Origin of the sequence: Rhizobium leguminosarum (assembly GCF_002953715.1) — a bacterium.
In the GTDB taxonomy this organism is placed as follows: Bacteria; Pseudomonadota; Alphaproteobacteria; order Rhizobiales; family Rhizobiaceae; genus Rhizobium; species Rhizobium leguminosarum_V.
On record NZ_CP025012.1, the window covers coordinates 624,118 to 679,918 of the forward strand.

At 61.5% G+C, this 55,801-nt stretch carries 55 protein-coding genes (2 of these 55 running past the window's edge); 23 read left to right on the forward strand and 32 right to left on the reverse strand.

The annotated features are described in order from the left end of the window. Window positions 1-739, forward strand: the 3' end of a protein-coding gene (locus CUJ84_RS03035; protein ID WP_105005130.1) for a methyl-accepting chemotaxis protein. Its footprint begins 1,199 nt before the window's first position; 739 of the gene's 1,938 nt are visible here — the last part of the coding sequence; the start codon falls outside the window, past its left edge; its stop codon occupies window positions 737-739. 299 nt (window positions 740-1,038) lie between these two features. On the opposite strand, the gene dxs is transcribed toward CUJ84_RS03035, so the two are convergent. The 5 genes from dxs to CUJ84_RS03060 all read right to left on the reverse strand — a co-directional run bounded on the left by dxs (window position 1,039) and on the right by CUJ84_RS03060 (window position 6,357). Beyond that, window positions 1,039-2,955: a 1-deoxy-D-xylulose-5-phosphate synthase gene (gene dxs, locus CUJ84_RS03040; protein WP_105005131.1), complete on the reverse strand. Its 1,917-nt coding sequence runs from the start codon at window positions 2,953-2,955 to the stop codon at window positions 1,039-1,041. Window positions 2,956-3,167: 212 nt separating this feature from the next. After that, on the reverse strand, window positions 3,168-4,091 hold the full coding sequence (locus CUJ84_RS03045; protein ID WP_027685764.1) for a pirin family protein: 924 nt from the start codon (window positions 4,089-4,091) through the stop codon (window positions 3,168-3,170). 220 nt (window positions 4,092-4,311) lie between these two features. Beyond that, on the reverse strand, window positions 4,312-5,079 hold the full coding sequence (locus CUJ84_RS03050) for an SDR family NAD(P)-dependent oxidoreductase (RefSeq protein WP_105005132.1): 768 nt from the start codon (window positions 5,077-5,079) through the stop codon (window positions 4,312-4,314). A gap of 88 nt (window positions 5,080-5,167) precedes the next feature. Then, window positions 5,168-5,419, reverse strand: a complete 252-nt coding sequence (locus CUJ84_RS03055; RefSeq protein ID WP_003545921.1) for an exodeoxyribonuclease VII small subunit — start codon at window positions 5,417-5,419, stop codon at window positions 5,168-5,170. Window positions 5,420-5,421: 2 nt separating this feature from the next. After that, the gene (locus CUJ84_RS03060) at window positions 5,422-6,357 is read right to left on the reverse strand and encodes a histone deacetylase family protein (RefSeq protein WP_018449324.1); all 936 of its coding nucleotides are present in this window, start codon (window positions 6,355-6,357) and stop codon (window positions 5,422-5,424) included. Between the two features lie 287 nt (window positions 6,358-6,644). Between CUJ84_RS03060 and CUJ84_RS03065 the strand changes: the two genes are divergently transcribed. Next, window positions 6,645-7,046, forward strand: a complete 402-nt coding sequence (locus CUJ84_RS03065) for an acyl-CoA thioesterase (protein ID WP_105005133.1) — start codon at window positions 6,645-6,647, stop codon at window positions 7,044-7,046. 206 nt (window positions 7,047-7,252) lie between these two features. Further along, complete coding sequence (locus CUJ84_RS38615; protein WP_245457514.1) at window positions 7,253-7,690, forward strand: hypothetical protein; 438 nt, start codon at window positions 7,253-7,255, stop codon at window positions 7,688-7,690. A 379-nt stretch (window positions 7,691-8,069) separates the two neighbouring features. Here CUJ84_RS38615 and CUJ84_RS39240 read toward each other — a convergent pair whose 3' ends face one another. From CUJ84_RS39240 to CUJ84_RS03100, 7 genes are read right to left on the reverse strand one after another with little or no spacing between them, the layout of a single operon-like run. Next, window positions 8,070-8,207: a hypothetical protein gene (locus tag CUJ84_RS39240; RefSeq protein ID WP_348632679.1), complete on the reverse strand. Its 138-nt coding sequence runs from the start codon at window positions 8,205-8,207 to the stop codon at window positions 8,070-8,072. Window positions 8,208-8,262: 55 nt separating this feature from the next. After that, on the reverse strand, window positions 8,263-8,934 hold the full coding sequence (locus CUJ84_RS03075; protein ID WP_105005134.1) for a flavin reductase family protein: 672 nt from the start codon (window positions 8,932-8,934) through the stop codon (window positions 8,263-8,265). Window position 8,935: 1 nt separating this feature from the next. Then, on the reverse strand, window positions 8,936-10,357 hold the full coding sequence (locus CUJ84_RS03080; protein ID WP_105005135.1) for a M24 family metallopeptidase: 1,422 nt from the start codon (window positions 10,355-10,357) through the stop codon (window positions 8,936-8,938). A 45-nt stretch (window positions 10,358-10,402) separates the two neighbouring features. After that, window positions 10,403-11,224: an ABC transporter permease gene (locus CUJ84_RS03085; RefSeq protein WP_105005136.1), complete on the reverse strand. Its 822-nt coding sequence runs from the start codon at window positions 11,222-11,224 to the stop codon at window positions 10,403-10,405. Then, on the reverse strand, window positions 11,217-12,044 hold the full coding sequence (locus CUJ84_RS03090; protein ID WP_032999150.1) for an ABC transporter permease: 828 nt from the start codon (window positions 12,042-12,044) through the stop codon (window positions 11,217-11,219). Before CUJ84_RS03090 ends, CUJ84_RS03085 begins: the two co-directional genes overlap by 8 nt. A gap of 9 nt (window positions 12,045-12,053) precedes the next feature. Further along, window positions 12,054-13,103, reverse strand: coding sequence for an ABC transporter substrate-binding protein (locus CUJ84_RS03095; protein ID WP_018068377.1), 1,050 nt, complete (start codon window positions 13,101-13,103; stop codon window positions 12,054-12,056). Further along, on the reverse strand, window positions 13,100-14,335 hold the full coding sequence (locus tag CUJ84_RS03100; protein WP_105008072.1) for an ABC transporter ATP-binding protein: 1,236 nt from the start codon (window positions 14,333-14,335) through the stop codon (window positions 13,100-13,102). Before CUJ84_RS03100 ends, CUJ84_RS03095 begins: the two co-directional genes overlap by 4 nt. Window positions 14,336-14,839: 504 nt before the next feature. On the opposite strand from CUJ84_RS03100, the gene CUJ84_RS03105 reads away from it, so the two are divergent. The 4 genes from CUJ84_RS03105 to CUJ84_RS03120 all read left to right on the forward strand — a co-directional run bounded on the left by CUJ84_RS03105 (window position 14,840) and on the right by CUJ84_RS03120 (window position 18,777). Beyond that, window positions 14,840-15,772, forward strand: coding sequence for an ABC transporter substrate-binding protein (locus tag CUJ84_RS03105; RefSeq protein ID WP_105005137.1), 933 nt, complete (start codon window positions 14,840-14,842; stop codon window positions 15,770-15,772). A 5-nt stretch (window positions 15,773-15,777) separates the two neighbouring features. Further along, on the forward strand, window positions 15,778-16,650 hold the full coding sequence (locus CUJ84_RS03110; protein WP_105005138.1) for an amino acid ABC transporter permease: 873 nt from the start codon (window positions 15,778-15,780) through the stop codon (window positions 16,648-16,650). 88 nt (window positions 16,651-16,738) lie between these two features. Continuing rightward, on the forward strand, window positions 16,739-17,869 hold the full coding sequence (locus CUJ84_RS03115) for a sugar phosphate isomerase/epimerase family protein (RefSeq protein WP_105005139.1): 1,131 nt from the start codon (window positions 16,739-16,741) through the stop codon (window positions 17,867-17,869). A gap of 161 nt (window positions 17,870-18,030) precedes the next feature. Beyond that, window positions 18,031-18,777, forward strand: a complete 747-nt coding sequence (locus tag CUJ84_RS03120) for a GntR family transcriptional regulator (RefSeq protein WP_105005140.1) — start codon at window positions 18,031-18,033, stop codon at window positions 18,775-18,777. Between the two features lie 63 nt (window positions 18,778-18,840). On the opposite strand, the gene CUJ84_RS03125 is transcribed toward CUJ84_RS03120, so the two are convergent. Next, window positions 18,841-20,364, reverse strand: coding sequence for an FAD-dependent monooxygenase (locus CUJ84_RS03125; RefSeq protein WP_105005141.1), 1,524 nt, complete (start codon window positions 20,362-20,364; stop codon window positions 18,841-18,843). A 454-nt stretch (window positions 20,365-20,818) separates the two neighbouring features. On the opposite strand from CUJ84_RS03125, the gene CUJ84_RS03130 reads away from it, so the two are divergent. Next, window positions 20,819-22,363, forward strand: a complete 1,545-nt coding sequence (locus tag CUJ84_RS03130) for a methionine--tRNA ligase (RefSeq protein ID WP_105005142.1) — start codon at window positions 20,819-20,821, stop codon at window positions 22,361-22,363. Window positions 22,364-22,531: 168 nt separating this feature from the next. Beyond that, entirely contained in the window at window positions 22,532-22,750 is a 219-nt protein-coding gene (locus CUJ84_RS03135) for a hypothetical protein (RefSeq protein ID WP_105005143.1), read from the forward strand. Window positions 22,751-22,902: 152 nt separating this feature from the next. On the opposite strand, the gene CUJ84_RS03140 is transcribed toward CUJ84_RS03135, so the two are convergent. From CUJ84_RS03140 to CUJ84_RS03165, 6 genes are all read right to left on the reverse strand, one after another. After that, complete coding sequence (locus CUJ84_RS03140; RefSeq protein WP_105005144.1) at window positions 22,903-24,042, reverse strand: PAS domain-containing sensor histidine kinase; 1,140 nt, start codon at window positions 24,040-24,042, stop codon at window positions 22,903-22,905. After that, a complete protein-coding gene (locus CUJ84_RS03145; RefSeq protein ID WP_105005145.1) occupies window positions 24,039-24,830 on the reverse strand; it encodes an alpha/beta fold hydrolase in 792 nt (263 codons plus the stop codon). The genes CUJ84_RS03140 and CUJ84_RS03145 overlap by 4 nt, the downstream gene beginning before the upstream one ends. A gap of 56 nt (window positions 24,831-24,886) precedes the next feature. Further along, entirely contained in the window at window positions 24,887-25,429 is a 543-nt protein-coding gene (locus CUJ84_RS03150; RefSeq protein WP_105005146.1) for a GXWXG domain-containing protein, read from the reverse strand. 151 nt (window positions 25,430-25,580) lie between these two features. Then, window positions 25,581-26,144 carry a biotin transporter BioY gene (locus tag CUJ84_RS03155; protein ID WP_047614436.1) on the reverse strand — a complete coding sequence of 188 codons (564 nt, stop codon included), beginning with the start codon at window positions 26,142-26,144 and terminating at the stop codon, window positions 25,581-25,583. 24 nt (window positions 26,145-26,168) lie between these two features. Continuing rightward, window positions 26,169-26,777 carry an energy-coupling factor transporter transmembrane component T family protein gene (locus CUJ84_RS03160; protein ID WP_105005147.1) on the reverse strand — a complete coding sequence of 203 codons (609 nt, stop codon included), beginning with the start codon at window positions 26,775-26,777 and terminating at the stop codon, window positions 26,169-26,171. After that, a complete protein-coding gene (locus CUJ84_RS03165; protein WP_105005148.1) occupies window positions 26,777-27,451 on the reverse strand; it encodes an energy-coupling factor ABC transporter ATP-binding protein in 675 nt (224 codons plus the stop codon). Before CUJ84_RS03165 ends, CUJ84_RS03160 begins: the two co-directional genes overlap by 1 nt. 353 nt (window positions 27,452-27,804) lie before the next feature. On the opposite strand from CUJ84_RS03165, the gene CUJ84_RS03175 reads away from it, so the two are divergent. Beyond that, window positions 27,805-28,995: a winged helix-turn-helix domain-containing protein gene (locus CUJ84_RS03175; protein WP_105005150.1), complete on the forward strand. Its 1,191-nt coding sequence runs from the start codon at window positions 27,805-27,807 to the stop codon at window positions 28,993-28,995. A gap of 689 nt (window positions 28,996-29,684) precedes the next feature. Here CUJ84_RS03175 and ribB read toward each other — a convergent pair. The 3 genes from ribB to CUJ84_RS03190 all read right to left on the reverse strand — a co-directional run bounded on the left by ribB (window position 29,685) and on the right by CUJ84_RS03190 (window position 35,309). Continuing rightward, a complete protein-coding gene (gene ribB / locus CUJ84_RS03180; protein ID WP_105005151.1) occupies window positions 29,685-30,788 on the reverse strand; it encodes a 3,4-dihydroxy-2-butanone-4-phosphate synthase in 1,104 nt (367 codons plus the stop codon). Between the two features lie 12 nt (window positions 30,789-30,800). Then, window positions 30,801-31,898: a chorismate synthase gene (gene aroC, locus CUJ84_RS03185; RefSeq protein WP_105008073.1), complete on the reverse strand. Its 1,098-nt coding sequence runs from the start codon at window positions 31,896-31,898 to the stop codon at window positions 30,801-30,803. 231 nt (window positions 31,899-32,129) lie between these two features. Continuing rightward, complete coding sequence (locus tag CUJ84_RS03190; protein ID WP_105005152.1) at window positions 32,130-35,309, reverse strand: bifunctional diguanylate cyclase/phosphodiesterase; 3,180 nt, start codon at window positions 35,307-35,309, stop codon at window positions 32,130-32,132. Window positions 35,310-35,553: 244 nt separating this feature from the next. Between CUJ84_RS03190 and CUJ84_RS03195 the strand changes: the two genes are divergently transcribed. Then, the gene (locus CUJ84_RS03195; protein ID WP_003569889.1) at window positions 35,554-35,814 is read left to right on the forward strand and encodes a DUF1344 domain-containing protein; all 261 of its coding nucleotides are present in this window, start codon (window positions 35,554-35,556) and stop codon (window positions 35,812-35,814) included. Window positions 35,815-36,098: 284 nt separating this feature from the next. On the opposite strand, the gene CUJ84_RS03205 is transcribed toward CUJ84_RS03195, so the two are convergent. From CUJ84_RS03205 to CUJ84_RS03230, 4 genes are all read right to left on the reverse strand, one after another. Next, window positions 36,099-36,689, reverse strand: coding sequence for a histidine phosphatase family protein (locus tag CUJ84_RS03205; protein ID WP_105005153.1), 591 nt, complete (start codon window positions 36,687-36,689; stop codon window positions 36,099-36,101). A 24-nt stretch (window positions 36,690-36,713) separates the two neighbouring features. Beyond that, a complete protein-coding gene (gene fabI, locus CUJ84_RS03210) occupies window positions 36,714-37,532 on the reverse strand; it encodes an enoyl-ACP reductase FabI (RefSeq protein ID WP_027685737.1) in 819 nt (272 codons plus the stop codon). Between the two features lie 121 nt (window positions 37,533-37,653). Continuing rightward, entirely contained in the window at window positions 37,654-38,871 is a 1,218-nt protein-coding gene (locus CUJ84_RS03215) for a J domain-containing protein (RefSeq protein ID WP_199788764.1), read from the reverse strand. Window positions 38,872-39,501: 630 nt separating this feature from the next. Beyond that, window positions 39,502-39,960, reverse strand: coding sequence for an RT0821/Lpp0805 family surface protein (locus CUJ84_RS03230; protein ID WP_027685735.1), 459 nt, complete (start codon window positions 39,958-39,960; stop codon window positions 39,502-39,504). 65 nt (window positions 39,961-40,025) lie between these two features. Between CUJ84_RS03230 and pdxH the strand changes: the two genes are divergently transcribed. Beyond that, window positions 40,026-40,646 carry a pyridoxamine 5'-phosphate oxidase gene (gene pdxH, locus CUJ84_RS03235; RefSeq protein ID WP_105005155.1) on the forward strand — a complete coding sequence of 207 codons (621 nt, stop codon included), beginning with the start codon at window positions 40,026-40,028 and terminating at the stop codon, window positions 40,644-40,646. 5 nt (window positions 40,647-40,651) lie between these two features. Here pdxH and CUJ84_RS03240 read toward each other — a convergent pair whose 3' ends face one another. Then, entirely contained in the window at window positions 40,652-41,689 is a 1,038-nt protein-coding gene (locus CUJ84_RS03240) for a polysaccharide deacetylase family protein (protein WP_105005156.1), read from the reverse strand. Window positions 41,690-41,952: 263 nt separating this feature from the next. On the opposite strand from CUJ84_RS03240, the gene CUJ84_RS03245 reads away from it, so the two are divergent. Then, complete coding sequence (locus CUJ84_RS03245) at window positions 41,953-43,236, forward strand: D-alanyl-D-alanine carboxypeptidase family protein (RefSeq protein ID WP_105005157.1); 1,284 nt, start codon at window positions 41,953-41,955, stop codon at window positions 43,234-43,236. A gap of 83 nt (window positions 43,237-43,319) precedes the next feature. Continuing rightward, entirely contained in the window at window positions 43,320-43,637 is a 318-nt protein-coding gene (locus CUJ84_RS03250) for a MazG nucleotide pyrophosphohydrolase domain-containing protein (RefSeq protein ID WP_012756314.1), read from the forward strand. Between the two features lie 19 nt (window positions 43,638-43,656). On the opposite strand, the gene maiA is transcribed toward CUJ84_RS03250, so the two are convergent. The 4 genes from maiA to CUJ84_RS03270 form a co-directional block, all read right to left on the reverse strand. Next, window positions 43,657-44,301 carry a maleylacetoacetate isomerase gene (gene maiA, locus CUJ84_RS03255; protein WP_105005158.1) on the reverse strand — a complete coding sequence of 215 codons (645 nt, stop codon included), beginning with the start codon at window positions 44,299-44,301 and terminating at the stop codon, window positions 43,657-43,659. 22 nt (window positions 44,302-44,323) lie between these two features. Further along, window positions 44,324-44,815, reverse strand: a complete 492-nt coding sequence (locus CUJ84_RS03260) for a GNAT family N-acetyltransferase (protein ID WP_105005159.1) — start codon at window positions 44,813-44,815, stop codon at window positions 44,324-44,326. Window positions 44,816-44,831: 16 nt separating this feature from the next. Beyond that, window positions 44,832-46,247 carry a metalloprotease TldD gene (tldD, locus tag CUJ84_RS03265; protein ID WP_105005160.1) on the reverse strand — a complete coding sequence of 472 codons (1,416 nt, stop codon included), beginning with the start codon at window positions 46,245-46,247 and terminating at the stop codon, window positions 44,832-44,834. 374 nt (window positions 46,248-46,621) lie between these two features. After that, on the reverse strand, window positions 46,622-47,290 hold the full coding sequence (locus tag CUJ84_RS03270; RefSeq protein WP_199788765.1) for an invasion associated locus B family protein: 669 nt from the start codon (window positions 47,288-47,290) through the stop codon (window positions 46,622-46,624). 316 nt (window positions 47,291-47,606) lie between these two features. On the opposite strand from CUJ84_RS03270, the gene coxB reads away from it, so the two are divergent. From coxB to CUJ84_RS03295, 6 genes are all read left to right on the forward strand, one after another. After that, the gene (gene coxB / locus CUJ84_RS03275; RefSeq protein WP_042954399.1) at window positions 47,607-48,491 is read left to right on the forward strand and encodes a cytochrome c oxidase subunit II; all 885 of its coding nucleotides are present in this window, start codon (window positions 47,607-47,609) and stop codon (window positions 48,489-48,491) included. Window positions 48,492-48,508: 17 nt separating this feature from the next. Next, window positions 48,509-50,209: a cytochrome c oxidase subunit I gene (ctaD, locus tag CUJ84_RS03280; RefSeq protein WP_105005162.1), complete on the forward strand. Its 1,701-nt coding sequence runs from the start codon at window positions 48,509-48,511 to the stop codon at window positions 50,207-50,209. A gap of 67 nt (window positions 50,210-50,276) precedes the next feature. Then, complete coding sequence (locus tag CUJ84_RS03285) at window positions 50,277-51,227, forward strand: heme o synthase (protein WP_105008075.1); 951 nt, start codon at window positions 50,277-50,279, stop codon at window positions 51,225-51,227. After that, window positions 51,227-51,367 carry a hypothetical protein gene (locus CUJ84_RS38200; RefSeq protein WP_012756322.1) on the forward strand — a complete coding sequence of 47 codons (141 nt, stop codon included), beginning with the start codon at window positions 51,227-51,229 and terminating at the stop codon, window positions 51,365-51,367. Before CUJ84_RS03285 ends, CUJ84_RS38200 begins: the two co-directional genes overlap by 1 nt. Further along, window positions 51,364-51,972 carry a cytochrome c oxidase assembly protein gene (locus tag CUJ84_RS03290; protein WP_105005163.1) on the forward strand — a complete coding sequence of 203 codons (609 nt, stop codon included), beginning with the start codon at window positions 51,364-51,366 and terminating at the stop codon, window positions 51,970-51,972. The genes CUJ84_RS38200 and CUJ84_RS03290 overlap by 4 nt, the downstream gene beginning before the upstream one ends. A 61-nt stretch (window positions 51,973-52,033) precedes the next feature. Next, window positions 52,034-52,912 carry a cytochrome c oxidase subunit 3 gene (locus CUJ84_RS03295; RefSeq protein WP_105005164.1) on the forward strand — a complete coding sequence of 293 codons (879 nt, stop codon included), beginning with the start codon at window positions 52,034-52,036 and terminating at the stop codon, window positions 52,910-52,912. A gap of 313 nt (window positions 52,913-53,225) precedes the next feature. On the opposite strand, the gene CUJ84_RS03300 is transcribed toward CUJ84_RS03295, so the two are convergent. Next, entirely contained in the window at window positions 53,226-53,867 is a 642-nt protein-coding gene (locus CUJ84_RS03300) for a chloramphenicol phosphotransferase CPT family protein (RefSeq protein WP_105005165.1), read from the reverse strand. A 248-nt stretch (window positions 53,868-54,115) separates the two neighbouring features. On the opposite strand from CUJ84_RS03300, the gene CUJ84_RS03305 reads away from it, so the two are divergent. The 3 genes from CUJ84_RS03305 to ispH form a co-directional block, all read left to right on the forward strand. Continuing rightward, window positions 54,116-54,496: a DUF983 domain-containing protein gene (locus CUJ84_RS03305; protein WP_003557084.1), complete on the forward strand. Its 381-nt coding sequence runs from the start codon at window positions 54,116-54,118 to the stop codon at window positions 54,494-54,496. Next, entirely contained in the window at window positions 54,489-55,244 is a 756-nt protein-coding gene (locus CUJ84_RS03310) for an SURF1 family protein (RefSeq protein WP_105005166.1), read from the forward strand. Before CUJ84_RS03305 ends, CUJ84_RS03310 begins: the two co-directional genes overlap by 8 nt. A 63-nt stretch (window positions 55,245-55,307) precedes the next feature. Then, window positions 55,308-55,801, forward strand: partial view of a 4-hydroxy-3-methylbut-2-enyl diphosphate reductase gene (gene ispH, locus CUJ84_RS03315; RefSeq protein WP_003545997.1) — the 5' end (the start) only. Its footprint extends 508 nt past the window's final position; 494 of the gene's 1,002 nt are visible here — the first part of the coding sequence; the start codon lies at window positions 55,308-55,310; its stop codon lies beyond the right edge, outside the window.

Here is a 55,801-nt window from a genome sequence, read left to right on the forward strand (position 1 = left end):
GGATGTCGGCAATCTGGTCGAGCGCGCCCGCCTCGGCGCCGAGAAATCAGGTGAAGTCGTCCGCAAGGCCGTCTCCGCCATGCAGCAGATCGAGAAGTCGTCGGGAGAAATCTCCAACATCATCGGCGTCATCGATGACATCGCCTTCCAGACCAACCTTTTGGCTCTGAACGCAGGTGTCGAAGCTGCCCGCGCCGGCGATGCCGGCAAGGGTTTTGCCGTCGTCGCCCAGGAAGTGCGCGAGCTCGCCCAGCGCTCGGCCAAGGCGGCCAAGGAGATCAAGGCGCTGATCACCACATCCGGCGAACAGGTCGTTGCCGGCGTCGGCCTCGTCGGCGAAACCGGCAAGGCGCTGGAGGTCATCGTCTCCGAGGTGCAGGAGATCAACCACCACGTCAGCGCCATCGTCACCGCCACCCGCGAACAGTCGATCGGCCTGCAGGAGATCAACACCGCCGTCAACAACATGGACCAGGGCACGCAGCAGAACGCGGCCATGGTCGAGGAGCAGACCGCGGCCAGCCATGCGCTCGCCCAGGAGGCAAACGCCCTCGACGAGCTGCTGCGCCAGTTCAAGCTCGGCCAGGCGGCCCCGGCCCCGCGTGCGGCCGTCGCCGGCACCAGCTCCCGCCCGGTCGCCTCTCCGGCCCACGCCCTGACCCGCACCGTCGCCAAGGCCTTCGGCGGAAGACAGGCAGCTGCTGCGGCGACCGTTCAGGAAGAGTGGACGGAGTTCTGAGAGCGCGCCCTTGTTAGGGACGTTAAATGAAGAGGGCGGTGCAGTGATGCGCCGCCTTTTTTGTTGAGAGGACCTGCATAGGTGGGAGCAAGAGGCTGCCCCTCACCCTAACCCTCTCCCCGTAAACGGGGCGAGGGGACTTGCCCTGCGAGAGGTTGGTGGGGAACAGAGTGGTCGCGGCATATTCCCTTCGCCCCGCTTACGGGGGTCCGAAGGACGGGCCGAGACCCGTGGCTCGACCCCGGCTGGTGCCTGCAGGCGGATGAGGGGCCATCACACGGCACACCCTCGCAAATCACCTATCCCGCAACCCCAACCGCAACCCCGCGCCCCAGCGCCTTGAACACCGTCGAGACGATGCCGGCGCGGTCGAGGCCGGCGTGGGCGTTCATGGCTTCGGGCTTGGCCTGTTCCATCCAGATGTCGGGCATGACGAGCGAGCGCAGCTTCAGACCGTTGTCGAGCAGGCCTTCGGTGGCGAGGAAATGCATCACATGGCTGCCGAAGCCGCCGATTGCGCCTTCCTCGACGGTGATTACCATCTCGTGGTGGCGGGCAAGCTGGCGGATCAGGTCGTGGTCGAGCGGCTTGGCGAAGCGCGCATCGGCAACCGTCGTCGAAAGCCCCGCGGCGTCGAGATCCTCGGCTGCAAGCAGACAATCGGCAAGCCGGGTGCCGAAGGAGAGCAGCGCCACCTTGGTGCCTTCCTTGACGATGCGGCCCTTGCCGATCTGCAGGATTTCGCCGCGCGCCGGCATGTCGACGCCGACACCTTCGCCGCGCGGATAGCGGAACGAGATCGGCCCGCCATCATAGGCGACAGCCGTGCGCACCATGTGCTTGAGTTCGGCCTCGTCGGCCGCTGCCATCACCACGAAGCCGGGCAGGGTGGTGAGGAAGGTGGTGTCGAAGGAGCCGGCATGCGTCGGCCCGTCGGCGCCGACGAAGCCGGCACGGTCGATCGGGAAACGCACCGGCAGTCCCTGGATCGCCACGTCATGCACGACCTGGTCGTAGGCGCGCTGCAGGAAGGTGGAATAGAGGGCGGCGAAAGGCTTGTAGCCTTCTGCCGCAAGGCCGGCGGCGAAGGTGACAGCATGCTGTTCGGCAATACCAACGTCGAAACAGCGCGACGGAAAGGCTTCGGCGAGTTTGTCGAGGCCGGTGCCGTTCGGCATGGCGGCGGTGATGCCGACGATCTTGTCGTCAAGGGCGGCTTCCTGCACCAGCGCTTCGGCAAAGACGCTCGTATAGCTCGGCGCATTCGGCTTCACCCTTGCCTGGGCGCCGGTGATGACGTCGAACTTGTTGACGCCGTGATATTTGTCGGCTGCGGCTTCCGCCGGCGGATAGCCCTTGCCCTTCTGGGTGACGACATGGATCAGCACCGGCCCGCGCCCATTGTCGCGCACGTTGCGCAACACGGGCAGCAGGTGGTCGAAGGAATGCCCGTCGATCGGGCCGATATGATAGAAGCCCATCTCCTCGAACATCGTGCCGCCGGTGACGTAGCCGCGCGCATGCTCGACGGCGCGGGTGATCGCCCGGTCGATGTTCTTGCCGAGATAGGCCGTCAGCTTCTTGCCGAGATCGCGGAAGCCCATATAGGTGCGTCCCGAGGCGAGGCGGGCGAGATAGGCGCTCATTGCGCCCGTCGGCGGCGCGATCGACATGTCGTTATCGTTGAGGATGACGATGAGGCGCGCATCGAGGGCGCCGGCATTGTTCAGCGCTTCATAGGCCATGCCGGCCGACATCGCTCCGTCGCCGATGACGGCGATGACGCGGCGGTCTGATTTGTCGAGGTCGGCGGCAATCGCCATGCCGAGGCCGGCTGAGATCGAGGTCGAGGAATGCGCCGCACCGAAGGGATCATATTCGCTCTCCGCCCGGCGGGTGAAGCCGGACAGCCCGTCTTCCTGGCGCAGCGTCCGGATGCGATCACGCCGGCCGGTGAGAATCTTGTGCGGATAACATTGATGGCCGACATCGAAGATCAGCCGGTCGCTCGGTGTGTCGAAGACGCTGTGGATGGCGATCGTCAATTCGACGACGCCGAGACCGGCGCCGAGATGGCCGCCGGTGCGCGACACTGCATCGATCATTTCGTCCCGGACTTCGCGGGCAAGCTGCGGTAGGTCGCGATCCTCGAGCTTGCGCAGGTCGGCGGGATAGATGACCTGGTCGAGCAGGGGGGTCTTCGGCAGTTGTGTCACGGGCGGGCGCTCTTTCTTGCTTTTCCTTGTTCCGCTTTATTCGATTAGATTGCGGCAAAACAAGTGCATTTCAGGAACCGAAGGTTTTCACCTTAGAGCATGATGCCGAAAAGTGTGAGCGGTTTTCGGATAACATCATGCTCCCACTATTAAAGCATGGTGCCGAAAAGTGTGAGCGGTTTTCGGCGGATATCACCCTCTATTTCTTCAGTTTAGCCTTCCGGCAAAGGCACGAATTCCTCTTCGTCGCCGGGAACGATATCGAAGCGGCCGCTGCGCCATTCCTCCTTGGCCTGTTCGATCCGCTCCTTCGAGGAGGAGACGAAATTCCACCAGATATAACGTTTCGAATTGAGCGCCGCTCCTCCAAAGAGCATCAGGTGACAGCCATCGCGGCCGGCTTCCAGCGTGATCGCATCGCCCGGGCGGAAGACCAGCAGCTGGTCGGCGGCGAAGCGGTCGCCTGATATGACGACTTCGCCCGAGAGCACATAAACGGCGCGCTCTTCGTGGCCCGCGCCGAAGGGAAATTTGGCGCCCGCCTGCAGGTCGAGATCGACATAGAGCGTGTCGGAGAAAACACCGACCGGCGATGTCATGCCTTCGAACGAGCCGATGACCACGCGCCCGCGCACACCTGCCGTCTCGATCAGCGGCATGGCGGACTTTTCCGTATGGGCGAAGGAGGGATCGATCTCCTCCTTGTCGTCGGGCAGCGCCAGCCAGGTCTGCAGCCCCGACATCAGCAGCGGATGGCCGCGCAGATTGTCGGGCGTGCGCTCGGAATGCACGATGCCGCGGCCAGCCGTCATCAGGTTGATATCGCCGGGACGGATGACCTTTTCGGTGCCGAGGCTGTCGCGATGGCGGATCTCGCCGTCGAACAGATAGGTGACCGTCGACAGTCCGATATGCGGATGCGGCTTGACGTCGAGCGCCTCGTCCGGCTTCAGGATCGCCGGACCCATGCGGTCGAAGAAGATGAACGGCCCGACCAGCCGCCGCTGCCGGCTGGGCAGCGCGCGGCGCACCTGGAAACCGCCGATATCGCTGGTGCGCGGGATGATCAGGTTCTCGATGGCGTCGCAGGCGAAGGCATCGCCGGGCAGTGGGTCTTTACCGGGAAAGAAGGACATTGGGATCTCCGATCGCTACAGTGCCGAGCGTCATCGCCCACAGATAGCGCCTGGAGCGCCGCGCGTCCAATCGGACGCGCAAAGGACGCTCCAGCACTTGAAAGAGCGCCGCGCGTCCAATCGGACGCGCAAAGGACGCTCCAGCACTTGAAAGAGCGCCGCGCGTCCAATCGGATGCGCAAAGGACGCTGCAGCACTTGAAGCGCGCCGCCCGAATGACTCAGATTGCGGTAAAACCGTTGTCGACGAAGAGGTGGGCGCCGTTGACGAAGCTCGATTCGTCGCTGGCGAGATAAAGGGCGGCCCGCGCCACATCTTCGGGTTCGCCGATCCGCCCCTGCTGGGCGGCAATGGCGGCATCCGAAACATCGACGCCGAGCGCCTGCAGGTCGGCCACCTCGCGCAGACCGTGCGGCGTGCGGATGAAGCCCGGGCAGACGGCGTTGCAGCGGATGTTGCGATCGCGGAATTCGACCGCGATGGCGCGGGCAAACATATGCACGGCACCCTTGGTCGTGTCGTAAAGCACTTCCATCGGCGTGGCGGCGACCGCCGAGATCGACGAGGTGCAGACGATCGATCCGCCGCCGCTCGCAATCATCTTCGGCAGCACCGCCTTGGTCATCAGGAACATCGAGCGCACGTTGACGGCATGCAGCCAGTCCCATTCCTCAACGGTCGTTTCCAGGAAAGGTTTGATGACGATCGTGCCGGCGTGATTGAAGAGCACGGTGACTGCGCCGTAGCGTTCCTCGACACCGGCGACGGCGGCATTGACCGCGGTTTCGTCCGAGACATCGGCCGTCCAGCAATCGGCCTCGCCGCCGGCATCACGGATGTGCTTCACGGTCTCGGCGGCTGCATCGCCATTGCGGTCGATGATCGCAACACGCGCACCTTCCGCCGCAAAAAGCTTCGAAGCGGCGCCGCCCATGCCGGTGGCGCCGCCCGAGATAATGGCGACCTTGCCCTTCAATCTATCCGACATTTCCTTGTCCCCTCATCGTTTTGGATGGGGATCATAGATCGGTCTGAAGCCGATAGCCAAGCGCCTTCAAAAGGGAGTTTGCTGCGCCTCAGGCGCCGTCCAGCGGCTCGACGCCCTGCGGCTTGCCGGCGCGGTCGAGCCTGATCTTCTCGATGCGGTTCTCGGCGGCCGAAAGCAGGGTTTCGCAATGTTTCTTCAGCGCTTCGCCGCGCTCATAGATCTCGATCGATTCATCCAGCGCCACATCGCCGCGTTCCAGCCGGGCGACGATGCTTTCGAGTTCGGCAACCGCCTTTTCGAAGGAAAGGCCGGACACCTCCGGCTTGGCGCTGTCAGTCATTCTCAACCCTTCATCATTCTCAGAATGTGCATGCCCGCCGATTCGGCGAGTCCCTCGAGATCATAACCGCCTTCGAGCAGGCTGACGACCCGGTTCTTCGCGTGCCGGTCCGCGAGTTCGAGCACGCGCCCGGTCGCCCAGTCGAAATCCTCGCCGGTCAGATTGATCTGCGCCAGCGGATCGCGGTGATGTGCGTCGAAGCCGGCGGAGATGATGATGAGGTCCGGCCGGAAATCGTCCAGCGCGGGCAGCACACGCGATTTGAACGCCTCGCGGAAGTGGTCGCTGCCGACATTCGGCGAAAGCGGCGCATTGACGATGGTGTTGTGCGTGCCCTTCTCGTCCTTGGCGCCGGTGCCGGGATAAAGCGGCATCTGGTGCGTCGAGCAGAACAGCACCGAGGCATCGTCCCAGAAGATATCCTGGGTGCCGTTGCCGTGGTGCACGTCCCAGTCGACGATGGCGATGCGCTCGGCGCCATGCGTTTTCTGCGCATGCCGGGCGGCGATCGCCGCATTGTTGAAGAAGCAGAAACCCATCGCCGTCATCTTCTCGGCATGGTGCCCTGGCGGGCGGGCAGCGACGAAGACATTGTCGGCCCGGCCGGTAAAGACGTCGTCCACCGCCGCCATCGCCCCGCCAATGCCGGTCAGCGCCGCCTGCAGGCTTTTGCTGCTTGCATAGGTATCGGCTTCGATCTGGTTGATCTCCCCCTCTTCCTCAGGGATCTCCCGCATGACGGCGATGAGATGTTCTTCGGGATGGGCAAGCAGCACCGCATCCTCGTTCGCCTGCGGCGCCTGCCGGCGCTCCAGCCGCTCGAAATTCGGATGTTCCAGCGCGACATTGATGGCGCGGATCCTGTCCGATCGCTCCGGATGGCCGGCGGGCGTCACATGTTCCAGGAAGATCGGGTGTTCATAAAGACGGGTGCTCATGAAGACACTCTATCGGTCGCTTATGTCATGTGCCACAGCAGATGGGGCATCGCCTGACGATTTCAACAAGCGCTCTTGCCGCGCCTTGCGACGGCTCGCCTATCACTACTGTCTCATTTGCGCCGTTTCCGTCGAGCAGCTCCATTGCAACGGCGCCGCATCCTTTCATGTGCGTGGAGGACACTGTAACACTTTGAACTATTGCGTAATTTTATCCTTAAGCCGGTTCCGATATAAGCTATTATGAAGTAGTGTTGCTATGGGAACTCTGTAAGGCAGATCTGTTGATGAGTCAGTCGAAACGTCCTGATGTGGCGGAAATACGTGTGCCGTTTCGCGATGTCGATATGACCGGCCAGATGTTTCTGGCCTCCTATATTTCCTATGCCGAGTCCGTCCTAGCGAGCTTCTGGTCCTCACGGCCCGATATCGATGACGAACCCGTCTATAGCCCCAGCAAAGTTTCCTGCATGCTCCACCGCCCGCTGCACTATGACGAGCCGGCAACCTTCACCGCCACCGTCGACAAGATCGGCATGCATTCCATCGGCTTCCTCGTTTCGATCGACACCGGGGAGGAGCGTGCCGCCGAGGTCGAGATCATCTGGCAGGCCCGCACCCGCGAGGACCAGTCGCCGGCCTCGCTGCCGGAGGAAACGCGCGACTGGCTTTATCGGTTTTTGGATTAGGGGATTGCCAGGAAAAGTGCAAAGCAGCTTCCTGGGGAATTGCGTGAGAACAAAAGGCTAGGTGTTCGGTCCATGTAGGGCGAAGGTGGCCATTGTGTTGATTGGTTCGTGCCGACATGTCCGCATATTAGCTCCGATAGCCCTGTGCTTTTCCTATGAAGTTTGCGGCATTTTCCTGAGGTAAGTCTTCCGCGATGCAAGTTTAAATGGCAAAGATTGGCCCGGTGAGCAAATATATTCCACTAAACATCGGGATCGCCATTCGGGCTAGCGCCAGCGACCTCCATTCCTTCCGTTGGAAGACCGGCAAACGCGTTGAAGCAGACTTTTTTATCGATGACCCCAGACATTTGCTGAGGGTCTCATTTGATGGTCCGTGTATCGTCCGATTGATTGATGAAATGCCACTGAGCACTGAACACGAGCACAGTGCCGACGAAGGCTTGGTTCGCGATCACTTCGCATATCAAGTGGAGGAAGCTGCCTTCAATAAGTCGCAGTCTGAAATCTGGAAAATGGCAGTTGGTGTATACGGCCCGACGTCTCACTTCCGCTTCGTAACTGGCTGGACGTGCATGGATGTCGTGACACCAGCCACGCCCGAATTTGAGATAGTCCCCCGAGCCATTGCACAAGAAGCCTAACCTGCTTCGGGTCGGGTTTTGTGCAATCAGGCAAGTCTAAATTCAGGGGGCGTGATGCTGCTTGCATCAATGTAAAATGATGCACGTCATGACATCCTGATTGCCTTCGATCAAATTGTGGAGTTTTCGACGAAAGGCGAGCGCAAGGGGCAGTGGGACACGGATGACGTGGTGACGTTCATGTACGGAAAATACAACGGCGCACTCCTTCTGGCGCTGCGGGATTTCTGGAAGGCACTTCGTTCAGCTTGGCCCGACAAATAAAAACCTCCCATATCTCCGCATCGTGGAGATGAACCTCCAAACTGAGAACCTGTTTCTGCCGGCGACGAGCCGAGAAGGTCCGGGCAGGTCAGAAGTCAAGAATCGTACAGCGACTCTATCCGCCGTCACGGACGGCAAACCAAAGCGACCCGGCTTCGACAGCTTCTTCCGCATTCGCCTCGCCCTCACAGGCCCAGGCGACTATTCCGTCGGGACGGACGAGCAGTGCAGTCAATCCCAGTAGGCCCTTCACGTCGCCCTGGACCGGATCACCCAACGGCGCGCGATGGCCCGGAGCCCAAACCTGGCTACGCGATGACCGGCTCCGAAACGCTCTTTCTTGAACTCCACTCCTCTTTGGTCTGCGTCTTGATGTCGAACTGGTCGCGCGTCCTTGTGTAGGTATGGCCGCCCATTCGTCCGACGGCGTCCATCAGTTGCTGGTCGATATGCAGGTTCGTCGGATTGACCGCATCGCTTCTGACATAGACGCCGAGGACTTCGCCGAGGATGATTTCGCGGGCGGGGCCGACCTGCAGGGTCGTGTGGCGGCGGCATTCGAGTGCTGCGGGGGCTGCGAGGATGCGTGGGCTTCTGACCATCTGTCCCGGCGCCGTTGCCAGGCCGGCTTCGGAGAGTTCGTCGACCTCGGGCCCGAACTTGATGGCGCAGACCTCCATCTGGTCGACAAGGGCGTCATCGCAGATATGGACCGTAAACTCGCCGGTTTCGCGGATGTTGCGGGCGGTATCCTTGAAACGCATGTCGGCATAATTCTCGACGCCGATGGCGACGATCGCCGGGTCGTGGGTCAGGACGTTGAAGAAGCTGAACGGGCCGGCATTCGGCAGGCCTTCCTTGCTCACCGTCGTCACCAGCGCGATGGGGCGCGGGATGACCGTGCCGATGAGGATTTTGTAACGCTCGCGCTCGGTCAGCTTGGCGAAATCGAAATGCGTGTGTTGTTTATGATTGCTCATGTCAGGACTCGGCAGCAACGCGGTGGGTTTCAAGCGGGGTATGGCGGCTGAGGTTCTCGAAACCGTCCTTGGTCACGACATACATGTCGCCGATATTGCAGCCGGCCGACAGCGGTTCCAGCCACTGCGTATGCAGCACGAAGACCATGCCCTCCTCCATCCTGTCGTAGTTATGCGAGGAGATGTTGAAGCTGTTCTGGCCGCCGGCCATGCCGACCGAATGGCCGAGGTTCGGATTGTGCGGTCCGTGCGTTGCCGGATAGACGTGCATGAGCTTGCGGCCCTGCGCCTCCCAGTCGATGTCCTTCACATACTGATGGGGGATCAGGCGTGCGCCGCCATCCGGCATCGGCGACCAGTTATAGGGCATGGTGCGCGCTTCCGGTGACGAAAGCATGCCACGCTCGATCATCGGTTCGAAGGCGGCGTTATTGACGTCGCGCATCAATGCGCCGGGCCTGATGAGCTTTTCGGCCCGCTTGACGCCTTCGGTGCAGGCGGCAAGCACATCCTCCTGGCGGCTGGTGATGTCGCCGATCGCGATCATCCGGGCGGTCTGGGCGGTATAGCCGCGATAGGTGACGTTGGAGATATAGAGGTTGATGAGGTCGCCGGGCCGGACGATGTGGCCATAGGGCTTGCCGCAATGCGTGCCGAATTCGTTGATGCCGATCTGGTAGCCGTCGCCGGTTTCGCCGCCGAGCGCCATCTGCGCATAGGTGAAGGCGGCCAGGATTTCATGGTCGGTGACGCCTGACTTCGCCACATGATAGGCGGCCTGCGTGCCGATGCTGATCAGCTGGGCGGCGGCGCGGAACATCTCGATCTCGGGCAGTGAGCGGACCTTCTGCATGCGATCGAGAATGGCGTTGTCAGCGACGAACTTGCTCTTTGGCATCAACTCGTCGAGCGCAGACCAGAAGGTCAGCGACGTACGATCGCCGATCCTGCCGATCTGGGCCTTGGCAAGACCGAGACTGGCGAGAACCTCGGCGCATTTCTCAGCGGTCTTGAGGACGGAATCGCCGGGACGGTCGGCATATTCGCGGCCGATCGGGCCGATCTGCCAGATTTCGTCGACGAGTACGGGCTCGCCGCCCGGCGGGAGCAGGACGGATTGGGTGAAGAAGGACAGAAGCACCATCGCTTTGTCGGCATCGGTCGGAATGATCAGCACGCCTTCGCGCATCCAGTCGCAGATATAGCGAAGATAGGCGTTCGAAGCGTGGAACCAGCCGACGCTGCCGGCGTGAACGATCAGCGCGTCATGACCGGCCTCGACCGCCTGACGGCGAATTCTGCGAAGGCGATCCTCGAACTCTTCGACAGGAAGCGGCAAGGGCGCGGAGAAGTCGAAATCCGGTTGGAAATCGGCCAGCAGCGATCCCATCCCGCCGCCTGCGTTTGTCGCGCGCATGTTCATGAATGTGTTCCTTCCAAGTTCAGGCATAGGTCAATGACGGATTGTTCAGGCCTGCCGGGGCGGCGCGAGCACGCGCCGGGCAACCAGCAGTCCGACCAGCGTCACGGCGATCAGAATTCCGGAGATTGCCGCGACGCGCACATCGAGCGATTCCTCGATCAGCGCGAACATGCGCAGCGGCAGGACCGTCGTTCGGGCGTCGGCGAGGAAAAGCGATACCGACACATTGTCGAGCGACTGGATGAAGACGAGGAATGCGCCGGCCAGAATGCCGGGCATCAATAGCGGCAAGGTGACGCGCCGCAGGGTCATGAACCAGCTCGCGCCCATCGTCGTCGATGCCTCGGCAAGCGAGGGATTGAGGCCCTGGGCGACGACGGAGGCGGCGCGGTACATCAGCGGCCCGAAGACCACGACATGGCCTGATACGGTCAGCCAGAGCGACGGCTTGAAGCCGATGAAGTTGGCGACGATCAAGGCGGCAAGGCCGTAGACGAGGCTCGGCAGGACGAGCGGGGCGAGAAGCAGCGGCTCGATGGTGCCGGCGGTGCTGCGATTCATGCGCGTCATGCCGATGGTTGCCGGAACCGCAAAGATCAGCGATCCGAGGACGGCAAGGCCGGCAATCTTCAGCGAGTTCCAGGCGGCGATATGTTCGGTTGCCGAGCGAACGGGATCGAGCAGCGCCGCGTACCACCTGAGCGAAAAGCCCTGCGGCGGATATTTCAATGTCTGCCCCGAGGTGAACGACATCGTCAGCGCTATCACGATGGGTGCGACGAGATAGATGACGCAGAGCCCGCCGAAACCGTAGACGAATGCCTTGTAGAGCATGACGGGAATGGGATTCTCGCGACGATCACGCATGACCGACCAACCTCCTGTGACGGGACATCATGGTAAGGGCGACCAGCAGGCAGCCGGTGGACAGCAGCAGGACGACGGCGATGGCCGAGGCCAGCGGCCAGTCGAACAGAGTACCGACCTCGCGGTAGATCAGCTGCGGAACATAGACGTTGCGCGCGCCGCCGATGACGGCCTGGGTAACGAAGGAACTGCTGGTGCTGGCAAAGACCAGGATCCAGCCCGCCAGCAGGCCCGGCAGCATCAGCGGCAAAAGCACGGTGACAAAGATGCGCCAGGGACCGGCGCCGGAAACCTGGGCCGCTTCCGTCAGTTGCACCGGCGTGCGCGACAGGATCGCGATCAGCGGCAGGATGATCAGCGGCAGATCGATCTGGCACATGGCCATGACCAGGCCGAGTTCGGTAAACAGCAGGCTGGTCGGCATTCCCGTCAGGCCGAGCCCGACCAGCGCTTCGCTGATCGGCCCCTGGCGCCCGAGGATGACGATCCAGGCGAAGGTGCGCACGACATTGCTGGTCAGCATCGGAATAAGCGTCAGGAAGATCAGAACCTGCCGCAGGTTTCGGCCGCCGTGCCAGTAGAGGAGTGCGATCGGCACGCCAAGCAAGGTCGTGCCGATGACGGTTTCGAGCCCGAGCCTTGCGGTATTGACGAGGACGCGGAAATTGAACGCGTCGCCGAAGAAGCGGGCATAATGGTCGAGGGTCGCTCCGCCGGGACCGGCGAAGCTGAAACCGACGAGGACGGCGAGCGGCGTCGCGAAGAACGCCACGGAAAGCAACAGCATCGGTAGGACGTATGGGAAGCCGCTCGCCTTCATCACATCACCTCAACCGGCAACCAGCGCGTCGAACTGGCGAATCCAGTCGTCGCGGTTCTTGTTGATCGCGACCCAGTCCGGATAGACCATGGTCTTGATCTGGTCGCGGGTGACATAGGCTTCGATGCCGGGTGTCAGCGCCACGTCCTTGTTGGTCGGGAACATCTCGGTCGGCGGCTCCTTGAGCTGGTCCTGGGCGGCCTTGGAGATCGCGGCATCCATATAGGCATAGGCCGCGTCGAGATTGGCCGAGCCCTTGGTCAGGTGGATGTTGACGGGGGCTGCCGGCGAGCCGGTCTCCGGATGGACGAACTCGGCGTTGAGGCCGAGGCTCTTCAGGTGGGCGACATTGCCGGTCGAGCACATGAAGACGGCGATTTCGCCCTGCTGGAACAGCGTCATCTGATGGTTGGTGCTGTCGACCACGCCCTTCAGATGCTCCGGATGATCCTTGAACAGCTTGAAGACGGCGTCCATGTCGTTCGGGCCGGAGCCGAAGATCTTGGCGATCTCGGTATAGGCCATGACGGCGGTGTTCGAGGCAAAGCCGGTCCAGGAAACCTTGCCGCTATAGGCCGGGTTTTCAAAGAGATCGCGATAACCCTTCGGCTTCGGAACGAGATCGGGATTGTAGGCAATGCCGTTGACTTCGATGGTCACGGTCGGGCCGTATTCGCCCTGGAAGGACGGATCGAGCATGCCCCAGTTCTTGAGCTTGCTCGGATCGATCTTCTGGATGAGATCCTTCTCGATGGCGACGGCCATCTGGCCGGGCGACATCAGCAGCGTGTCATAGGGCGGGTTGCCGGGGCTTGCCATGATCTTGGCAAGCTGGTCCTGCGCCATCGCCGGGGCAATGGTCAGGTCATAGCCTGCATCCTTGACCATCGGCGTCAGCACTGTGCGGTAGGCATCCTCCCAACTGCCTGGGAAAGTGGCGGCAACGGCTCCGCCGCCGGCAGCGCGGGCGGAAAGCGGAAGCATGGCCGATGCGGCGACACCGGCCGCCAGGAAACCGAACCCACGACGGGTAATCTGAAAGTCCTTCATCACGTTCACCTCTGTTGATCTGTTTCTTCACTCATGATTTCCGGTTCGGCCGGAAAGGTGTGACACCTTGCGGTGTCGATCTCGGCAAATAGCGGCGTTCCCGGTTCGGGAATGAATGTGGTGGGGCCTCTGACCTCGGAAGCGCGCAGGCCCGTGCCGTCTTCGAGGGCAAGGTCATGGACGAGGGATGGGCCGAGCGGCACGGAAACCGTCATGCGAACGGGCAGGGCGCTCTCGCTCGGCTGTGTCGACAGGCGAACTTCCTCCGGCCGGAAGGTGATCGTGACCTTCGAGCCGAGGGTGAAGTTCAGCCGGCGCGGCAGGAGCAGGGTCCGGTCATTCGCAAGGCCGATCAGCGTGCTCTCGGCATCGAGCCGCAGCACCGTTCCATTGAGCAGGTTTGCCTGGCCGATGAAGGTGTTGACGAAGAGCGTCTTCGGGCGGTCATAGACGGTCATCGGCGTGTCGATCTGCTCGACATTGCCCTTGTTCATCAGCACCAGGCGGTTTGCGAGGCTCTGGGCTTCCTCCTGGTCGTGCGTGACGATCAGCGTCGTGATGCCGAGCGTCTTCTGCAGGTGCAGCAGCTCCACCTGCAGATCGAAACGCAAGGCGCGGTCGAGCGCGCCGAAGGGTTCGTCGAGCAGAAGAAGGGACGGGCGCCCGGCAATGGCACGCGCAACGGCGACGCGCTGCTGTTGCCCGCCGGAGAGTTCGCGCGGCAGGCGATTGCCATAATCCTTGAGCCTGACGAGAGACAGCATCTCCTCGACGCGCGCCTTGCGCTGAGCGCGAGGAAGCTTCTGGCAGGCCAGCGGATAGGCGATGTTTTCTGCGACCGTCAGATGCGGAAACAAAGCATAGTTTTGAAAGACCATGCCGACGCCGCGCGAGCGGGCCGAGACATCGGCCAAATCTCTCTCTCCGAGCACAATCTTGCCCGCCTTCGGCTGGATCAGCCCGGCGATGGCGCGCAGTACGGTCGACTTGCCGCAGCCGCTCGGCCCGAGCAGGGCAACGATCTCGCCGGCCTCGATATCGAAAGCCACGTCGCTGATGGCGTTCTGGCCACCGTAACTGTGGGTGAGGCCCTGAACGCTGAGCCGCTTGCGTTCAGCCATATTCGGTATGCCTTGCATAGGGCCTCCCTGGTTCTGGGTCGAGGTCACGGATTGCTGCGCTGTCTCCGGCACAAGACGGAGATGCGGTCCGGCGAGAAATTTTGCGTCGAGCTTGTTCATGAGAAACGAATTGCAAGCGGCATGCCAGTTTTGCCGATTGTCTTTGTCGTTAATGCCAAGCCAATGAAAATTAAGCAATATTTTCGACTTATAAAGTTTCGAAAGTTTATAATAATACATATTCGATTTGAAATTCGCATTTAGTTTTTGTATAAATTTTCGCCAGCGTCGTATATTAAATGGGCATCAGATAGAAACAGCCACGGCCCCTGAGCGGGCGATCAAGCGCCGAAAAGCGCGGGATTTGGCATCTGAAGAGGTGTTTTTGGGTCTTGTGAGCGAATGAGGCGGTCAAAAGTGATGCGGCAGGGCAGGGGAGAGTAAAAATTGTGCACCATATGTTCGAAACTTCATGCGAATTATATTGCGAAACTCTGTCCGAAATGTCGTCATTAACAAAAAACCTATTAATATCAGGTGATTATTGACGCGCCACTGCAGGTGGCACGGCGATTGCATGGATGATCCCGAGAATTCACCGACACAAAAATGAAAGGGGATCACATGATGCGCATTCAGAAAATCTTGAAGGCCGGGGTTGCCGGAGCGATGGTCTCTTTGATCGCGGCCTCTGCTTATGCCGCCGGAGGTGCCGCTGAGAAGATGACGCCTGATGCCGATGTCGCCAAGCTCCCCGGCGTCGTCCTCACGCAGAAACTGGCCGACGGGCTGCCGCCCTCCATCAAGTCATCGGGCGTATTGAAGGTCGCGACCGACCTGACGCCACCGATCAGCTTTCACGGCGAGGATGGCAAGCTGATCGGCATCGATGCCGATATCGCTGCCGCACTCGGCGTCATCCTGGGTGTCGATGTTGAGATGACCGATGTCGGGGCGGGTGCGGCGATCGTGCCCTCCATATTGGCAAAGCGCTTCGACATCTCGATCTCGGGAATCAACGACGATCCGGAGCTGGAAAAGCAGGTCGACGTCATCGACTACATGTATGACGCAACGACGATCATGACGATCAAGGACAATCCTCTCGCCATCAAGGGCATGGAGGATCTGTGCGGCAAGAAGGTCGCCGTTCCCGTCGGCACCTTCCAGGCGAAGATGGTCGAGGCGGCATCGGCGAAATGTGCGACCCCGGTCAATATCATGTCGATCCCGAAAATGCCGGATGTGCTTCAGGCCGTCCGCACGGGGCGGGCTGACGCCACGGTCAATGGTTACGCCACCAGCGTCTACACGACCGAACACCAGACCGGAAACGGCAAGGGCCTGCAGGCGCTGCCGGATATCCGCCTTGCCGTCGGTTATCTCGGCATGCTGACGGCCAAGGACAATCCGCAGCTGCGCGACAGCGTCGTCGCCGCCTTGCAGCAGATGGTGGACTCCGGCGCCTACGAGACCATCATGAAGAAGTGGAGCCTCGGACCGCTGGCCGTGAAGACCGTCAAGGTCAACGATGCCGCCAGCATGCCTGCGGATTGACGCCGATGGCCCTGTTTCAAGCGTCACCCATATCGCTCTCCCTTGCGCCATCGGTCGGAAGACCGATGCGTTGGGGGCAGATCGCAACCGGTGCCATCGCGATTTCAGCGCTGGCCTTCTTTGCGCTCGTCGTCGGGCAGAGCCAGAGCATCCAGTGGTCGGAGATCCCCCACTATCTGGTAGATCCTTCAATCCTGCGCGGCGTCCTGCTGACGCTTGAATTGACGGCAGGCGCCATGGTGTTCGGCATTGTGCTCGGATGCCTGCTGGCGTTGATGGCGACGAGCCATAACCTGGTTCTCAAAGCCATCGCGGCTGGTTTCGTCTGGTGGTTTCGCGGCGTGCCGCTCATCGTCCAGATCTTCTTCTGGTTCAACATCGCCCTCTTCATCCCGCAGGTCGGGATGGGAACCTTCACCATTTCGATCAACGATCTGGTGACGCCGGCCCTGGCCGGCTTTCTCGCACTCGGACTGCACGAAGCCGCGAACATGTCGGAGATCATCCGCGGCGGCCTGGTCGCGGTCGACCGCGGCCAGCGCGAGGCGGCCACGGCGCTCGGGCTGAAAAAGACCCAGACTTTTTTCACCGTCATCATGCCCCAGGCCACGCGTATCATCGTGCCGCCGACGGGGAACCAGGCCATCGGCATGCTGAAGGCCAGTTCCATCGTCTCGGTCATCGGCATGCAGGATCTGCTGACGCAGGCGCAGGCAATCTACGCCCGGAACTTCCTCGTCATCGAACTGCTGTTCGTCGCCTCGATCTGGTACCTCGCCATCACGAGTGTCGCATCCATAGGCCAGCACTATCTCGAAAAGAGTCTCGTTCCGAAAGGCCGGACAGCAGAGAAGCCTCGCGCTCCCGGACGGGCGTGATCGCGGATCCATCGACGTGAATTGAGATCAACAACGAAGGGGTCGCCAGTGCAGCGCGCCCCATCAGGAAACAGCAGAGGAGCATGACATGAAATTGGGAATCGACAGCATAAAGCTGCCTGAGGCGAAGAAGCGTGGTCCGCTGGCAAGCCTTGATCACGTCAAGGAACTTGGGCTCGCAGGCATTTTCTTCAGTACGGCGCTGGACATGAGCCCCGATCTCGACAGCGGCCTGCTGCACGAGATCAGGGCGAAGGCTGACGATCTTGGCCTCTATCTCGAAAGCGGCATCGGCAAGATCAATCCCTATTGCAGCGCCGAGGAACCGGCGCTGCGGGCAGCCGGCGGCGGCGATATCATTGCCGGTTTCACGCGCATGATCGAGGCAAGTGCCGCAATCGGCTGCCATGAGCTCTGGGTTGCTCCGGGCAATTTCAAGAGCGAATATCGTGGCCGGCTGGCCAATGACCGCTTCCGCACCGATGTGACCTGGGAAGAGCAGTTGCTCGGGATCGAAAAGGTCCTCCGCAAGCTCGCTCCCGTCGCCCGTGCCAATGGCGCGCACATGAACATCGAAACCCATGACGAGATCACCTCCTTCGAGATCCTGCGATTGATCGAGAAGGTCGGCGCCGATTGCGTCGGCGTCGTCTTCGACACGGCCAACGGACTGCAGCGGGGCGAGCATCCGGTCTTCGCCGCCAAGCGCCTGGCTCCCCATATCCGCCAGACCCATATCAAGGATGCCTATGTCGGGCGCGCTCCGGGTGGTCTCGATTTCCAGACCAGACCCGTTGGCGGCGGCATCGTCGATTTTGCTGCGATCCTCCCCATTCTTGCGGACGCCAACCCGACGCTGAACCTGTCGCTGGAAGTCGCCCAGTCTGTCGCCGACAAGCCTCGCAAAGCCAATCCGCGCCAATGCATCGAGATCGACGATCCTATCTGGCGCGCCGGCCACCCGGACCTGACGGCGGATGAGCTTGCGGCCTATATGGCGATGGTGGATGCCTATGAGAAACGGGTCGCCTCAGGTGAATTTCCGGACTGGGTAGCCTATGAAAGCAGCCAATACGGCTACCCGACCTACGAAAATCAGTCTTACGGCTTTAACGAGGCGATCGGCTTCATCAGGCAATCGGCCCGTCACATCGAGGCGGTTTGCACCGAAAAGGGTATTGCCCTGTCCGCACCGGTGAAGAAGCAGAAAGCGGCCTGAGTCCCAAGGCGGTGTCGGTGTTTTCGCCGGTACCGTCGATCGAAATACATGTGCCGAGATGATCTACGCAAGAATATTCTTATGGAAATAATTATCGGGCACGGATATTTGGTGAGCGATCGAATCCACGCCGGGCCGCCAGAGGCAATTTGGAGACTGCAATGAGAAAGATGCGCCGTCAGAGTCCCAAAGCGATGACAGCGACTAATGGGTCGGTGGAGAGCGCCGATACCCATGACGATGTTTCGGAACGTATCCGCGCCACGCTTGCCGCCGCCATCGGCGAGGGTGCGCTCAAGCCCGGTACCAAAATCCTGGAGGAGGCGATCGCCGAGCATTTCGGTGTCAGCCGAACCGTCGTGCGCGGGGCACTCGGTGTGCTTGAGAGCGACCACCTGCTGGAACGCAAGAGAAATCGCGGCACCTTCGTCGCCGAGCCGAGCGTCGAGCAAGCAAAGAGCCTTTTCGAGGCGCGTCGGAAGATAGAGAGGCTGCTTTTGGAACTCGTCATCGCCCGGGTCACGCCGGAGCAGCTGGATGCGTTGCAAAAGCTGACGGACGAAGAAGAGCACATCCACCACCACGGCGACGAAAAGTCGAAGACGGTTCTGTCCGGCAAGTTCCACATTGTGCTCGCCGAAATGGCCGGCAACCCGGTGCTGACGGAAGTGCTCGCCAAGATCGTCGCCCGGCTTTCCCTCGTCATGTCGCTCTATGAGGAAGACCGCAAGGACGACTGCGGTGCGGACCATCATCGCATGATCGTAGCCGCCTTGAAGGCGAAAGACCTCGCCAAGGCGCAACAGCTGATGGACCACCACCTCGCCGACATCGAGGGTCGTGTGCGCCTGACCGAAGGGCAGGGCGACCGGCACACATTCCTGGCCGTGCTGGAGAGTTTTTCCTGATGGAGACCCGCGCGTATCGCTGATGCTTGCTTCCGGGCTTGAATCAACCAGAGTCCGGCGACGCTATCTGCTGTCCCGAACAGCAAACCAACGCGATCCGGCTTCGATCGCGTCTTCAAGATTCGCCTCACCCTCACAGGCCCAGGCGACAATTCCATCGGGGCGGACGAGCAGGGCGGTCAGTCCCAGCCGGTCCTTCACGTCACCCTCGACATATTTGACCCGGTCGCCCCAACGGCGTGCGATCGACCGGAGTGCTGCGCGATGGTCGAAGTCGATCAGCAAACCCCTGCCGTCGGCGAGCAGGGCGGCGAGCCTGGTGCCATCAGTCCATTCGAAGTCGGGGGCGCTGCCGCCGGCCAGTGTGTGGCCGCCGCCGAGATCATAGCGCATCGACGCATTCCAGACCCGATCGGCGAAATAGGTGGCGCCGTCGCGGGTGGCGATGAGATCGCGGATGATGGCTTCCATCGCCCGGGCGTGGGGGCCAGGCCGCATGATCGAGACCTGCGCCCGCGACCAGGCGAGAACCCGTTCACCGATCGGATGCCGTTCGGTGAAATAGCTGTCGAGCAATCCGTCCGGCGCATCGCCCCGGATGGTCGCGGCGAGCTTCCAGCCGAGATTCATGGCGTCGCCAAGCCCGAGATTGAGCCCTTGCCCGCCGAGCGGCGAATGAATATGGGCCGCATCACCGGCAAGCAGCACCCGGCCCCTCCGATATTCCGTCGCCTGCTGGGCGCGATCGGTCCAGCTCGTGGCGACGTGCAGCGCGGTCAGCGTGACATCGGTCTGCGATATCCGCCGCAGCACGGCTTGCACATGCGCAAGCGTGATCGGGCCGGCGCGGTGAGATGCGCCGCCATCAAACTCCACCATGCCGAAATGGCCGGGCTGCGTCTGGAAATACATGCCGGTCGGCGTCAGCTGTCGGCCGAGCTTCAATTTTTCCGGGTCGGCCAGATCAACCTGCACGGAATAGCCGGTAAATTCGGGATCGGTTCCGACGAAGGAAAAGCCGCCAGCTTTGCGCACCATGCTGCGGCCACCGTCACAGCCGACCAGCCAGCGGCCCTCAAAGCTCTGATCTCCAGCTTGGATCGTGACCCAATCGGCTGATTGTGCGAAAGCTTCGAGGCGCACACCCCGTCTGACCTCGACGCCGATCGCCTGCGCGCGGTCGGCAAGGGCGGTCTCGATCCGCTCCATTTCGGCCGCCATATTGCTGTCGGCCGGGCTCGGTAGTCGATAGGCCCATTTTGAGCTATCGATCCGGTCATAATCGAAGGGGATGCCGGCGAAGTGTCCGGCCTGCCTGCGCACTTGTCCCGCCGGCTTCGCCTCCCGCCTGGCCGCTGTAAGCGCATCGAGCAGGCCGCGCCGGTAGAATGCTTCAATGGTCGGCAGCGTCAGGCCGCGCATGCCGAAGGGCAGTTTTTTCAAGGCCAAGTGCGGGTTTTCCGCTTGCTCCAGCACCCGCACGGAAACCCCGGCAAGGCGGAGCTCGCAGGCCAGCAACAAGCCGACCGGCCCGGCGCCTGCAATCACGACATCGAAGAGAAAAGAAGACGGGTGGCGATTATTCATGAACGGCTCCTTATGGTCGTTCGACCGGAGCAGTTCGTCGTTCTGACAACCACACGGACGAACGGTGGGCGCTTTCAGCGTCCGACGTTCGTCGCGGGGTCTCATGCCTGGGGCAGGGGACAGAGCTTCCGTTTCCAGAAGGACTTGGGCTTACCAAACCAAGTCTGCCTTTTCCGACGTCGGCACCATAGCGGCATGCTGTTTGGTCCGCAACGGCTCCGTGACAAAGCGGAAGCACCATGCCCGGTCAACGAGCGTGCTTGTTCGAAACGGCCGTTGATGCTAGGAAAATCGCATGGACAACACCGTGATCAGCACTTTCGTGATGATGATGCCGCGCTCATAGCGTGGCGGGTTTCGTGCGTCCAGAATGCACCAGCGACCGCCCTCGAGGCGGTCTTTTCATGGGTCGATCCGTCTCGCGGGCAATAACAGCCTTCGAAAGGAAACGCCGATGAACAAGATCTACATCACCACCTCGATCCCCTATGTGAATGCCGCGCCGCATGTGGGCTTTGCCCTCGAACTGGTCCAGGCCGACGCCTATGCCCGCCATTCCCGGCTTCTCGGCGACGACGTCAGGTTCCAGTGCGGAACCGACGACAATAGCCTGAAGAATGTCCGGTCGGCGGAAGCCGCGGGACAACAGGTGAGGGACTTCGTCAATGCCAACGCCGACCGGTTCGAGCGCCTTGGCGGCCTGCTCGACATCTCCAATGAGGAATTCGTCCGCACCTCCCGCGATCCAAGGCATATCGCCTGCGTCCATGCCTTGTGGAGGGCATGCGCCGGAAATGGCGACCTCTATCGCAAGGCCTATGAGGGCCTTTATTGCGTCGGTTGCGAGCAATTCTACGAGCCGTCGGAACTCGATGACGGGCGCTGCCCGGAACACGGCATTGCCCTTGAGACCATCCGTGAGGAGAACTGGTTCTTCCGTCTCTCCCGATACGGCGACCGGCTGCTTGAGTTCATTGAGACCGGCGAGATTCGGATCGTCCCAGCCCATCGGCGCAACGAGGTCCTTGCCCTGCTGCGGCGTGGCCTGAGCGACATCAGCGTGTCGCGCAGTGCCGAGCGGGCGCGAGGCTGGGGTGTGCCTGTCCCCGATGGGGATGAGGTCGTCTATGTCTGGTTCGATGCCTTGGCGAACTACCTCACAGGTCTCAGCCACGGGTCCGATGAAACCCTCTTGCCGCGCTATTGGAACGGCGGCCAACGCATCCATGTCGTCGGCAAGGGTATTTCCAAATTCCACGCCATCTACTGGCCGGCCATCCTTTCGTCCGCAGGCCTGCCGCCGCCATCGTCGATCCTGGTGCACGGCTACGTCACGGTGGATGGCAAGAAGATCGGCAAGTCGGCCGGCAACGGCATCGATCCGGAAGGCATCATCCAATCCTACGAAACACCGGACGCACTGCGATATTACCTGCTCCGGCATATACGCTCGGGTGACGATGGCGATTTCTCGGCCGAGCGTCTGGAAGCCGCCTGGTCGGGAGAGTTGGCAGGGCAGCTTGGAAATCTCGCCAACCGGGTGCTTGCCCTCCTGTCTACTTCGTTCGACGGCATCGTCCCGCCGGTGCCAGACAGCGCGTTTGTGGAGGCTGTCGCCCGCCTTCCGGGCAAGGTGGCCCAGGCTTTCGATGCCTACGAGCTTCATGTCGGCCTCGCCGATATTTTCGCGTTTATCGGCGAGGCGAACAGGCGGTTTGCACAACGTGCACCATGGGCGGATGCGAAAGCCCTGCTTGCCGATCTCGCGCCGGAGGATCGGAAGGCGACCGCCGCTCGTCTCGGCGCCTCCCTGGCCGAGCAGGTCTACGGCCTGGCGATCATTGCTCGCTGCCTCCTGCCGTTCCTGCCAAGCTCGGCCGCAAAGCTGCATTCCAGGCTGGGAATACCGTCGCCTCGGCTCTATCGGGACCCCTTGATCGTGACGGGCGTCAAAGCCGCCCCGCAAGCCGTCCTCTTTCCGCAAAGAGCGGCGGCTTGAAGGGGAACCAGCCCGAGATCCACTGCGCTGCAACTTAGGCAGCGCAGAGTTTTGACGTGATCCAGACTGTCATGAAAGTTTCATATTCAGGCTATTTCCGGGAGCGGGAAAATAATCTACTATTTTAGTCAGGAAAAGAGATTTCCTGAAACAACGAAAGGATACTGATTGGAGACATTTCTTGTGGTTGCCGTGCTCGTTGGGGGTTTCGCACTGATCTTTGCGCTGATCGCCAGGGCAGAAAGAGGCGCCACCACCCAGACCACCGCAAACACCAAGCGCAGGTGGGGCAATTCGGGAGGCTCCGGCGATGGAGGTGGAGGCTGGTTCGACGCCTCAGGCGACGGCGGCTGTGATGGCGGTGGCGGAGATGGAGGAGGAGACTAAATCAAACTGAAATCGATAGAATGCCCGACCGCCTCAAGGCGGTTTTTTGTTGCCCGGATTCCGGGCCGTGCCGAGATGGCGACCGGCTTCGGCGCCAGGCGCGCACCGACAGCAAGGGATAGCCGCTCACGCCGGCCGGCTGTGTGGCCCTATCAATCCAAGGGCATCACAAAGGTGAAGCGCGTTTCCTTGTCATCGGAACTGACCGTGATCGTCCCACCATGGGCGCGGGCGATTTCCGAAGCGATGTGCAGACCGAGCCCCAACCCTCTTTGACTTGTGCCGGCTTCGCCTCTGAAGAAGGGCTGAAAAAGCCCTGTCATCGCATCGCTGGAGATCGGAGCGCCGCCATTGGCGATCCAAAGCCCCAGTCTTCCGTCGACGGTTGCCGCAGATAGCCGCACCGGTTCGTCCGGCGTCCCATGGGTCAGGGCATTTCCCAAGAGATTGGACACCAGCTGGCCAATCCGGCTGCTGTCGCAATTTATAGGGCCGTCCAATTCGATGCTCACCTCAATTCTGCGGTCGAGGTGACTATAGCGGAGTTCTTCGATGACCTGCCGCAGGATCGGCTCGAGCTCCTCCGCTCGCCTGTCGAGCACGATGCCGCCACCCAATCGTGCGCGCGCGAAGTCGAGGACGTTGTCGATCAGGCCAGACATGCGAACGACGCTGCCCTGCATTAAATCGAGAACTTTGGTCGAGCGATCGGTCTGCTCTTCCTTTCGCAACATACGCGCCGCAGCGGCAATCGAGGCAAGCGGATTGCGCAGGTCATGGCCAAGGATGGCGATGAACTGCTCCCGCAACTCGGCGGTTTGCTGTTCGAAGTCGAGCTGGGATTTGATGGTGGCGCCGGCAGCGTCCGCGGCTGCGCGCGCTTCGACCAGCTCCCGTTCATAACGGCGACGCTCGGCAGCCTGGAACATCGTCACGCGGGTGAAAAGCAAAGCACCGTCTTCTGCACGTCTTTCCATGGCATTGGCGAGCACAGGCAGTTTTCTGCCGTCCGCCGCGACAAGATCGAGGGCAACCTCGTTGAAAAACCCCTGCATGCGCAGCAGAGGCGCAAAATGGGTTTCGTAGAATATACGGCCAGAGGTGTTGAGGAGGTCGTGAAGTCGTTTGCCGAGGAGTTGCTCGGCAGGGGTGCCGATCCAGGTGGAGAGCGTTCGGTTCACCTTGACGATGCGCCCGTCCGGTTGCAGCGAAAGATAGCCGCAAGGCGCGTTTTCGTACAAGTCCTCAAGGTCTTCCGCCGGCATAACGATCTGCGTGTCGCCACCAGTCATCGGACGAACCGCCGGATTGCAGATATGACCTCGTCGGGAGCGCTGAGGTTAGGGCAGTGGCCACTCGCATTCAGCACGACCAATTGACTGTTTGGGACCTGCCGATGGACGAATTCGCCGACCTCTTCGGAGGCGATGATATCATCACGGCATTGAAGGATCAGCGTTCTGGCGGTGACTTCAGGAAGGTCGCTGCGATTGTCCGAGGTGAATGTCACCCGTGCAAACGCCTTGGCGATTTCCGGATCGGTGCGGCAGAAACTATTTGTCAGCTCGTCGCTAAGTTCTGGTCGATCGGGGTTGCCCATGATGGCGGGCGCCATGGCGGCAGACCACCCCAAGTGATTGTCGTCCAACGATGTCAGGAGTTCGTCTATCTCAGCGGCGCTGAAGCCGCCGATATAATCGTTGTCGTTGATATAGCGCGGCGACGGCCCGACGAGGATCAGGCTTTCAAACAGTTCCGGTGCCTGCAGCGAGGCGATGACGCCGATCATCGCGCTGACGGAGTGCCCGACGAAGACCGTTTGCGTCAGGCCAAGTTCGCGGCAAATTTCCACCAGGTCATCCGCATAACCGGACAATGACGAATATTTCCCGGCATCATAAGCCGCAAGATCGGATCGTCCCGCGCCAACATGATCGAACAGCACCGTCTTGAAGTCGCCTTCAAAAGCCGGAGCCACGAAGCGCCACATATTCTGGTCGCACCCAAATCCATGCGAAAAGATCATCGCACGCTGGCCATCGCCCCCGACTTGAACATGATTTCGATCGATGACGGTCATCTCGTCCTCTTCCCTGCTTTCATAGCATGTTCAGGCTGTCTTGGATTGAGGAAAGATCATTCAGGCGCCAGCACTTTCCGGAGCCTGAAGAAGAACCGCCGAGGGTCGCCGCGCACGCACATCATTCCGGCAATCTCGTCATCGTCAATCCTTCGGAAGTAATCCACGATCGGCTGTTTGTCGTAGATCATCGCAGCCGTTTCGATGCCGTCGAGAGACTGAAGCCGCAACGAAGCGGTCGTGCCTCTCGCTCGAAGCAGCTTCTGCAGGTATGAGAACCAGCTGCGCGCGACGAATGTCCGGCCAAAGGGCGCCATCTTGATCGCCAGCCTAACGGGTAAGAAACTTGGCTCGAGCGCCACGAGTCGGCCCGGTCTCCACGTGAAGAGCAGGGCGTCCGCCCGCATGTCGGAATGGAAGCGCTTGCCAAACCAGTTGAGATTCTCGAGCACGCCGTCCAGTGGATGATCCGACGGAATGCCGACGCCGCTCCAAAGGCCGACCATGTCCTTCAGCTGGACAGGATCCAGCGAGCGGAACCAGGCAGCCATCTCCTCCTGCCGGCCGCTTCGCATGGGTTCTCCTTCAGGGATGTTCATTGCGGGAAAATGAAAAGAAGGTTTGGAAGTTCCCGCTCATGCGGACGGGGTTGAACGCCTGGTGAGGCTTTCGCATAGGTTCTATGTCTTTAAGCGCAACGGCCCCCGAAGGGGCCGTTGGGGTATTCACCAGACAAGACCGGCCTATGCGTCAGGCGCGCGACGGCAGCAGGGGATAGCCGACCATGACGGCGCGGCCAAGCAGGGCTGCGACGAAAGCCTTGATCACATCGCCGGGAATGAAGGCCATCGAGCCGACGAAGGCTTTCGTGAAGCCGAGGCCGGCGACGGTGGCGAGATAGGTGATGCCGAAGGCGTAGAGCACGACGATGCCGCCGGCCATGGCGGTGAGGAAGAAGCTCACCGTCTGCACCAGAGCGGATTGCTGATGGTTGACCAGCCTTTCGCTGAGATAGCCGGTGACGAAGGCGGCAAAGATCCAGCCGATCAGGAAGCCGGCCGTTGGTGACGCGAAGATGGCAAGGCCGCCGCGGCCGCCGGAAAGCACCGGCAGGCCGATGGCGACCAGAACCAGCACGATCAGCACGGCAATCGCGCCGCGCCGGGCGCCGAGCACGACGCCGGCCATCATGACGCCGAGGGATTGGGCGGTGATCGGTACCGGAATGAAGCCGAGCGAGATTGGCGGCAACAGGCCGAGCGCCACGATGATCGCGGCAAAGAGGGCGGTAAGAACGAGGTCGCGAGTGCTCATCATGAATTCCGTGTTTATCAATCGTTAACTCACATGCCGCCGAATGCCGCGCGCGTCAATCGCCGCAGCGATATTATCCGCATCCTTGAGCGTCAGGATGATCAGCGGCGCAAGCAGCGTCGTCGGCCGGACCTTCAGCCCGCGTGCCTTATGCGCCTCGCGGATCGCCTGATAACGCCCGACGATCTCCGGCACGAAACGCAGCACCAGCCCGAGCGCCAGGCCGATATCGTCGGCCTGCACCCAGCCGGTGCGTTCGAGCGGGCGGGCAAGCGCCGTCACCTCGTCGATGAACTCGGTGATCGACGTCGTCGCCGTCACGGTGGCGGCAAGAAGCATCAATGCCGTCAGCCGCAGCAGCGGCACGAGCGCCTCCTGCCAGGGATTGAAGATGAGGTTGAAAAGCGCCACGACTGCGATTGTCAGGAAGATCGGCCGCAGCCGCCTCAGCCCATCGGCAAACGGCAGGCCGACCATCCGATAGAGAGCAGCCGTCAGCAGTACGGCGATCGAAAGCAGGATGAGGTTGTCGCTGATGAACAGGAGGACGCCGAAGGCCGTCAGCGACAACAGCTTTACACGCGGCGAAAGCCGGTGCATCACGCTGTTGCCTTCGACATAGAGCGATTGCATCAGGCGGCGATCTCCTTGTAGCGGGCGATCGCTTCGGCAGCCGGCGCATCCGCGGCAAGCCGCCCTTCATGAAACAGCAGCACCCGCTCGAAGCCGGCGATCAGCTCCAGATCATGCGTGATGATGATGGCGCTTTCCGGGAGCCCGGCGATAATCCCTTCGACCAACGCCCGGTTCTTGAGGTCGAGCTGGTTGGTCGGTTCGTCGAGGATCAGAATGCCCGGCCCCGTCGCCAGCACCGAGCAGAGGGCCGCCACCTGCAGCTCGCCGCCGGAAAGCTCGTGCGCGCGCCGATCGGCCAGCGCCTCAGCGCCGAAGCGGGCCAGCACGCCCTCGACCTTCGCCTCGATCTCCGCCTTGGTGAAGCCGCGCCGTTTCAGCCCGAAGGCAATGTCGTCTTTGACGATCGGCAGGATGATCTGGTTCTGCGGCGACTGGAAGATGAAGCCGACATCGGCCACAGCAGTCTTCTCGTCGCTGGTGTCGCGGCCGTTGACGGTGACGCGGCCGACCGATGGCTTGGTCAATCCGTTGATCAGCCGCGCGAACGTGGTCTTGCCCGAGCCGTTCAGCCCGATGACGCCGATGCGTTTTCCACTGATGCTAAGCGTCAGCGGTTGCAGCGCCACCCGTGCCCCGAAACTGACCCCGGCGCCTTCGAAACGAATATCCAAACCCATCCCTCGCATCCTCGCGAACCCGCTGCAGACGTTTTGCGGCGTGGTACGTCTTCGACGCCTTGCCCCGTGAGATCGCCGCCTGCCCCTCATCCGCCTGCCGGCACCTTCTCCCCGCTCGCGGGGAGAAGGGGATATGCCGCACCGGCTTCCTTTACCCTCGACGTTGCGTTTGGCACGTCCCCTCGCCCCGCAGGCGGGGAGAGGGCTAGGGTGAGGGGTAGCCATCGGCGCCAACCTGACAGCAGTGCTTCTATACGGGGAACCCGTGATGATGAAAGAGCAATCTCGCTGTCGATATTGGGAGGATATCGGGTGGCTAGGAAGATTTTCCGGATTATGATGGGGTCATGACGAATCTGCTTTCCAATTCCGACGCCCGCCGTGTCTTTCTGGCCAAGCAGGGCCTCAGCGCCCCGCCGAACCGCGCCTTGACCAAGACCGGCCTGCTGCAGCTCATCCATGATCTGGGTTTCGTCCAGGTGGACAGCATCCAGACGGTGGAGCGGGCGCATCATCAGATCCTGTTTTCGCGCAACCAGACCTACAGGCGCGAGCATCTGACCGCGCTGCTCGAAAAGGACGGTGCGCTGTTCGAACACTGGACACATGACGCCTCGATCCTGCCGAGCGCCTTCTTCGTCTATTGGAAACACAAGTTCCGTCATCAGGAGAAGGTGATCGTCGAGCGCTGGCGCAAATTGCGCGGCGAGGGCTTCGAGGCGGCCTTCGCGGAGACCTATGAGCGCGTTGAGCGCGACGGCGCGATCCTGGCGCGCGACATCAAGGCCGATGGACACGTTTCCGGCGGCTGGTGGAACTGGCATCCGAACAAGACGGCGCTCGAATATTTCTGGCACACCGGCAAGTTCGCCATCGCCGGCCGCTCGAATTTCCAGAAGATCTATGACCTGGCGGAACGCGTCATCCCGGCCGAGTTCCGCGAGCCGGAGGTGAGCCGCGAGGAATTCGTCGACTGGGCCTGCCGCAGCGCGCTCACCCGGCTCGGCTTTGCCACCCATGGCGAGATATCGGCCTTCTGGAACCTGGTCTCGCCCGATGAGGCCAAGGCCTGGGTATCAGCCCATCGCGACGAACTGATCGAAGTGCTGATCGAACCGGCGCTCGGCGGCAAGGCGCGCCCATCCTGGGCTTTTGCCGATTTCCTCTCGACGCTCGACACTTACCCCGGCGCGCCGCCGCGCATCCGCGTGCTCAGCCCCTTCGACCCGATGATCCGCGACCGCAACCGCACCGAACGCCTCTTCGGCTTCTTCTACCGCATCGAGATCTTCGTGCCCGAACCGAAGCGCGAATACGGTTACTACGTCTTCCCGCTGCTCGAAGGCGACCGACTGATCGGCCGCATCGACATGAAGGCGGACCGGAAAAAGTCGACGCTCGATGTCAAGCGGCTGTGGCTGGAGCCCGGCGTCAAGCCGTCGGCCGGGCGGCTGGAGCGGCTGGAAGCGGAGTTGGAGCGGCTCGCGCGGTTTGCGGGTGTGGAGAAGGTCGTGTTTCTGGAGGGGTGGAGAGGATGATTTTCCTCTAGCACACCTCGGTCCAAATCCGAGTCATTTCCTGCCGTTCGGTCTTTTCCACGCTGCGAGATCTCTTCATCTCACCAAGTGCCAAATACTCAGCAGTAGTTATCAATATCCCCCGCCCTAAGCCATGGCGGAGCTGGAGAACATTGACCAAGATCCTCGCCTAAATCAAGCTTCGACGTTTCCATGATTTTTCGGACAACATGACTGCGCAAGGCGACACTATTGCATACTCTGGTTGCGGCGCTTGCGATCAATCTCGAACAATGTAAGATAATCAAATCCAAGGAGAAAAAATTGCAAAGCAGACGTTTATCAAATGCGTGTATTATATTAGTATATCCAATATTGTTTATTGCATTGTTCGTGTATAACTATTTCAATCAATATTATTTAGTATTAAATGGTAATTTTTTCGGAGACGGTGTTTGTTATAATGATATTAATATGCACCTCATCAGGCATATCACGGCAATATTATCGTTTTGTATTGCCTACGTATGTATTTTCCTTTTGGTGAGGAATCGGTTTTCCGTGAGCGTGGCTGTTTCAGCGCTGGTTGCTTTTGCATGCTCCATCGTTCTTTCTGGGCAGATTATAAGTAATTTTGTTTGCCCAGAATAATATCTCCGGGTCTTAAAAATTGCGTATGAATATCGCCTGGCGGCAGCCGCTGAGCTCCTTCAGCAGATCTCCGTCGTGCTGATCTTGATGCCGAAACCTTCGAGGCCGACATAGTGGCGCTCGCGACTGGTGAGCAGCTTGATCGAGCTGACCCCGAGATCCCTGAGGATCTGTGCGCCGAGGCCGATTTCCAGCCATTCGCTGTCGCGCGTCTGGGCTTCGGCATGGGCTTCGCGGCCCTGGTTGCGGGCCTTGCGGCCGTTGTCGTGATGTCCAACGCCGACCGAGCCTTCGCGCAGATAGACGATGACGCCGCGGCCTTGCTCGGCAATCTTCTGCATGTAGAAATCGACCGGGCTGTTCTTGCCGAAGAGATCCTCGGCGACATTCTCGGGATGCAGGCGGACCGGGATGTCGACGCCGTCGCGGATATCGCCGAAGACGACGGCGAGGTGCTGCATCGGATCCCAGGGCAGGGAATAGGTATGGGCCTTGGCCTTGCCGAACGGCGTCTCGATGTCGAAGCTGGTGCCGAGTTCGATCAGCGTTTCCTTGCGCTGGCGATAGGCGATGAGATCGGCGACGGAAACCAGCTTCAGCCCGTGCTGTCCGGCAAAATCGACCACCTGCGGTCCGCGCGTGACTGTGCCGTCATCGTTGACGAGTTCGGAGATGACGCCGATTAGCGGCAGGCCGGCGAGCTTGCAGAGGTCGACGGCGGCTTCCGTATGGCCGGAGCGCATCAGCACGCCGCCTTCGCGGGAAACCAGCGGAAAGATATGGCCGGGACGGACGAAATCGGAAGCGCCGACATTTGGATTGGCGAGGTTGCGCACCGTCAGCGTCCGGTCGTCTGCCGAGATGCCGGTCGACGTGCCGTGCTTGAAATCGACCGAGACGGTGAAGGCCGTCGTATGGGCCGAATCGTTTTCCGCCACCATGGCGTTGAGGTTGAGGCGCTTGGCCTCTTCCTTCGGCATCGGTGCGCAGACGATGCCGGAGGTATGGCGCACGATGAAGGCCATCTTCTCCGGTGTGCAATGCACGGCGGCGACGATGAGGTCGCCTTCGTTCTCACGGTCATTATCGTCCATGACGACGACGATCTCGCCGGCCTCGAAGGCCCGGATGGCGTCGACGACGCGCTTCTGGTCATAAGACATGGGCGAGCGCTCCTATTTCAGACGGCCGGTCTGGCCGCGGTCGCGAAGATAATGGTCGGCGACGGCGCAGGCGACCATCGCCTCGCCGATCGGCACGGCGCGGATGCCGACGCAGGGGTCGTGCCGGCCCTTGGTGCGGATATCGACATTCTTGCCCTCCGCATCGATCGACTGGCGTTCGGTCAGGATCGAGGAGGTTGGCTTGACGGCGAAACGCGCCACCACCGGCTGCCCGGTGGAGATGCCGCCGAGAATACCGCCGGCATTGTTGGAAAGGAAGATCGGCGTGCCGTCATTGCCCATGCGCATCTCGTCGGCATTGTCTTCGCCTGAGGTTTCGGCGGCGGCAAAACCATTGCCGATCTCGACACCCTTGACGGCGTTGATCGACATCAGCAGCGAGGCGATATCCTGGTCGAGCTTGGCATAGATCGGCGCGCCGAGGCCGGCCGGCACACCTTCGGCAATCACTTCGATGACGGCGCCGATCGAGGAGCCGTTCTTGCGGATGCCGTCGAGATATTCCTCCCAGACCGGCACGATCGCGGCATCGGGCGAGAAGAACGGGTTCTGATCGACCTGATCCCAATCCCAGTTGCGGCGGTCGATCTTGTGTTTGCCGATCTGCACCAGCGCTCCGCGCACGGTGACGCCTGGCACGACAAGACGGGCGATGCCGCCGGCGGCAACCCGCGCAGCGGTTTCGCGCGCCGAGGAGCGGCCGCCGCCGCGATAGTCGCGAATGCCGTATTTGAGGTCATAGGTATAGTCGGCATGGCCGGGGCGGTATTGTTTCGCGATCTCGCCGTAGTCCTTGGAGCGCTGGTCGGTGTTTTCGATCAGCATGGAGATCGGCGTGCCGGTGGTCGTCATCGTCTCGCCGTCGGCGTCCAGCATGACGCCGGACAGCACCTTCACCAGATCGTCCTCGCGCCGCTGCGTCACGAAGCGGGATTGGCCGGGTTTGCGCTTGTCGAGCCAGACCTGCAGGTCCTCGAGCTTGAAGCTGAGCCCCGGGGGGCAGCCGTCGACGACGCAGCCGAGCGCCGGACCATGGCTTTCGCCCCAGGTGGTTACGCGGAAAAGGTGACCGAATGTATTGTGCGACATGTGTTCCCACGGTGGCGCGCCAAAGCCGGTCGCTGCCGGCCGCGCCATTGCTTGAAAAGGCGCGACACTCATAGGCCAAAAAACCGCCGAGGCAAAAGCCTTTCTTTGCGCCAAACCGCCAGCCCGGGAAATGCTGTTTCCGTCTTTGCCGGAGATGGGCGGCGCATCCTGCCACCACTCTCTTTGCGCAGGCAGGCAGAGGTCAGGACGGGGCTGATCGACAGGCCGCGATCAGGACGCCAGCCGCCACCCCGTTCCGGTGGCTTCGTTGGTGAAATCGTCGAAGGAGAGCGGCCGCGAGAAGGCATAGCCTTGCAGGATATCGCAGCCGAGATCGCGCAGCAGTGCGGCATGTGCTGCCGTCTCCACGCCTTCGGCCACCGTCTCGACGCCGAGCGAGCGGGCGATCTCGATGATCGAGCTGACCAGTGCGCGCTCCTGCGAGGCATTGACGATCGGCTGCACCAGCTGGCGATCGATCTTCAGCCGCTTGGGCTTCAGCTTCAACAGGCTGACGATCGAGGTATGGCCGGTGCCGAAATCGTCAATCTCGATATCGATGCCGAGCGCCTTGATGCGCTCGAGATTCTGCGAGACGACGTCCTCGCTCTCGTCGAGGAAGATCGATTCCACCAGTTCGAAGGAGAGCTCGCCCGGACGGATATGCAGGTCGGCGAGCGATTCCAGCAGGCTGCCGTCATGCAGCCGTCGGGCCGAAACATTGACCGAGACCTTCGGCACCACAATGCCGCGCGCCATCCAGCGCATCTTGTCGCGCAGCGCCGTTTCCAGCACGATCCGGTCGAGCATCTGCACGACGTTGATCTCGTCGGCGATGCGCAGGAACTTGTCGGGGGCGAGCCACCCCTTGGAGGGGTGCTTCCAGCGCACCAGCGCCTCGACACCGGTCAGTTCCATCGTCCGGGCCGAAAATTGCGGCTGATACCAGGCGGTGAATTCGCCATTGTCGATGCCGGCGAGGATCTCGTCGGCGGTGCGCTTGGTGTTGACGATATCGGCCTGGAGATTGTGATTGAAGAATTCGAAGCGGTTACGGCCCATGCTCTTGGCGCGATAGAGCGCGATATCGGCATTGATCAGCACCTTGCGCGCATCGACATGGATGCCGTTGGCGAGCGCAATGCCGATCGACACGCCGCAGCGGCAGGAAAAGCCCTGGAAATCGATCGGCTGGCGCATCTCCTCGATGATCCGCGTCGAAAGCTGCGCCATCTCCTTGTCGCCGACGTCGAGCGCCAGGATGACGAATTCGTCGCCGCCGATGCGCGCGACGATGTCGCTGCCGCGGACGTTCTTGGCGAGCACTTTCGAGGCGTGCACCAGCATTGCATCGCCGGCGGCATGGCCGAGCGTGTCGTTGATGTCCTTGAAGCGGTCGAGGTCGATGTGCAGGATCGAGAATTTCTGCCGCTGCTGGCGGCCGTCATGGGTGAGATTTTCGAGGGCGATGTCGAGCTTGCGGCGGTTGGCGAGTGCGGTCAGCGGATCGTGCAGCGAATTGTGCTCGATCCTGTTCTTGACAAGCTCGAGCTCGATATTCTTGGCGACCGCCTCGTCCTTGGCAGCCTTCAGCCGGATCGTCATCAGCACGTCTTCGGTGGCATCGAAGGCGATGCCCATGATCTTCATCTCGCCGGTCCCCGTCTGGTGGACCTTGCCGACCGAGCGAACATAGCGCACCGAGCCGTCGTCGACGATCACGCGGCAGACGAGGGCGTGCGTATCGCCGTTGTGCTTGAAGTGACGCGCGCTTTCGAGCGCCAGGCTCCGGTCCTCGGGATGGATGCGGCTAAGCCAGATCTCCTCGGTCATGAAGCCGTTGCGCGGCGCAAGCCCATAGAGCTCGTGCATCCGCTCGTTCCAGATCGAACCGCCGAGGCCGGGCCGCGCTTCCCATATGCCGCACTGATAGGAATTGAGCGCCAGGTCGAGGCGGCTGGAAAGCTCGGCGAGCTGCCCCTCGCGGCTCGAGAGCTCTTCAAGCGCCAGCTCCAGCTCGGCATTCTTGACCTCGCTCATATCCTTGGCCTTGCGCAGCGTGTCGGTGGTCACCGCATCGGCGGTCACGTCCCAGACGATGCCGATCGTCTTGCTGACGCCGCCGGCATCCGTATAGAAGGCGCCGACCGAGCGCAGATGGCGGATGCCGCCGTCGCCAAGCAGGATGCGGTACTGCGCCGTGCAGGCAGCGCCGGCAATGCTGCAGCTGAAGAAATGCACTTCGGCGGTTTCACGATCCTCGGGCAGGATCGCCGCCAGCCACTCGTCGAGCGCCCGGCTTCCTTCTTTCGCTGCTTTGCCGTGCAGGGCTGCGGCACGCGCGTCCCAGAGCAGGCTGCTCGAATGATCCTCCAGCTCCCAGATGCCGATATTGGAGGATTCCAGCGCCAGATTGAGCCGCTGCGACAGTTCCAGCAATTTTGCCTCGCGCCTCTCCAGCGCGGTAATATTGCGGTTGCGCTCGCCGAGCAGAAGTGTCGCGAAGAAGATCGGCACGATGATGATGAAGCCGGCGGCAAGGATGATCAGACGCAGCTCGGTGCGGTTTTCAGGTATCGCATTCCAGCCGCTGTTCGGGACTGCGGAAAGCTCCCACTTGCCGCCGGCAAAGCCGATCTTCTGGCGCATCGGATCCTTGCCGTCGATATCGGACGAACCGAAGAACGGCGCCGGCAGAGCAGCATTGGTCGCGGCCGCCGCGCCGATATCGCGGATGGCGATCGAAAGATGGTCGAGATGCGCATAGCGTTCCCGGTTCTCGCGGTCGCGTGCCGGCATCAGCCCGGTCGCCTGGTAAAACATCGTCTGGTCGATCGCGACCTCGACTGCCCCCCAGAGCCGCCGCTCACCGTTCTCCCTGACGAAAACCGGGAAGAAGATGGCAAAGGCGTCGCGGCCATCAATGCTGATCGGGCCGTAGAAGCGCGCCGACTGGTCGCCGGCCGCGCTGGTCATCGCCCGGCGGAAGAAGAGGGTTTCGCGCACGTCGCGGCCGATCCGCTCATTGCTGGATTGCGGCGGGTGGATGTCGCGGATGATGAAATCAGGGGCGACGGCGATATGAATGAAAGACGGGTTCTGGATCAGAAGCCAATTGATCTGGCGCTCCATCTCCTCTCCGTTTGCCGCGCTGAGGGAGATCAGGTTCGTCAGGTCGCGCACGACGCTGAGGTCCAAATTGATCTCGGCCATGACCCGGGCGCGGATCAGGTTCGTCTCGTTTTCGGTGCGGATATGAAGTTCGCGCACATGAGACGCAGTATTGGCCCGGTCGAGCCCGAAGCCGACCATGATGACGACGAGGGCGACAAGCGACGAAACCAGAAACGAAACGCGAGTATTCTTCAACACGCGCCGCAACTGCTTGCTGTCGCTGAGCCTGGATAGCAAAATGAAACTCCCCTGTTGGCGAGCAACTGTAGGACGCGCGGGTTAATTTACGATTGCCCGCCGGCGATGCCGAAAAATCGTGTGAAGGGAAAAACCGCGGGTTAACGCGGCATCTTGATTATATTTAAAATCCTATTCATCAATTGGGCGGGAAAAGCCATTCTTACGGGCAATTTTCGCCATATTCAGGAGCTTATCTGTGGCCAGTCATGTTCTCGTGCAGCGTCTTAGAAGGATTGTCGCCATGCGTTTCGTCGTCGCCACGCTTTTGGCAACAGCAAGCTTCCTGTCACCGATGAGCGGTTTTGCCGAGAGCGCCGATGTCGAGGCGACGATCAAGAAGGTCGACACGGCCAACCTCGTGCTGACGCTCGATGACGGCAAAACCTATCAGGCGCCCGAGGAATTCAATTTCGACGGCCTCGAAGCCGGCGTAAAGGTGATCGTCTTCTATACCGAGGTCGACGGCAAGCGCGTCATCAACGATCTCGACATCGTCAAATAGGCGGTTCTCTGGAGAATGATCGGGTGAGGTACGCGCAGATGGCTGCCCCTCACCCTAACCCTCTCCCCGCTCGGGGGGCGAGGGGACGTGCCCTACGAGAGGTTGACGGGGAACGGAGAGGTCGCGACATGTCCCTTCGCCCCGTTTACGGGGGTCCGAAGGACGGGTCGAGACCCGTGGCTCGACCCCGGTCGGTGGCGGCAGCCGGATGAGGGGCTGGTGTCGGCAATCTCATTGGCCGGCAACGCGATCGTGTCCCAATCCGACCTAGCGCCCTGCAATACCTACAGCCAGGCGATCGTCCGCTCCGTGGTTTCGATCCGGATGATCCGGTCCTGCGGGATCGCGCCTTCCGCAGCGGTGCTTTTCGGCAGGTCGGCGATCGTCTGGAAAAGCGTGCGGATGACGCCGCCATGTGTCACGCAAACCGTCGGACGATCGACGGAGTTCAGCCATGAGCCGGTGCGCCAGGAGAGGATTTCATAGCTTTCCGCATCATCGCCGGGCGGGATGAAATCCCATTTCGCGGCATTGCGTTCCGCCACCCGCTCGCGCTGCGTCGCCTTCAGCTCCTTGAGCGTCGAGCCCTCCCAGTCGCCGAAGGAAATTTCCACCAGCCTCGGATCGGTGCGATAGGCAAGCGGCGGCAGGCCCATGGCGCTGCGCATGATCTCCATGGTCGCGCGTGTGCGCCCGAGCGGGCTTGCGACAAAATCGAATTGGTCGATCGTATCGCCGAGAATCCCGGCAAGCGCCACGCCGTTCTGCCGGGCCTGTTCCAGGCCCGTGGCATTCATCGGGATATCTTTCTGACCCTGCAGGCGGCGCTCGGCATTCCAGGCGGTCTGGCCGTGTCTGATCACGTAGATAAGCACGGTCTCAGCTCCGCTCGAAATGCTCTAGTCCTTGATGACGGAAATGTCGGGCGCGTCGACCGCCTTCATGCCGATGACATGATAGCCGCTGTCGGCATGGTGCACTTCGCCGGTGACGGAGCGCGACAGGTCCGACAGGAGATAGAGGCCGACATCGCCGACTTCCTCGATGGTGACGGTACGGCGCAGCGGCGCGTTATATTCGTTCCACTTCAGAATGTAGCGGAAATCGCCGATGCCGGAGGCGGCAAGCGTCTTGATCGGTCCGGCCGAGACGGCGTTGACGCGGATGTTCTGCGGTCCGAGGTCGACGGCGAGATACTTGACGCTCGCTTCGAGCGCGGCCTTGGCCACACCCATGACGTTATAGTTCGGCATCACCTTTTCGGCGCCGTAATAGGTCAGCGTCAGCATGGCGCCGCCATCCGTCATCAGCTTCTCGGCGCGGCGTGCGACCGAAGTGAAGGAATAGACGGAGATCTGCATCGTCTTGGCGAAGTTGTCGGCCGAGGTGTCGACGTAGCGGCCGGTCAGCTCGTCCTTGTCGGAAAAGCCGATCGCATGCACGAGGAAATCGATCTTGCCCCACAGCTTCTCGACGTTCGCGAAAACCTCATCGATGGTGGCTTCGTCGGCGACGTCACAGTGGCCGACGAGCGTCGCGCCGATTTCGGCAGCGAGCGGCTCGACACGCTTCTTCAGCGCATCGCCCTGATAGGTAAACGCAACTTCTCCGCCCTGCGCATGAATGGCCTTGGCAATACCCCACGCAATCGAACGATTGTTGGCGACACCCATGATGACGCCGCGTTTGCCTGCCATGAGGCCGGATGCTTGAGCCATATTTCGCTCCCTAGGATTCTGATCGATCCTGCCTATGGCATAGGCCGTTAATCGGTTCAAGCTTGGCCGGGATCATCAACTGTTAGGGATCGTAATAAAGGGTGCGAATGTCATAAAAATTTCATAGGAACAGGCCTTCGCGCATGCTCCGCATGAGATCGGTGATTTTATCGTCGGGTTTTTCCCACAAGATAATGCGCAATTCGACGACGAGATCGCCTCTGCCGCCCTCTTCGCGAGGCAATCCCTGGCCGGGAATTCTAATCGTCTTGTCCGAGCCGGACCATGCCGGGATCGTCACATTCAGCGGCCCGCTCGGTCCCTCGATGCGCGCCTCGGTGCCGAGTACAGCATTTTCGATGCTGAGCGGCAGCACGGCGTGCAGATCGAAACCGTCGACCGAAAAACGCGGATCGGGCGCAATGCGAATGTTGATGACGGCGTCGCCGCGCTGCATGCCCGGCAGTTTGAATCCCTGTCCCTTGAGCCTGATCTCGTGACCGTCGGTCGTGCCTGCCGGCAATGCGAAGCCGATTTCGCGGCCCTCCGGCAGTGCCGCGGTGATCCAGCCGCTCTTCAACACGTCGTCGATCGTCACCGTCGCCGTCGTCACCTCATCCGGTGCTTTCTCGAGGCCGGTATCCTTGGCGCCGGTGAAACGGCGCACCAGGTTTGTCAGGATGCTGAGCGGCAGCGACAGGTTGGCGGCGGCATTTGCCCCAGCTTCGCCGGCTTCCTCGTCGCCCTTGGTATCGGCCTCGGCGGCATCGCCATCCATGCGCCTGCCGGCGTCGCCCTGGGTGTTTTGTGTCTGCTGATTTTGGGCCTGCTGATATTGCGTCTGCTGGGCGCGACCCTGCGCCTGGCCGCCGGCCGCCGCGCGGGCTTGGGCGCCGAAAATGCGATCCACCATCTCGTCGGCAGCTTCAGCAGAACCTGCCTGTTGCCTCGAGCCGTCGGCGGCAGCCTTCTGGGCGGCGCGCGCCAATTCTTCCATCACGCGCTCGGCATTGGCCTGCGCCGCCTTGGCGCGCACGGCCGCCTCGCGGGCGGCCTGGCGCTGCTGCATGATCGTCTGTTCGTGCTTCTTGGCTTCGGCCATCCGCAGGGCATTGTCGAACAGGCTGCGTTTGCGCGGATCCTTCAGCGTTTCATAGGCGCGGCCGATCTCGGCGAACCGGGCCGTCGCTGTCGGATCATCCTGATTGTGGTCGGGATGGGCTGATTTGGCCATGTTGCGCCAAGCCGCCTTGATCTCGTCTACTGCCGCGTCGCGCTTGACGCCCAGAATTTTATAAGGATCGCGCATGTCAAAACCGCCGGTGTTGTGATGCGGCAAGCCTCGTCCTTGCCCGGCATCCCCGTCCAATAAAACGTCTGTGGCGTCACCCGCCACGAAGGCAGGAAGAACCACTCTCAACGCCGATCCTGCGGCGGAGTTGCTAATCACTTGTTATTTCTGTGCAGAGATGTGGGGTGTTTCGCGGCGAATGGTTAGCTCTTTGCTAAGCATTCGGCAGAAAGCGGTCGCGCGTTAACTTGTTGGCGACGGCGCCCAGCGTCTTTTCGAACGCGCAAAGGGACGCTGTAATATTTTGAACTACCTTAGAGCCTTTCCTGGTCAGATTGAAGCATTCTGTTGGCTCAAACGGAGTCGGATGGTCGACCGGCCGGCGCGCGTCGTAGCCAAGCTCTACGGGCCAAGCCGGCCGGTCGATCAGCCGGCCCGTTTCAGCCAACCTTCCCGCAGATTTGCCTGGCAAATCTGCAAGCCTTAGAATCGCCGGGCGCACCTATCGTTTCGCCATGGCGAAGCGGTGCGGCCGGTGGGCCGGGCATCTTTCCGCCAGGATCAAAGGCGATCGGCTCGGACGTACCTTGGGGTATGCCCTTCGCCAATCGCCTTTGCCCTGACGAAAACCTGCTCCGGCAGAAGGCTTCAATCTAACCCGGAAAGGCTCTAGGAGGATCAGCTCTCGGGCTGGAAGCTCAGAAGCTGCCAGTTGCCGCCGCCGACGAGGCAGGTCTTGCCGTAGAATTTGGCGATGCCGACATAGGAATGCCGGGTCGTGCGGAACTGGCGGCAGACCTGGCCGGACTCGTTATTCTCGACGATCGTATCGATGACGCCGGCACTTCCCGTCGATGCATTTGCCCAGGGAAGCGGCTGGCCCTCGAGCCTTTGCACATCGGCCGAGGTCACGGCATTACGCACAGTCATCTCGTCGGAAAGCGTGTCGGTGCTCGGCGGCGTCTGCGGCACGGTGCCGGTTGCCACCGACCGGTCGACCTTGGCGTCACTCAAGAAATCCATACCGCCGCCGACGCAGCCAGAGAGCGACAACATCGCGGTGCCGATGACGAAGAACGCGCGGCTGCGTCGCCGCAGGCCCCTTGTATGGCGAGATGACTTTGTTATGACTTCCACCCTGCATCCTGTCCAGTTATCAAAAGCTGGGCGAGTTTTGAATAATCCGGGGCATTTGAACCAATATGTCGGCAAACGAGTTAACAAGCGGTGACTTTACCGAAAGTGGCGAACCCTTCAAGCTCTTTGCCGAATGGCTGAAAGAAGCCGAGGCGTCGGAGCCCAATGACCCGAATGCGGTGGCGCTGGCAACGGTCGATGAGGATGGTCTTCCCAATGTCCGCATGGTTCTCCTGAAGGGATTCGACGACGGCGGTTTCGTGTTCTACACCAATTTCGAGAGCCAGAAAGGCCGCGAAATTCTTGGCCAGAAAAAGGCTGCCATGTGCTTTCACTGGAAAAGCCTGCGCCGCCAGGTGAGGCTGCGCGGCCCCGTCGAGATCGTCACCGATGCCGAAGCGGACGACTATTTCAAGACACGTGCGCGCGGCAGCCGCATCGGCGCCTGGGCCTCTAAACAATCCCGTCCGCTCGAAAGCCGATTCGCGCTGGAAAAGGCGGTGGCCGAATATACCGCCCGCTATGCCATCGGCGAGATTCCGCGCCCCGCCCACTGGTCGGGCTTCCGCATCCGGCCGACCTCGATCGAATTCTGGAAAGATCAGAAATTCCGCCTGCACGACCGGGTCGAATTCCGCCGGCCATCACCGGAAGGTGAATGGGACAAGGTGCGGATGTATCCGTAACGGGCCTATCGGCCCATCAGCTTCAGCGGTATGCCGGAGGCAAGCGCCGAGACGTAGCGTCGCTTCTGGTAGAAGCCGTTGAGCGAAATGCGCGGGAGATAGCCGGTCAGCTGCGCTGCCGGCCGCCCGGGTTGCGTGGTGACCGCGAGGGTAAAGCCGAGATTGCGGGCGATGCGCGCCTCGCGGGCGGTCGCAGCCGCCGGCGTGCCATAGGGATAGGCGATCGTCTCGGGACGGACACCGGTCACCGCTTCGAGATAATCCGCCGAAGCCTGCATTTCTATTCGTGCTTCGGCTTCCGGCAGCCGGGCCAGTGCGCGATGGCTGATCGTATGGGCGCCGAGCGCTGCGAGCGGATGTGCCGCAAGCCATTGCAATTCGCCGGGTCCCATTACCAGTTCGCGGACGATATCCGTCGGCTCGATGCCGTTTTCCCGCGCCAGCAGATCGATGGCGGCGACGGCGCGTGCCTCGTCGGAGCGATGGATATAGGCGGCAAAGCGCTCGAAGGCATGCCATTGCTGCTGTGGGCTGTCGAGCACCAGGCGCTCCATGCCGTGGCCGAAATCGAAACGGATTTCCGGCACCTGGCGTAAGAGGATCGCCAGCGTCTCCCACCAGATGCTGTGGGAGCCCTCGGCAAAACCCTTGGCGACGAACACCGTGAACGGCGCTTGATGCCGCTCGAATACCGGCAGCGCATGCTCCAGATTGTTGCTGTATCCGTCGTCGAGCGTGAAGGCAGCAAACGGCACTCCGCCCTCGGGCTCCGCCAGCAGCACCGGCACCTGATCGAGTGGCACGAAACGATAGCCCTCCCGCCGCAGCCGCCGCAGCGCCGCATCGAGAAAACGCGGGGTGATTTCGAGATGCGCATTCGGCTCGAAGGCCTCTGGCACGTGCGGGCGGACATGATGCAGCGTGAAGACGACGCCGCGCCCGCGCGCTTCGCGCATCAGCCCGGCCGAGGCAAGCAGCCAGGAAACCTCGAGCCCGGCGCCGATCGCTGCGCGTTTTGCCAGTCGCTTGAATTGTCCCGTCATGCGGCGCCCGTCCCTTGCCCTTTGCGGGAAACTAGCAAGTGCGACTTAAGCCTTGCTGAATCCCTGTTCGGAACAGGTCTTTGATTTCCTGTTAACCAAGGCAATGAAAAGACTAGAAAAATGATAGGCGTTGCCTCAAAGTCGCGCCAAACTTGCGGCTTCTGTCACATTACGGCACAAATGCCGGTCTGACCGAGAGTCCGCATCAAGGGCTGCGCATCAGGGGCCAGCGTGTGAGGGGCCAGCATATGAGGGGAAAGTGCATGAGAAAGCTTTTGGCGGCTGTTTTGACCGTAACGCTTGCCGTTTCGGCGCCTGTTGCGGCCCTTGCCGGAAATGCTTCGCTGATCCTCGATGCGCGGACCGGCAAGGTTCTCGCCGCCGAAAATGCCGATACGCTGAACCATCCGGCCTCGCTGACGAAGATGATGACGCTCTATCTCACCTTCGAGGCGTTGAAGCGCGGCACGATCGCCTGGGACACTCCGATCACGATTTCGAAATACGCCGCCGCACGGCCGCCGACCAAGCTTGGCGTCAAGGCGGGCGGCACGATCACCGTGCGCGAGGCGGTCTATGGCATGATCGTCAAATCCGCCAATGATGCCGCCTCCGCCATGGGCGAGAAGCTCGCCGGCTCGGAAAGCGGTTTTGCCCGGGTGATGACGGCCAAAGCCCGCCAGCTCGGCATGAGCCGCACCGTCTTCGTCAACGCATCCGGCCTGCCGGACGGCCGCCAGGTCACCACGGCGCGTGACATGTCGACGCTCGCCGTCGCATTGATGAAGAATTATCCGAACGAATACCGGCTGTTTTCAACGGCAAGCTTCAATTTCCGTGGCCGAACCGTGCGCGGCCACAACAATCTCATGTACCGCTATCAAGGCATGGACGGCATCAAGACGGGTTATACCAACGCTTCCGGCTTCAACCTCGTCAGCGCGGTCAGGGATGGTAACCGCCGCGTGGTCGGCGTCGTGCTCGGCGGCCGCACCGCCCGCAGCCGCGACGCCAAGATGGCTGGTTTGCTCGACCGCTATCTCGGCCGTGCCTCGTCTTCCGGCGGCGCAAAGCTGGTGGCGAGCGTCGGCGCGAAAGAAACTGTCGAAGTCGCGTCCGCCGCTGACGCTTCCGATGTTCCGGTGCCGCTCAACGCACCGCGCCAGGCTGATGATCTCGCAGCCAAGAGCCTGGCTTATGCCGATGACGCCGTCGTCCCGCTGGATCGTCCGGTCGCGATGGACGAGATCCTGAACGCCGGCAAGACGCCAAAGACATCAGCAGAGAAGGCCAATGGCGACTGGCAGATCCAGATCTCGGCCGCTCCCAGCGCCGATGCGGCGCGTGCGCTTCTCGCCCAGGCGAAGTCGGAAGCCGGCGCGCCGCTCGTTTCCGCTTCGCCCTATACCGAGGCGGTCGGGCAGGGGGCCAACAAGATCTATCGTGCGCGCTTCGTCGGTTTTGCCAGCAAGGATGCCGCCGTCTCGGCCTGCGATGCGCTGAAGCAGCGCTCCTATGACTGCATGCTGCTGCCGGATCGCGGCTGATCGCCGCCCGGCACTCTGGGCAATCCCGTTCTGGACAATTGTCGGGAATCAGCGTCTCCTCCATAAACAAAAGGAGAACCTTCATGCTGCGCCGTCTCGCCGATCAGTTCGAAACCTCATCCGCGGCCTATGCCGCAGCCAATGGCATCGAGCGGGACCCCGACTGGTTTCTCTTGAAGCTGCAGGAGGAGGTGGGTGAACTCACCCAGGCCTGGAACCGCCTGACCGGCCGCGGGCGCCGCAGGGACCGGACGCCGGAAGAACTCGACCGCGATCTCGCCGACGAAACCGCCGACCTGCTCGGCCACATCCTGCTCTTTGCCCGCCGCAACGATATCGATCTCGCCGCCGCCATCGAGCGGAAGTGGCGGTTCCAGCCGGCGCTGACGTCGAAGGGCTGATGCGATACTGCACAATGGTTTAGGCAAGGCCCTCCGTCTTCGGAAAATCCGGCTGCATCTCCGGCGTTGCGGAGCGGAAGGCGTCGAGCGGCACGCACCGCTGCTCGACTGCAAGCAGCAGAGGATAGGGTGAGAGATCGTGGCCGAGACGGCGGGCATTGCTCATCTGCGGGATGAGATGCAGATCGGCCCAGCCCGGACGATCGCCGAAACAGAAGGGCGACGGGCTCTGACGCTGCGCAAGCGTCTGTTCGAGCGCTGCAAAGCCGAGGCCCAGCCAATGCTGCAGCCAGCGCTTCACCTCCGCCTCGCCGCCGCCGAGGTCGTCCCGCAGGAGATGCCGGACACGCTGGACCGTCAAAGCGTGCATCTCCGAAGCGATATGGGCGGCAAAACCTCTCGCCTGGGCGCGCAGCCCGGGATCTTCGGGCAGGAGGCTCGGAATGGGGTAGGTCTCTTCGATATATGCGAGGATGGCTGACGATTGCGGCACGATATGGCCGCCGATATCGAGTGCGGGCAGCAGCCCCTGCGGATTGAGCCGGCGATATTCGCCCGGCTCCAGCGAGCTCACGGAAACGTAGTGATAGGGGATACCCTTGAGGTTGAGCGCGATCCGCACCCGTTCACCCGCCGAATTCTGCCATCGCGAAATCAGCCGCATCCCGATCTTCCCAAAGCTGGAGTCAGCCGACCTTATAGTGGTAGAATTTGCTGTCCACCGCCATCAGCGGGAAGGAGCGGGGCAGGGCGCTCTTGGCGATCTCGGTAAAGCCGTTCTTCTCGTAGAAGCGATGCGCGGCGACGAACTTGTCGGTTGTGCCGAGGAAGATATCGGTGAGGCCAACATCCCTGGCGTGGGCAAACAGGCGATCGAGGAGCCGCGCCGCCACGCCATGCTCGTGGCCGCGAACCTCAGCTGAGACGAACATCTTGCGCAGCGCCGCATGGTTGTTGCCGATATCCTTGAGCCCGACCGTGCCGACGATGGCGCCATCCTTGACGGCGACCCAGAACTGCCCCTTGCCGGACTGATAGAAATCCGGGATGACCCGGAGATCCGGCTGCGCATCCACGGTGATATCGATGCCGAATTCCTCGCGCTGGATCGGCAGGATCACCGAAAGCACGGCATCGGCGTCATCGGCGGTGAAGGTTCTGATTTCGACGTCCGCCATGACCGATCCTTTTGCCTCAGGTCTGCGTGCCGCCGACCGTCACCTGATCCATGCGCAGATGCGGCTGGCCGACGCCGACGGGAACCCATTGGCCGGCCTTGCCGCAATTGCCGATGCCGGTATCGAGCTTCATGTCGTTGCCGATCATCGACACCCGCTTCATCGCATCCGGCCCGTTGCCGATCAGCATCGCGCCCTTGATCGGCGCACCGACCTTGCCGTTTTCGATCAGATAGGCCTCGGTGCAGCCGAAGACGAACTTGCCGGAGGTGATATCAACCTGGCCGCCGCCGAAGGAGACGGCATAGATGCCCTTCTTCACCGAGGCGATGATTTCCTCAGGCGTCTTGTCGCCGCCGAGCATGTAGGTGTTGGTCATGCGCGGCATCGGCACATGGGAATAGCCCTGGCGGCGGCCGTTGCCGGTCGGCGCCATGCCCATCAGCCGGGCATTCTGCCGATCCTGCATATAGCCGACGAGCTTGCCGTTTTCGATCAGCACGTTGTAGGCAGACGGGGTGCCCTCGTCGTCGATGGTGATCGAGCCGCGGCGATTGTCGATCGTGCCGTCATCGACGACGGTGACGCCGGGAGCGGCGACCATCTGGCCGAGGAGGCCTGAAAAGGCCGAGGTTTTCTTGCGGTTGAAATCGCCTTCCAGCCCGTGGCCAACAGCCTCGTGCAGCATCACGCCCGGCCAACCCGAACCGAGAACGACGTCCATCGTGCCTGCCGGCGCATCGATCGCCTCGAGGTTGACGAGCGCCTGGCGCAGCGCCTCGTCGGCGCCGTATTGCCAGCTGCCCTCGGCGATGAAATCACCGAAGCCGATGCGCCCGCCGCTGCCATAGGAGCCGCTCTCCTGCCGCTCGCCTTCGCCGACCATCACCGAGATGTTGATGCGCGTCATCGGCCTGATGTCGCGGACGCGGTGTCCGTCGGCGCGCAGGATGTCGACGACCTGCCAGCTTGCGGCGACCGAGGCCGTCACCTGGCGCACCTTGTCATCCTTGCCCCTGAGATAGGCATCGATGTCCTGCAGGACCTTGACCTTCTCCTCGAAGCTCGGCTGGCCGATCGGGTTCTCGTCGCTGTAGAATTTCTTGTTGGTGCCTTGCGGTGCTGCCGCGTAGGAGCCGGAATAGCCGCGTGTCACCGCGCCGACCGCATCGGCCGCACGCTTCAGCGCCGCCACCGAGAGATCGCCGGCATGGGCATAGCCGACCGCTTCGCCGGCAACGGCGCGCAGGCCGAAACCCTGTTCGGTGTTGAAGCTGCCGCCCTTCAGCCGGCCATTGTCGAAGGTCAGCGCTTCTGCCTGCGCATGCTCGATGAACAGTTCGCCGTCATCGGCGCCCGAAAGCGCCTCAGCCACGTGCTTGCGCATCGTCGCTTCATCGGCATCGAAAAGCGTCAGGAGATCGGTGGTCATGGTATGGCTCCAATGGGCATGCGTTCAGGAGTGCACTTACTCCCTAGATAGGGCTCCACATAATAAGGAGTGAAGCCCCGCCGTCGAATTATTCTTTTTTAATGGGATGTGAGCGTTTCCACCGCCTTGTGCTGCGTGGCGGCGCGGCTTTTTTGCATAATCACTTTGAGAGCTGATTTGTTCGAATGCCGAGAAAATATCCGCCCCTCACCCTAACCCGGACGTGCCTTGCGCTAGGTGAGTGGGGAACGGAGAGGTTGCGGCATATCCCCTTCGCCCCGCGAGCGGGGGTCCGAAGGACGGGTCGAGACCCGTGGCTCGACCCCGGTCGGTGGCGGCAGCCGGATGAGGGGCGGACCCCACGGCAGCCCGCATCACGGCAGGGCGTCGAAACCTTCGGCGAAGCCCTTGAGGTCGACGGGGATGCCGATGCCTTCTTCCGGGGTCTGGAAGACGATGAATGTTGCCTGGGCACCGCTGCGGAAGGTCTTGAGCAACTCGTCCTCGAGCACGACTTCGGCGTAGCAGCCATCGGCGAAGCAGCGGACGAAATAGGCGCGGCCGATATCCTTGCCGTCGACATTCAGCCCGAGGCCGTTCGGCAGCAGCACGCCGAGCGGCGCCAGCACGCGCAGAATCTTCGACTTGCGGTCGGCCGTCTTCAGCACGACGACGGAAAGCCCGACCTCCGGCCGATCCTCGGCGATGACGTTTTGCATCAGCGCGCATTGTTCGGTCGCAGCCCCGGCCGGCTTGTCGCAGACGACAGACCATGCGCCATGATTGGACTTTACCGTGCCGGGCGCCGGCGGCTGCGTCTGGCCGGGTGTCACCTGTTCGACATTCGGTTTGGTGGCGCTCGGCTGTTGCGGCGCCGGAGCAGGGGTCGGCGCCGGCGCCGAAGCGGGGGGCTTGGCCTGTGACGGCGTGGGTTGCTGCTGTGCGAAAACGGGCGTCGTCGCTGCGGCCGCGATGCTGGCAGTCAGGAGAAGCGACTGCGCGAGGGAACGGAAACCCATGGAAACCTCTGGATATCGAATCATTGCGGCTATTGTTGAAGCTGCCCACCAAAAATGAAAAGCCCCACCCCGTGAAAACCGGGGGACTGCGGCGGAAATTGGACCTTTGCGAAATAATGTGTCGCGCGCGGATTGGCCGGAAAGCCGATTTTTCATATGCTGATGAAAAACTTGGGATGTTTTGCCGTTCTGACCTGCCTATGCTTTGAGCAAAAATGCCGCATAGACAATTGCTCTGACCTGTTGCGGCAAATGCCAAACTGTGGTTTGAAGCGCTGAAGATGGCAAGGATTCTGCGTTCTATTTTGCAGGTCAAGCGCTCGAGGGAGATAATAAGGTGATGAAGAAGGCTTATGCAGCCCTGACCACGCTGGTCTGTCTGCTTTTTGCTTCCGGCACATATGCCGACCAGCCCATGCCGTGGCAGGCAACGCTGCAGCCGGCGGCAACGCCGATCATGCGGGAGATCCATTGGTTCGAACAATATACCCTGTGGTTTATCGTTCCGATCACGCTTTTCGTTCTGGCCCTGCTCATCGTCGTCTGTTTCAAGTTCCGCGCCAGCGCGAACCCGGTTCCCTCGAAGACGAGCCACAACACGCTGATCGAGATTGCCTGGACCGTGGGGCCGGTCCTGGTGCTTCTTCTTCTCGCCATTCCTTCGTTCAACCTGCTGACGGCGCAGCTGACGCTGCCTGAAAACCCCGACGTCACGATCAAGGCGACCGCCACCCAGTGGCAGTGGAACTACGAATATGAAGGTTCGGGCGAAAGCCCGCTGGCTTTCGATTCCTACCTGCTGAAGGATACGGACCGCGCGGCCGCCGGCAAGGAAGACAAGTCGATCTATCCCAGACTTCTGGCCGTCGATAACGAGCTGGTCCTGCCGGTCAACAAGACGGTCCGCGTTCTCGTGACCTCTGCGCCGACCGACGTCATCCACGCCTTCGCCATGCCGTCCTTCGGCGTCAAGATCGATGCCGTGCCGGGCCGCCTGAACGAGACCTGGTTCAGGGCCGAGCGCGAAGGCCTGTTCTACGGCCAGTGTTCCGAGCTCTGCGGCAAGGACCATGCGTTCATGCCGATCGCCATCCGCGTCGTCTCCGAGGACAAGTACAAGCAGTGGCTGACCGCAGCCGCCAGCGACCTGCCCGGCGCCTACAAGACACTCATGGCTGCAACCGATGGTCCCGCAAAGACCGTCAACGTCGCCGAAGCACAGTAATTAAGGGGATCGGGACAATGGCTGGACCTTCCGCTCACGACGATCATTCTCATGATCACGCCCACCATGACCACGCGCATGACGATCACCATGATCACGCGCACAAGCCGAGCTTTGCCAATCGCTGGCTGTTCTCGACCAACCACAAGGACATCGGCACGCTCTATCTGATCTTCGCGATCATTGCCGGCATCATCGGTGGCGCGCTGTCGGTTGCCATGCGCATGGAGCTGCAGGAACCGGGCATCCAGATCTTCCACGGCTTGGCCTCGATGGTCTACGGCTATGAGGGCGATGCCGCGATCGACGGCGCCAAGCAGATGTTCAACATGTTCACGACAGCGCACGCGCTGATCATGATCTTCTTCATGGTCATGCCGGCGATGATCGGCGGTTTCGCCAACTGGATGGTGCCGATCATGATCGGCGCGCCTGATATGGCTTTCCCGCGTCTGAACAACATCTCCTTCTGGCTGATCGTTCCCGCCTTCGCGCTGCTGCTGCTGTCGATGTTCGTCGAAGGCCCGGCAGGCGCTTATGGCACGGGTGGCGGCTGGACGATGTATCCGCCGCTGGCAACGACCGGCACGCCTGGACCGGCGGTCGATCTTGCGATCTTCGCCCTCCACATTGCCGGCGCCTCGTCGATCCTCGGTGCGATCAACTTCATCACCACGATCCTCAACATGCGCGCTCCCGGCATGACGCTGCACAAGATGCCGCTGTTTGCCTGGTCCGTGCTGATCACCGCCTTCCTGCTGCTGCTGTCGCTGCCGGTTCTGGCAGGCGGCATCACCATGCTGCTCACCGACCGCAACTTCGGTACCTCCTTCTTCTCTCCGGAAGGCGGCGGCGACCCGATCCTTTACCAGCACCTGTTCTGGTTCTTCGGTCACCCCGAGGTCTACATCCTCATCCTGCCGGGCTTCGGCATGGTCAGCCACATCATCTCGACCTTCTCGAAGAAGCCGATCTTCGGCTACCTCGGCATGGCCTACGCCATGGTCGCGATCGGCGCCGTCGGCTTCGTTGTCTGGGCCCACCACATGTACACGGTTGGCCTGTCGCTCGACGCACAGCGCTACTTCGTCTTCGCGACGATGGTCATCGCCGTTCCGACGGGTGTGAAGATCTTCTCCTGGATCGCGACGATGTGGGGCGGCTCGATCTCGTTCCGCACGCCGATGCTCTGGGCGATCGGCTTCATCTTCCTGTTCACGGTCGGTGGCGTCACCGGCGTCCAGCTCGCCAATGCCGGTCTCGACCGCTCGCTGCATGACACCTATTACGTCGTGGCCCACTTCCACTACGTTCTGTCGCTCGGCGCCGTCTTCGCGATCTTCGCCGGCTGGTACTACTGGTTCCCGAAGATGACCGGCTACATGTACAACGAGTTGGTCGGCAAGCTGCATTTCTGGATCATGTTCATCGGCGTCAACCTGGTGTTCTTCCCGCAGCACTTCCTCGGCCTCGCCGGCATGCCGCGCCGCTACATCGATTATCCGGATGCCTTTGCCGGCTGGAACTATGTTTCCTCGATCGGTTCCTACATCTCGGCCTTCGGTGTGCTGATCTTCCTCTACGGCGTCTTCGAAGCCTTCGCCAAGAAGCGCGTCGCCGGCGACAATCCGTGGGGTGAGGGTGCAACGACGCTCGAATGGCAGCTGCCTTCGCCGCCGCCCTATCACCAGTGGGAACAGCTTCCGCGCATTAAGTAATTTGCGCGGACATCAGGACGCCGCTTTCGATACGGCGTCCTGATGGTAAGACATTCAGGACAGAATGATGACGGTCATCGACAATCACGAGGTGCTTGCAAAGGACGGCGAATTGTCGGAAGCGAGTGCGCGCGATTATTTCGAATTGTTGAAGCCACGGGTGATGTCGCTCGTGGTCTTCACTGCCTTTGCCGGTCTCGTGCTGGCGCCGGGCCACATCCATCCCGTCCTCGGCCTGATCGCCATTCTCTGTATCGCCGTCGGCGCCGGAGCCTCCGGCGCGCTGAACATGTGGTATGACGCCGATATCGACGCGATCATGAGCCGCACCGCCAACCGTCCGATCCCGGCCGGCCGCATCGCGCCTTCCGAGGCGCTCGCCTTCGGCCTGGTGCTGTCAGGCTTCTCGGTGGTGATCCTCGGCCTGGCCGTCAACTGGCTCTCGGCCGGCATCCTCGCCTTCACCATCTTCTTCTATGCCGTGGTCTACACCATGTGGCTGAAGCGCTCGACGCCGCAGAACATCGTCATCGGCGGCGCTGCCGGCGCCTTCCCGCCGATGATCGGCTGGGCTTGCGTGACCAACAGCGTGACGATCGAGAGCACCGTTCTCTTCCTCATCATCTTCCTGTGGACGCCGGCGCATTTCTGGGCGCTTGCCCTCTTCAAGATGCGCGATTACGAGGCCGTCGGCGTGCCGATGCTGCCGAACGTCGCCGGCGAACGGGTGACCAAGCATCAGATCGTCGCCTATGCGGTGCTGACCGCCGTCTGTGCGGTGTTGCCGTCCTTCCTCGGTTTCGCGAGCCTCGGTTATGGCCTTGTCGCGGCCGCCCTCGGCGCGATCTTCATATACTGTTCCATCGCCGTCTGGCGCATGCCCGACGGCGATGTGAAGATGATCCCGGCGAAGAAGCTCTTCGGCTTCTCGATCTTCTATCTCTTCGCCGTGTTCTCCGCCTTGATGATCGACCGGCTGGCCTCGCTGCTGGTCTCGCATACGGGAGGTTGGTTCTGATGGAATTGGTCAAGCTCACGGAAAAGCAGCTCAAGTCGCGCCGCAACCGCAACGTCGCGCTGGGGCTGGTGCTGGCCGGCCTCGTCGTTCTCTTCTACGTGATGGCAATCGTGAAGATCGGCGGGGGAACGGCGGGATGAGCGAAAACGCCGATACACCGAAAAAGCCCGGCCGCAACAACGGCGCCGTCGTGATGATGTGCCTGAGCTTCGTCTTCGGCATGGGCGCGATGAGCTATGCCGCCGTGCCGCTTTATCGCATCTTCTGCCAGGTGACCGGCTATAACGGCACGACGCAGCGCGTCGACCAGATGTCGAGCGTGGTGCTCGATCGCACGATGCGCGTCACCTTCGACGCCAATGTCGCGCCCGGCCTGCAATGGGAATTCAAGCCGGTCCAGCGCGAGGTCAATCCGAAGATCGGCGAGACCATCCAGGTCAATTTCACCGCCGAGAATCGTTCGAACGAAACCCAGCGCGGCCAGGCGGTTTTCAACGTCACGCCGGGCGAAGCGGGCGTCTATTTCAACAAGGTGCAATGTTTCTGCTTTACGGAAACGGACCTGAAGCCCGGCGAGAAGCTCGACATGCCGGTCGTGTTCTACATCGATCCTGAAATCGTCAAGGCCGTGGAATCCAGGGATATCCACACGGTCACGCTGTCATATACGTTCTACCCGAAAGAGGGTCCGAAGCCGGTGGCTTCGAATGAGGGTGGAGCGGAGAAGATTGAAAAGAAACTTTGATCAAGGCTCGTTTCCGGCTATGCCGGGAGCGGAGTGAAGGAAGACATCCGGGGATAACGACATGGCCGATGCTCACCAGAAGAATCACGACTATCACATCATCGATCCGAGCCCGTGGCCGATTCTCGCCTCGCTCGGCGCCTTCATCATGGCGATCGGCGGCGTCTGCTACATGCGTTATCTCAACGGCGGCTCGTTCAAGGTCGCCGGCGCGGAGCTCGCCAATCCCTGGCTCTTCTACATCGGCTTCGCGCTGGTGCTCTACGTCATGTACGGCTGGTGGGCCGATACGGTGAAGGAAGCCCATGAGGGCGCCCACACCCGCGTCGTCTCGCTGCACCTGCGCTACGGCATGATCATGTTCATCGCTTCGGAAGTGATGTTCTTCGTCGCCTGGTTCTGGGCCTATTTCGACGCCAGCCTCTATCCGAACGAAGCGATCCAGGCCTCGCGGCTGCTCTATACCGGCGGCACCTGGCCGCCGAAGGGCATCGAGGTCCTCGATCCCTGGCACCTGCCGATCTACAACACCGTCATCCTGCTCCTGTCGGGCACGACGGTGACCTGGGCGCACCATGCGCTGCTGCACAACGACCGCAAGGGCCTGATCCAGGGCCTGACGCTGACGGTGGTGCTCGGCGTGTTGTTCTCTTCCGTCCAGGCCTATGAATATGCTCATGCGCCCTTCGCCTTCAAGAATTCGATCTACGGCGCGACCTTTTTCATGGCGACCGGCTTCCACGGTTTCCACGTCCTCGTCGGCACGATCTTCCTGGGTGTCTGCCTGATCCGTGCGCTGCGCGGCGACTTCACCCCGAAGCAGCATTTCGGCTTCGAGGCGGCAGCCTGGTACTGGCACTTCGTCGACGTCGTCTGGCTGTTCCTGTTCTTCTGCATCTACGTCTGGGGCGGCTGGGGCGCACCCCTCGCGGCCGGCTGATCGGAACCATAGTCAAGCAAAAGGCGGGCCTCGTGCCCGCCTTTTTTGTTGGCAAATCTCGTCCTTTACCCGGCCCGTGCCACGGCGGTTCAGTTCGCGCTCGTGGCTGCCCCTCACCCTAACCCTCTCCCCGTAAAAAACGGGGAGAGGGGACGTGCCAAACGCAGCGCCGAGATTGAGGGAAGCCGGTGCGGCATAGTCCCTTCGCCCCGCGAGCGGGGGTCCGAAGGACGGTGCCGGCAGCCGGATGAGGGGCTGGCAGCGGCAATCTCCTGGCTGAGGTTAGGACCCCTTCGAGCTAGCTCTTTTCGGCTCAGCGCGCCCCGGCGATCCGTTCGAAGGCCGATGGCTCGGGAATGCCGAGATCCAGCTGATGGCGGATCGCCTCGGCGCATTCGAGCGGTGTCAGCACTGAGGTATCGACCTCCATGTCGTAGATGCCGGGACGATGAACCTCGTCCTGCCAGCGCTGCACCGGTTCCGGGACTGGCACGTCGTCGGTGGCGCTGAGATAAAGCGTCTCGCGCCCTTCTTGGACAATGTCGCGCCGCTGCATGATCGTCTCGATCGGACAGCGCACGCCGACGAACAGCACGGGGAAGTCTTCCAGGCGCCGGGCGCAATCGCCGAGGATGCCGAGCGGCTGCGAATAGCTGTCATGGTGGCCGAGATCGGCGATGACATTGAGGCCCAGGCTGGCATGGATGGCGATCGATTCGTAGAGCGCCGCATAAAAGAACGGCACCAGTTCCTCCAGGTCCGGCCGTTCGCCGCCCGGCCGCAGTCCGATGCCCGGCAGGTAGCGCTTCGGTGTCATGGCATTGTAGCCGTCGACGCCGAGGTTGAGCCACGGCCCCTCGAAGTGTTCCTGTACTGCGCGCGCGATGCTTGATTTGCCGCTCCGCGGCGCGCCGTTCAGGATAATGATCTGCACGGAATGGTTATCTCTAGTCATCAGTCTTCTTCTTCTGTTTGGCGCGAATCATTACAGCGCCGCGCGACTTTTCAGACGCGGCAAGGACGCTGTAACACTTTGAATTGCTGTATAGTTCCTCACATCGATTCCGATGTGAAGAACTATCAGCGGGACGAAAAAGCGCAGGCATTTCCATTCGGGATGCGAATACTTTATGGGAGAGTTAAGGCAGCATCGAAAAAGCCGCGGCCGCCAGGCTGTCGGAAGGAATGGCCGGAAGGAATGGAATGAACGAGGACAGCGCCCATTTTCCCCCCGTCGATCCGGTGAAAACCGGCATCAAGGGCTGCTGCCCGCGCTGCGGCCAGGGCAAGCTGTTCGACGGCCTGCTCGGCGTAAAGCCGCGCTGCGCCGCCTGCGGCCTCGATTATTCCTTTGCCGATTCCGGTGACGGCCCCGCCGTCTTCGTCATCCTCATCGTCGGCTTCATCGTCATCGGCATGGTGCTGTGGCTGCAGGTCAATTACGGGCCGCCGATCTGGGTGCACATCCTGCTCTTCGCTCCGCTGACAATCGTCCTGTCGCTGCTGACGCTGCGCTGGTTCAAGGGCATCCTGATTGCCATGCAATACCGTCATAATGCCCGCGAAGGACGCCTGAGTGACTGAAATAGTGCATGTAACGCCGCGCCGCCGGCTGCCTGTCTTCACCGGCATCCTGGTGCTGATCGCCCTTGCCATCCTGATTTCGCTCGGCACCTGGCAGGTGGAGCGCCTGCACTGGAAGGAGGGCCTGATCGCCGATATAGCCGCGCGGCAGGCAGCAAGCCCCGTGCCGCTGGCCGACATCGAGGCGATGGCGGCTGCAGACCTCGACATCGAATACCGCAAGGTCACGGCCAGCGGCCGCTATATCAACAACAAGGAGCGGCACTTCTTCGCCACCTGGCGCGGCCAGACCGGCTATTACATCTATACCCCGCTGGAGCTTGCCGACGGGCGCAGTCTCTTCGTCAATCGCGGTTTCGTTCCCTTTGACAACAAGGAGCCGGAAATGCGCATGCAGGGCCAGTTGACGGATCAGCAGACCGTCACCGGCCTGGCGCGCGAAAAGCTTCCCGGCAAGCCTTCCTGGGTGGTGCCCGACAACGACGTCGCCAAGAACATCTTCTACTGGAAGGATCTCGACGTCATGGCCTCCAGCGTCGGGCTGGAGAAAGCGAGCGTCATCCCCTTTTTCGTCGATGCCGATTCCACCCCCAATCCGGCCGGCCTGCCGATCGGCGGCGTCACCCAAGTGGATCTGCCGAACGACCATCTGCAATATGCTTTCACCTGGTACGGACTGGCCGCCGTGCTTATCGTCGTGGTGGCGATCTCCTGGTTCCGCAAGGGCGCCAAGACACCTCAGCAATAGTATCACTTCAATTCCTGGCCATATTGGGCTAGAGGTCCCTAAATCTCTCAACCCGGAACAGACATGAATATTGCGGCGAAACCTCCTTTGACGATCAGGCTCTGCGGCCCGCGCGGCTTCTGCGCCGGTGTCGACCGTGCGATCCAGATCGTCGTGCTGGCGCTGAAATCCTATGGCGCCCCGGTCTATGTGCGCCACGAGATCGTCCACAATCGGTATGTCGTCGAGGGGCTGGAGGCCAAGGGCGCCGTCTTCGTCGAGGAGCTGGACGAAATCCCGGCCGAACACCGCGCCCAGCCGGTGGTCTTCTCCGCCCATGGCGTGCCGAAATCGGTGCCGGAGGATGCAGCAAGCCGCAACCTCTTCTATCTCGACGCCACCTGCCCGTTGGTCTCCAAGGTCCACAAGCAGGCGATGCGCCACAATCGCCTCGGCCGCCATGTCGTCCTTATCGGCCATGCCGGCCACCCCGAGGTGATCGGCACGATGGGCCAACTGCCGGAGGGGTCCGTCTCGCTGATCGAGACGATCGAGGATGCCGACGCCTATGTCCCCGT

Excerpts from the sequence above, each read along its gene's own strand:
- CUJ84_RS03045 (WP_027685764.1), bottom strand. The coding sequence starts at position 4,091 with ATGTCCTTCTTTCCCGGTAAAGACCCACTGCCCGGCGATGCCTTCGCC.
- CUJ84_RS03050 (WP_105005132.1), bottom strand. The coding sequence starts at position 5,079 with ATGTCGGATAGATTGAAGGGCAAGGTCGCCATTATCTCGGGCGGCGCC.
- CUJ84_RS03055 (WP_003545921.1), bottom strand. The coding sequence starts at position 5,419 with ATGACTGACAGCGCCAAGCCGGAGGTGTCCGGCCTTTCCTTCGAAAAG.
- CUJ84_RS03060 (WP_018449324.1), bottom strand. The coding sequence starts at position 6,357 with ATGAGCACCCGTCTTTATGAACACCCGATCTTCCTGGAACATGTGACG.
- CUJ84_RS03065 (WP_105005133.1), top strand. The coding sequence starts at position 6,645 with ATGAGTCAGTCGAAACGTCCTGATGTGGCGGAAATACGTGTGCCGTTT.
- CUJ84_RS38615 (WP_245457514.1), top strand. The coding sequence starts at position 7,253 with ATGGCAAAGATTGGCCCGGTGAGCAAATATATTCCACTAAACATCGGG.
- CUJ84_RS03075 (WP_105005134.1), bottom strand. The coding sequence starts at position 8,934 with ATGAGCAATCATAAACAACACACGCATTTCGATTTCGCCAAGCTGACC.
- CUJ84_RS03080 (WP_105005135.1), bottom strand. The coding sequence starts at position 10,357 with ATGAACATGCGCGCGACAAACGCAGGCGGCGGGATGGGATCGCTGCTG.
- CUJ84_RS03085 (WP_105005136.1), bottom strand. The coding sequence starts at position 11,224 with ATGCGTGATCGTCGCGAGAATCCCATTCCCGTCATGCTCTACAAGGCA.
- CUJ84_RS03090 (WP_032999150.1), bottom strand. The coding sequence starts at position 12,044 with ATGAAGGCGAGCGGCTTCCCATACGTCCTACCGATGCTGTTGCTTTCC.
- CUJ84_RS03100 (WP_105008072.1), bottom strand. The coding sequence starts at position 14,335 with ATGAACAAGCTCGACGCAAAATTTCTCGCCGGACCGCATCTCCGTCTT.
- CUJ84_RS03105 (WP_105005137.1), top strand. The coding sequence starts at position 14,840 with ATGATGCGCATTCAGAAAATCTTGAAGGCCGGGGTTGCCGGAGCGATG.
- CUJ84_RS03110 (WP_105005138.1), top strand. The coding sequence starts at position 15,778 with ATGGCCCTGTTTCAAGCGTCACCCATATCGCTCTCCCTTGCGCCATCG.
- CUJ84_RS03115 (WP_105005139.1), top strand. The coding sequence starts at position 16,739 with ATGAAATTGGGAATCGACAGCATAAAGCTGCCTGAGGCGAAGAAGCGT.
- CUJ84_RS03120 (WP_105005140.1), top strand. The coding sequence starts at position 18,031 with ATGAGAAAGATGCGCCGTCAGAGTCCCAAAGCGATGACAGCGACTAAT.
- CUJ84_RS03125 (WP_105005141.1), bottom strand. The coding sequence starts at position 20,364 with ATGAATAATCGCCACCCGTCTTCTTTTCTCTTCGATGTCGTGATTGCA.
- CUJ84_RS03130 (WP_105005142.1), top strand. The coding sequence starts at position 20,819 with ATGAACAAGATCTACATCACCACCTCGATCCCCTATGTGAATGCCGCG.
- CUJ84_RS03140 (WP_105005144.1), bottom strand. The coding sequence starts at position 24,042 with ATGACTGGTGGCGACACGCAGATCGTTATGCCGGCGGAAGACCTTGAG.
- CUJ84_RS03145 (WP_105005145.1), bottom strand. The coding sequence starts at position 24,830 with ATGACCGTCATCGATCGAAATCATGTTCAAGTCGGGGGCGATGGCCAG.
- CUJ84_RS03150 (WP_105005146.1), bottom strand. The coding sequence starts at position 25,429 with ATGAACATCCCTGAAGGAGAACCCATGCGAAGCGGCCGGCAGGAGGAG.
- CUJ84_RS03155 (WP_047614436.1), bottom strand. The coding sequence starts at position 26,144 with ATGAGCACTCGCGACCTCGTTCTTACCGCCCTCTTTGCCGCGATCATC.
- CUJ84_RS03160 (WP_105005147.1), bottom strand. The coding sequence starts at position 26,777 with ATGCAATCGCTCTATGTCGAAGGCAACAGCGTGATGCACCGGCTTTCG.
- CUJ84_RS03175 (WP_105005150.1), top strand. The coding sequence starts at position 27,805 with ATGACGAATCTGCTTTCCAATTCCGACGCCCGCCGTGTCTTTCTGGCC.
- ribB (WP_105005151.1), bottom strand. The coding sequence starts at position 30,788 with ATGTCTTATGACCAGAAGCGCGTCGTCGACGCCATCCGGGCCTTCGAG.
- aroC (WP_105008073.1), bottom strand. The coding sequence starts at position 31,898 with ATGTCGCACAATACATTCGGTCACCTTTTCCGCGTAACCACCTGGGGC.
- CUJ84_RS03195 (WP_003569889.1), top strand. The coding sequence starts at position 35,554 with ATGCGTTTCGTCGTCGCCACGCTTTTGGCAACAGCAAGCTTCCTGTCA.
- fabI (WP_027685737.1), bottom strand. The coding sequence starts at position 37,532 with ATGGCTCAAGCATCCGGCCTCATGGCAGGCAAACGCGGCGTCATCATG.
- pdxH (WP_105005155.1), top strand. The coding sequence starts at position 40,026 with ATGTCGGCAAACGAGTTAACAAGCGGTGACTTTACCGAAAGTGGCGAA.
- CUJ84_RS03240 (WP_105005156.1), bottom strand. The coding sequence starts at position 41,689 with ATGACGGGACAATTCAAGCGACTGGCAAAACGCGCAGCGATCGGCGCC.
- CUJ84_RS03245 (WP_105005157.1), top strand. The coding sequence starts at position 41,953 with ATGAGAAAGCTTTTGGCGGCTGTTTTGACCGTAACGCTTGCCGTTTCG.
- CUJ84_RS03250 (WP_012756314.1), top strand. The coding sequence starts at position 43,320 with ATGCTGCGCCGTCTCGCCGATCAGTTCGAAACCTCATCCGCGGCCTAT.
- maiA (WP_105005158.1), bottom strand. The coding sequence starts at position 44,301 with ATGCGGCTGATTTCGCGATGGCAGAATTCGGCGGGTGAACGGGTGCGG.
- CUJ84_RS03260 (WP_105005159.1), bottom strand. The coding sequence starts at position 44,815 with ATGGCGGACGTCGAAATCAGAACCTTCACCGCCGATGACGCCGATGCC.
- tldD (WP_105005160.1), bottom strand. The coding sequence starts at position 46,247 with ATGACCACCGATCTCCTGACGCTTTTCGATGCCGATGAAGCGACGATG.
- CUJ84_RS03270 (WP_199788765.1), bottom strand. The coding sequence starts at position 47,290 with ATGATTCGATATCCAGAGGTTTCCATGGGTTTCCGTTCCCTCGCGCAG.
- coxB (WP_042954399.1), top strand. The coding sequence starts at position 47,607 with ATGAAGAAGGCTTATGCAGCCCTGACCACGCTGGTCTGTCTGCTTTTT.
- ctaD (WP_105005162.1), top strand. The coding sequence starts at position 48,509 with ATGGCTGGACCTTCCGCTCACGACGATCATTCTCATGATCACGCCCAC.
- CUJ84_RS03285 (WP_105008075.1), top strand. The coding sequence starts at position 50,277 with ATGACGGTCATCGACAATCACGAGGTGCTTGCAAAGGACGGCGAATTG.
- CUJ84_RS38200 (WP_012756322.1), top strand. The coding sequence starts at position 51,227 with ATGGAATTGGTCAAGCTCACGGAAAAGCAGCTCAAGTCGCGCCGCAAC.
- CUJ84_RS03290 (WP_105005163.1), top strand. The coding sequence starts at position 51,364 with ATGAGCGAAAACGCCGATACACCGAAAAAGCCCGGCCGCAACAACGGC.
- CUJ84_RS03295 (WP_105005164.1), top strand. The coding sequence starts at position 52,034 with ATGGCCGATGCTCACCAGAAGAATCACGACTATCACATCATCGATCCG.
- CUJ84_RS03300 (WP_105005165.1), bottom strand. The coding sequence starts at position 53,867 with ATGACTAGAGATAACCATTCCGTGCAGATCATTATCCTGAACGGCGCG.
- CUJ84_RS03305 (WP_003557084.1), top strand. The coding sequence starts at position 54,116 with ATGAACGAGGACAGCGCCCATTTTCCCCCCGTCGATCCGGTGAAAACC.